Below are 56,008 nucleotides of genomic sequence, written 5' to 3'. Positions count from 1 at the left end.
CGCGGGCACGGGTCAAACCAGCTTGACCGCCTCCCACAGCCGGTCGCGCTCCTCGGGGGCGAGGTCCGCGAGCGCCTGGCCGCGAACCCGCGCCGCCGTCTCGAGGCGGCGGACGCGCGCCACGAAGCGCTCGTTGGCGCCGCGCAGCGCCATCTCGGCGGACACGTCGACGTGCCGGCCGAGGCTCGCGGCCGCGAGCAGGAGGTCGCCCAGCTCGTGCTCCACCTGGCCGCGGTCGCCGGCCGCGAGCGCGGCCTCGAGTTCCGCGATCTCCTCGCGCAGCTTCTCGAGCACGCCGCCCGCATCCCGCCAGTCGAGGCCGACGTGGCCCGCCTTCTCGCCCAGCTGCTGCGCGCGCACCAGCGCGGGCAGCGCTGCCGGCACACCCGCGAAGAGGTCGCCGTCCTCGCCCGTCGTGCGCCGCTCCTCGGCCTTGATGCGGCGCCAGTTGCGCACCACCTCGTCGGCGTCCCGCACCCGCGCGTCGCCGAAGACGTGCGGGTGGCGGCGGACGAGCTTGTCGACGATGGCGCACGCCACGTCGGCGATGGTGAAGCGCCCCGCCTCGGACGCGAGCTGGGACTGGAAGACGATCTGGAGGAGGAGATCGCCCAGCTCGTCGCGCAGGTGGCCGGCGTCGCCCGCGTCGATCGCCTCGAGGACCTCGTAGACCTCCTCGAGCAGATAGGGGCGGAGGCTCGCGGACGTCTGCTCGCGGTCCCACGGGCAGCCGCCCGGGGCGCGGAGCCGCGCCATCAGCTCCACGAGGCGCGTGAACGCTTCGCCGACACCCGCATCGACCATCGCGCGACCGTATCGGCGCGCCTCCGCGCTGTCAACGCGGCCTTGCGACACCCGGGCACGCAGTCTAGCTTCGAGGCGATGGCGCGCGTGCAGGTGTACACGATGGGGAGCTGCCCGTTCTGCGTGCGCGCGAAGCGGCTCCTCCGGGCGCGCGGCATCCCGTACGACGAGATCGACGTGGGGGGCGATGCCGAGGCACGCGCCGATCTCGTGCGCCGTACCGGCCGTCGCACGGTGCCGCAGATATTCATCGACGGCCGCGCGATCGGCGGCTTCGCGGAGCTGGCGACGCTGGATGCGCGCGCGGAGCTCGACCGGCTGGTCGAAGACGACGGCGATGACGCGTAGGGAGGGGCGCGCCGCCAGCGCGCTCGCCCCGCTGCTCGTCTGCCTCGCCGCCTGCGGGAGCGATGCGGGGGCGCCCCGACCGGGGGCGAAACCGGCCGTGGACGTCGCCCGGGGCCAGGTTGTCTACGAGACGCGCTGCGCGCCCTGCCACGGCAGCGGGGGCGGCGGGGACGGGCCGGCGGCGGCCGCCATCGAGCCCAGGCCGCGGAACTTCCGCGACCCCGCGTTCTGGAAGGGGCGCACGCGCGAGCAGCTCCGGCTGGTGATTGCGCAGGGCCGGCCGGGCACGCTCATGGCGCCGTTCGAGGGAGTCCTCTCGCCGGCGGAGATCGACGACATCGTCGCCTACCTCCAAAGCTTCCGGCCCGCGGGGTCTTAGGTGCCCGAACCGCCTCCTGGAGCCCGTGTCGTCGTCATGGCGAGGCACCCGGTCGCGGGCCGGGTGAAGACGCGGCTCGCCGCCACGCTCGGTGCCGACGCGGCCTGTGCGCTCTACCGCGCGTTCGTGCTCGACCTGGCCGAGCGCCTGGGCGCGATGCCCTATGCCGTCACCTGGGCGTACACGCCGCCCGATGCGCCCTTCCCCGAGCTGCTCCCCGGGGCCGGGTGCCGCCCGCAGCGTGGCCGCGACCTGGGCGAGCGCCTGACAGGGGCGATCGGCGAGGAGTTCGCCGCGGGCCCCGGACCCGTCGTCGCCATCGGCGCCGACGCGCCACACATCCCAGCGGCGGCGCTGGCCGAGGCCGCAGCCGCGCTCGCGCACGGCGCGGACGTCGTGCTCGGACCCGCGGCGGACGGCGGCTACTACCTGATCGGCCTCGGGAGGCCGGCCCCGGACCTGTTCGCGGGCATCGCCTGGGGAACGGCCGGGGTGCTCGAGGCGACGCTCGCGCGGGCCGGCGCCGCGGGCCTCGCCCCACACCTGCTGCCCCCGAGCTTCGACGTCGACCAGCCCGCGGACCTGGCCCGCCTGCGCGCTCTCCTGGCGCGGGGGGAAGTGAGCCTACCCCGGACCACGGGCGTGATGGCGGGCCTCGACCTCCGCGCTTGACAGCCTTTCGCGTCCGGGCGGAGACTCCGGCTCACCAGCGATCACCGGCCCTCGGGGCAAGGAGGGAGCGCCATGGACGAATGGCTCGAGGAGGATCTGAGTCTCCTCACCGGCGGCGAGCGGGCGCCACGCGTGCTCGATCAGCGCATGATCCGGGAGCCCATCCGCTATCTCGCCCCCCGGCCGCCCCTCTGCCTCGCGCCCGCCGACAGCGTCACGGCATCGTCACCGAGCGCGACTTCATCATGAAGCTGGGGCAGGGCGACGAGAAGCGCTCGGTGCGCGACTTCATGACGCCCGACCCCGAGGTGCTCTCGCCCGACGATCCGATCGTCTACGCCCTCAACAAGATGAGCGTGGGCGGCTTCCGTCACGTGCCGCTGGTCACCGAGGCGGGCCAGCCGGTCGGCGTGGTATCGGCGAAGGACATCATCGACTACATCGCCGACTTCTTCCCGAACGAGGTGCTCACGGTGCCGCCGGACCCGGCGCGCGGCGAACGCTGGCGCGGGCGCGACGGCGGGTAGGCGAGCGCGCCGAGAGTGCGGCGGGGTGGCGGCGGCGGGGTGCCGCCGCGGCTCCCGCGTCCTCGGCCACGCGCGCCGCGCTGGCCGTCACGTCCCCCCGCGAAGCTGCAGGCGCGCGCGGGCCTGTGGAGGTCGCCGCGGTGGCACCCCGCCACCGCACGCTGCCGCGGCGTCGCGACCTCCTACCTCCCGTCGTCCCTGATCCCGATTAGGAGACGACCCAGGTGTCGCCGCGGTTCAGAAGGGCGCCGAGATCGGCCGGCGACTTTGCCTTGGCGGCGGCGACCTGCTGGTTCAAGGCGTCCTCGTAGCGCGGGCGCTCGACGGCGGTGAAGACGCCGATCGGGGTCGGGAAGCGGGGCGGCCCCAGGCGTGCGATCAGGTAGGCGAGGGCAGGGTTGCGCTCGTCGTGGACGAGCAGATCGGCCTCCGTGATCCCGCCCCCCAGCTCGACCGCCTCGGGCTGGAAGTCACGCAGGCGGATGCCCCGGTCGCGGTTCCTGCCGAAGACGAGCGGCTTCCCGTGCTCGAGGACGAGTGTCGAGTCGGCCTTGGTGGCCTTGTCGGTCACGTCGTTGAACGCCCCGTCGTTGAAGACGTTGCAGTTCTGGAGGATCTCGACGAAGGCGGCGCCCTTGTGCTCGTGCGCGCGGCGCACGATCTCCTGCAGGTGCTTCGACTCGACGTCGACGCTGCGCGCGACGAAGCTCGCCTCGGCGCCGAGGGCGAGCGCGATCGGGTCGAAGGGGTGGTCGACCGAGCCGGCGGGCGTCGACTTGGTCACCTTGCCGACCTCGGAGGTGGGCGAGTACTGGCCCTTGGTGAGGCCATAGATCTTGTTGTTGAAGAGCAGGATGTTGATGTCGAGGTTGCGGCGCAGCACGTGGATCAGGTGGTTGCCGCCGATCGAGAGCGCGTCGCCGTCGCCGGTGACGACCCACACCGAGAGCTCGGGGCGCGTCGCCTTGAGTCCCGTCGCGATCGCGGGCGCCCGTCCGTGGATCGAGTGGAAGCCGTAGGTGTTCACGTAGTACGGGAAGCGGCTCGAGCAGCCGATGCCCGAGATGAAGACGAAGTTCTCGCGCGGCACGCCGAGCTCGGGGAGCACCTTCTGCACCTGCGAGAGGACGGCGTAGTCCCCGCACCCCGGGCACCAGCGCACGTCCTGGTCGGAGACGAAGTCCTTCCTGGTGAGCTTCTGCTCGGAGGCGCTCACGCGAGGCTCTCCTTGCCGAGGAGCTTGAGGCACCGGCTCGCGATCTCGGACACCTTGAAGGGACGGCCCTGGATCTTGTTGAAGCCGATCGCGTCGACCAGGTACTCGGCGCGCAGCAGGCGCACGAGCTGTCCCAGGTTCATCTCGGGAACGAGGATCCGCCGGTAGCGGCCGAGGATGCCGCCCAGGTCGGAGGGGAGGGGGTTCAGGTGCCGGAGGTGTACGTGGGCGACGGCGTGGCCGGCCGCCTGCAGGTCACGCACCGCCTGCGTGATCGAGCCGTAGGTGCTGCCCCAGCCGACGACGAGCAGCTCGCCCTCGGGCGGACCGGAGACCGTGAGCGGAGGGATCTCCCTGACGATGCCGGCGATCTTCCGCGCGCGCACCCGGATCATCTGCTCGTGGTTGGTGGGCGCGTAGCTCACGTTGCCGGTCAGGTACTCCTTCTCGAGGCCGCCGATGCGGTGCTCGAGGCCGGGCGTACCGGGGATGACCCACGGGCGCGAGAGCGTCTCCTCGTCGCGGAGATACGGGAAGAACGCGCCCGGATCGGTGCGGAAGGCGACCGGCACGTCGGGGAGCGCAGCCGGGTCGGGGATCAGCCACGGCTCGGCGCCGTTGGCGAGGTAGCCGTCCGTCAGCAGGACGACCGGCGTCATGTACTTGACCGCGATGCGCACCGCCTCGAAGGCCATCAAGAAGCAGTCGGCGGGCGTGGCCGCGGCCAGCACCGGGACCGGCGACTCGCCGTGGCGGCCGTACATGGCCATCAGGAGATCGGCCTGCTCGGTCTTGGTGGGCATGCCGGTGGAGGGGCCGGCGCGCTGGATGTCGGTCACGACGATCGGCAGCTCGACGGCGAGCGCCAGGCCGACGGTCTCGGCCTTCAGGTTCATGCCCGGGCCGCTGGTGGTGGTGATGGCGATCGCGCCGCCGAAGGCCGCGCCGAGCGCGGCGCCGATGCCGGCGATCTCGTCCTCGGCCTGGAAGGTGTAGACGCCGTACTGCTTCCAGCCCGAGAGCTCGTGCAGCACGTCGCTCGCGGGCGTGATCGGGTAGCTGCCGAGGAAGAGGGGCCGTCCCGCTTTCGTGGCCGCGCACACGAAGCCGAGCGCGGTCGCCGTGTTGCCGGTGATGTTGCGGTACTTGCCGGGGGCGATCGTGGCCGGCCGGATCTCGTACGAGACGGAGAACAGCTCGGCGTTCTCGGCGAAGTTGAAGCCGGCGCGCAGCGCGCGCACGTTCGCCTCGACCACCTCCGGCGTCTTCTTGAAGCGCTCCTTGATCCATGCCTCGGCGGGCTCGATCGGCCGGTGGTAGAGCCAGGACGTCATGCCGAGGCAGAAGAAGTTCCGGCAGCGGAAGACGCTGCGTGCCGAGAGTCCCAGGTCCTTGAGCGCCGCCGTGGTGAGCTTGGTCACCTCGGCCTGGAAGAGCTGGTAGCGCCGGAGCGAGCCGTCCTCGAGCGGGTTCGACTCGTACTCGGCCTTCTTCAGGTTCTGCTCGTTGAAGCCCTCGCGGTCGACGATCAGGATGCCGCCCGACTTGAGGTCGCCGACGTTCATCTTGAGGGCGGCCGGGTTCATGGCGACCAGGACGTCGAGGTCGTCGCCGGGGGTGAAGACCTCGTGCGAGGAGAAGTTGAGCTGGAAGGCGCTCACGCCGGCGAGCGTGCCGGCGGGGGCGCGGATCTCGGCCGGGAAGTCGGGCAGGGTGGCGAGGTCGTTGCCCGCCAGCGCCGACTCGGTGGTGAACTGCATGCCGGTCACCTGCATGCCGTCACCCGAGTCGCCGGCGAAACGGATGACGACCGTGTCGCGCGCCTCGACGGGCTTGCGCGGGGTCGCGGCGCCGTCCAGCATCGGGGTCAAGCTATACCGTGGGGGATGCGGGGTTGCAATTCTCGTCGCCGACGCTCTCCGTCGTCGTGCCGACGCTCGACGAGGTGGAGGCCCTGCCCGCGTCGCTCGCCGCCGCGCGGCAGCCGGGCGTGCACGAGGTCATCGTGGTGGACGGCGGGAGCCGCGACGGCACGCTCGCGGTGGCGCGCGCGCGCGCCGACCGGGTGCTCGAGGCGCCGCGCGGGCGGGCGCGGCAGATGAACGCCGGCGCGGCCGCGGCGCGCGGCGACGTGCTCCTCTTCCTGCACGCCGACACGCGGGTCCCCGCGGGTTACGCACGGGCGGTCGCCCGCGCGCTCGCGGATCCGGCCGTGGTCGGCGGCCGCTTCGACGTGCGGCTCGACGCGGCGGGCCTCGCCTATCGTGCGCTCGGCCGGCTGATCAGCCTCCGCTCGCGTCTGACGCGCGTCGCGACCGGCGATCAGGCGATCTTCGTCCGCCGCGCGGTGTTCGAGCGCGTGGGCGGCTATCCGCTCGTGCCGCTCATGGAGGACGTCGCGCTCAGCCGGGCCATGAAGCGCGTGGGCCCCATCGCGTGTCTGCGCGACACGGTCACCACCTCGGCGCGCCGCTGGCAGCGCCACGGCCTGGCGCGCACCGTGGTCCTCATGTGGGCACTCCGCGCGGCGTACTACGCCGGTGTGCCGCCCGCGCGCCTGGCGCGCGTCTATCCGGACGCGCGCTAGTCTCCCCGGCGCCCCGCGACCGCGAGGCTCGCCCCGGGCCGCGCCGACGGCTACCATCCCGGCATGCAGGCCGCTAGCGCCCATCCCGAGCTGTCGGCAGAGGACGTGGAGCGCCTGCGCGCCGCGTGCCGCCGCCCGGTCGTCGACCCCCGGGACGGCCTCTTCGCCTCCGAGAGCTTCATCCGGCGCGTCAATCGCGAGGCGGTCGTGCTCCTCGGCGGCGGCCGCGCCCTTCTCCTCCAGATCGCGCACCCGCTCGTCGCTGCCGCGGTCGCGGCGCACAGCCGCTTCCGCGCCGAGCCGCTCGCGCGCCTCTGGCGGACGCTCGACTTGATGCTCACCATCGTCTTCGCGGACGCGGCGCACGCGCTGGCGGCGGTCCACGAGATCGAACGCGTCCACGCCCGGGTCCACGGCGTCCTCGACGCCGACGTCGGCCCGTGGCGGCGGGGGACGCCCTACGACGCCAACGACCCGACGCTCCTCCTGTGGGTCCACGCCACGCTCGTCGACAGCGCGCTCCTCGTCTACGGGCGCTTCGTCGCTCCGCTCTCGCCCGAGGACCGCGCGACCTACTACGAGGAGGCGAAGGTCGGCGCCCGGCTCCTCGGTATCCCCGACGCGCTCGTCCCGCCGAGCCACCGCGCGTTCGAGGATTACGTGGACGCGATGGTCCGCGACGACGTGCTGACCGTGGGCGAGACGGCCCGCGACCTCGCCGCGTCGATCCTGGCGCCGCCGCTCCCGCTCCCCCTCGGCGAGCCGTTTCGCGTTGCGCGCTTCTTCACCATCGGGCTCCTGCCGTCCGCCGTGCGCACGCGCTACGGGCTCGCCTGGAGGGCGACTCACGAGCGGCTGCTCGACGCGCTTGCGGCGCTCACGCGCCCGACGTTGCGCTTCCTCCCCGAGTGCCTGCGTCTGATGCCGCACGCGCGGCGTGGCCGGTGGTCGTGATCCCGGCCGCGCTGGAGGAGCAGTACAACCGGCCGGCGTCCTCGATGCGCGCTGCCGGCGGCCGGGTCAGTCCACCCGGCGCAGCGCCTCCGCCTGGGTCTTGCCCTTCTTCGGATTGTGACCGACGCGGAAGCTCAGCCGGGTGCCGGGCGCGATGCCCTCGGCGCCCTCCTCGCACTGCGTGACGTGGAAGAAGATCGAGCGCCCGTCGTCGTAGTGGAGGAAGCCGAAGCCCTTCTCCGTGAAGAAGCGATCGACCACGCCGACCAGGCGCTCCTCCCCGGGGCGGTCGCAGGCGACCTCGTCGAGGACGGCGAGCTCGGGCGGGAGCGGGAGGTCGGGCGCCACCGTCGCGCCGGGAGCCGGCGAGGCGGCCCGGGACGCGCGCTGCGCGGCGAGGGCCGCGTCGTCGGGGACCAGGCGCCCGAGCTGCTCCAGGTAGCGGGCGGCGTCGTCGGGCCGCCCGAGCCGCTCGGCCAGCGCGGCGGCCAGGCGGAGCCCCTCCGGGAAGCCGCCCTCGTGCCGGCAGGCGAGCGCCCGCTGCGCGTGCGCGAGGGCGGCGTGCGGCCGGTCGCAGGCGAGGTGCAGGCGCGCCAGCTCGAGGTGGATCAGGGGCTCGGCGCCGGGCAGGCGCCGCAGCGCCTCGACCAGCGCGCACGCCGCCTCGGGGAGCCGGCTCGTGGCGTGGAGGTGGAAGCGGCCGAGGGCGAGGAAGGCGAACGCGCCGCGCGGGAGGAGGGTGGCGTGGTGGTAGGAAGCCTCGGCGGCCTCGAGCTCGCCGCGCAGCTCGTAGGCTCGGCCGAGGCGCTCCCAGAGGTAGCTCGATCCGGGATCGAGGTCGCGCGCCGCGGTGAGGGCGGTGAGGGCGGCGTCCAGGTCGCCGCGCCGCAGGTGCAGCTCGCCGCGGCAGGCGAGCGTGTGCTCGTCCCGGATGGTGGGCGGGTCGCTGCCGCGGTCGAGCGCGCAGCACTGATCGAGCGCCTCGGCCGCGCCCTCGTAGTCGCCGAGGTCGCGCAGCCCGCGCGAGAGGTGGAAGAGTACCTGCACCTGCACGCCGCGGCCGCGCTGGCGCTGCTCGCTCGGCGCCTCCTCCCAGATCTTGCGCGCGCGGGCGAGCGCCTCCACCGCCTCGCGCGGGCGGTGCACCTTCTCGAGGCAGTAGCCGCGGCGGAAGAGGCAGAGGTGGTAGGTCGGAAAGGAGGAGAGGGCGCGGTCGTACCAGCGCAGCGCCTTCGTCCACTTCTTCTTGCGCTGAAAGTACCAGCCGATGGCGCAGTGGAACACGGCGGCGCGCCGCGGGGCGAGCTCGGCGCAGCGCAGCAGGTAGCGCTCGACCTTCTCCTCGTTCCCGAGCATGCCGAAGGCGCGGCCGATCTCGTAGAGGAGCTCGGTCGAGTTCCAGGTCTCGCTCGCGGGGGTGTCGTCGATCGCCCCGTAGCGCTCGACGATCGTGTGCATCTCGCCGCGGTGGGCGAGCGCGCGGACTTCGGCGAGGACGGCGGCGACGTCCATCAGGCCCCCGCCCCCGTCACCTGCTGGGTGGTGCGGAAGTGGAGCTTCGCTACCTGGGCGAGCGCCCGGGCGCCGTGGCGGGCGACGAAGGCCCGGCCGGCGGCGAGTACGGGCGGTCCGGCGCCCTTCGGGAGCGGGGTGGCGAAGCGCCGGGCGAGCGCGGCGAGCCGGCGCAGGAACTCGGCGCGCGCCACGATCGAGGCGGCGGCCACGACCGGATCCGACTCGGCGCGGGGGCGCTGGGTCAGGCTGATGCGGCGGCCGCGCTCGAGGAGCGCGCGCTCGAGGAGGCGCGCGTCCCCGAACTGGTCGGAGACCGCCTCCTGGCACCCCGGGGTCTGCTCGAGCAGGTTCTCGATGACGCGCGCGTGCGCCCACGCGAGCAGCCGGTTCAGATTGCCCATCTTCGCGTAGAGCGCGTTGTAGCGCTCGGGCCCGATCGCCACCACGGCGGTGGGGTAAGCTTCCCGGACGGCACGGGCCAGGCGCTCGGCCTGCGCGTCGGACAGCGTCTTGCTGTCCCGCACGCCGAGCCCCGCGAGAACCTCCCGGCCGCCGGCGGGAACGCACACGCCCGCTACCACGAGGGGGCCGAAGTAGTCGCCCTTGCCGGACTCATCGGTCCCGATGGTGCCAGCAGGTGTCTGGCTCTCCGTCCGTCCCTCCCTCCGCCAGCTTGCCCCATCCGCTGCTTCCTGCTGCCGTGTAACAGAAACTCATTAGAACTCAATCGAAAGCCCCCTCGCGGGGGTCGCCTCCCCGCGCAGGGGGTTACCAGTGGACGAGGGGCGGGGGGAGCCGTGGACGGGGGCCGCGCACGATCACCCGCCGCCCTTCGACCGTGAGGCGCCCCTCGGCGAAGAGCTGGATCGCGAGGGGATAGATGTCATGCTCCACGGCGAGGATGCGGCGGCGGACCTCGTCCTCGCTGTCCTCGGGGCTGATCGCGACCGCGCCCTGCACGATGATCGGGCCGTGGTCGGTGTGCTCGTCCACGAAGTGGACCGTGGCGCCGGCGATCCTGACCCCGTACGCGAGGGCTTGGCGCTGGGCATCGAGCCCCTTGAACGCGGGCAGCAGCGCCGGGTGGATGTTCATGATGCGGAGCGGGAAGGCGGCGAGGAAGACGGGGGTGACGAGGCGGTCGAAGCCGGCCAGCAGCACCAGCTCGACGCCCGCCTCGCGGAGCGCAGCGACTACGGCGCGGTCGAAGTCCTCGCGGCACGCGAAACCCTTGTGGTCGATGACGCGGGTCGGGATGCCGGCCGCCTCGGCGCGCCCGAGGCCCTCGGCGCCGGCGCGGTTCGAGACGACCAGGCGGAGCGCGCAGTCGAGCCGGCCGGCCGCGATGCGGTCGACGATCGCCTGCAGGTTGGTGCCCGTCCCGGAGATCAGCGCGCCGGCGGCGACCACGCGCTCCCTTTAGCGCGCTCCGGGGCGCGCTACCAGCGATCGGGCTCGAACATCCGGTCCTGCCGCGCGGCGCGGCGCTGGAGGATGGCGCGCTGCTCGGGGTGAGTGAAGATATAGAGGTCCTTGCGCTCGATGCCGCGCACGACGCGGCGGGCGACCTCGTCGGGGCCGATGACGCTGCCCGCCATGACGGCGCCGGCGGGGACGGCGGGGTCGCCCGGGTTACGCAACGGCGCGGGCCGGTTGCGGATCGAGTTCTCGTTGATGTTGGTCTCGACGACCATCGGGCAGAGAACGCTCACCCCGATGCCGTGCTCGACGAGCTCGCGATGCAGGGCCTCGGTGAGCCCGACCACCGCGAACTTGGAGGCGCAGTAGACGCCGAGCCAGCGCATCCCGACCAGCCCCGCCATCGAGGCGGTGTTGACGACGTGCCCGCCCGCGCCGCGCGCGAGGAGGCGAGGCACGAAGGTCTCGACGCCGTGCACGACGCCCCAGAAGTTGACGTTCATGGTGTACTGCCAGTCGGCGTGTGTCGAAGCGGCGGTCTCGCCCAGGGTGGCGACGCCGGCGTTGTTGCACACGATCTGCACGGCGCCGAAGCGTCGCTCGGCTGCGTCGGCGAGTGCGCGCACGCTCTCGAGCGCGGTCACGTCGGTCGGTACCGCGAGCACCTCGGCGCCGCGGCCGCCGAGCTCGGCCGCCACCCCCTCCATCGCCGCCCGATCGAGGTCGGCGAGGACGATGCGCGCGCCGCGCGCGGCGAAGGCACGCGCCATGGCGGCGCCGATCCCGCCTCCGCCGCCGGTGATGACGGCCACCCGTCCCTGGAAGTCGTCCATGGCCGCCACGCATACTCCGCGCCGCACCCGGTGACCAGCTTGCTGTCGGCGCTCGTAGTAGAGCCATCCAGCGGACAGCACACTGGCGCTGGACAGGGGGCGCCGGGCGATGCTACGCGGGCCACGTGAGCGCCTCCGCGACCACGGCGCCGCGCGGCCGGCGTCCGATCGTTCCCTTCCTCCGTCTGCCCGATGCGGGAGAGCCCTACCTGGTCGGCCAGCGCTGCAAGCCGTGCGGCGCCGTCTATCTGGGCGGGCGGCGCGCCTGCTCGCGATGCACCGCCGAGGGGCCGTTCGAGGAGATTCCGCTGTCACGCACGGGGACGCTCTGGGTATGGTCGATCGTGCACCAGTCGATGCCCGGAGTCCCGGTGCCGTACGTGGTCGGCGTCGTCGACCTGCCCGAGGGCGTGTCGGTGCGCTGCAACCTGATCGACGTCGAGCCCGATCCCGCCAGACTCCGCTTCGGCATGCCGGTCGAGATGACGACCGGCGTCTCGCAGCAGGACCGGGAGGGCAACGACGTGATCGCGTTCTACTTCCGCCCCGCCCGGGGCTGAGTCGGCGAGAGGAGCATCACCATGCGAGACGCCTACGTCGCCGGGGTCGGCATGATCCGCTTCGGTCGCTACCCCGAGCGGGATGTCCCCGACCTGGGGGCCGAGGCCGTCCTGCTCGCGCTCAAGGACGCCGGCCTCTCCATCAGGGACGTGGAGCTGCTGGCCGCGGGCTGCCTCTTCCAGGCGAACGCCATGGTCGGCCAGCGCGTCCTCCAGGAGGTGGGGCAGACGGGCATCCCGGTCGTGAACGTCGCCAACGCCTGCGCCACGGGGTCGACCGCGTTCCGCGAGGCGTGGATGGCCGTCGCCTCCGGCGTGCACGAGGTGGCGCTCGCCGTCGGCGTCGAGCAGATGGGGAAGATGGGGCTCCTCGGGGGCGGCGGCCCGGGCATCCGCACCGAGGGCGTGATCGGCAGCGGCCTCATGCCGGCCGTGTTCGGTCAGGCCGGGATGGAGCACATGCGGAAATACGGGACGACGCCGGAGCAATTCGCGAAGGTCGCGGTCAAGAACCACAGGCACTCCACCAGGAACCCGCTCTCGCAGTACCAGAACGAGGTGAGCCTCGAGGACGTGCTCAAGGCGCGCATGGTCGCCTACCCGAACACGCTCTACATGTGCTGCCCGACCGGCGACGGGGCCGCGGCCGCGGTCGTCGTCTCACCCGAGAAGGCGCGTCAGCTCGGCGCCAGGGTGAGGGTGCTGGCCTCGGTCCTCACCTCCGATCCATGGACGGAGCGGGACCTGACGCTGCCCGATGTGAGCACGCTCACCCGCAACGCGGCCCGCAAGGCCTACGAGGTGGCCGGCATCGGGCCCGAGGACCTCGACCTGGTCGAGCTGCACGACTGCTTCGCGACCGCCGAGCTCCTCCACTACGAGAACCTCGGCCTGTGCAGGGACGGCGAGGCGGGGCGGATGATCGACGAGGGCGAGACGGCGCACGGCGGCCGCATCCCGGTGAACGTCTCGGGCGGCCTCCTCTCCAAGGGGCACCCCCTCGGCGCCACGGGCGTGGCCGGCATCTTCGAGGTGACGTCCCACCTCCGCGGCTCCGCCGGCGCCCGACAGGTCTCGGGCGCCAAGGTCGGCCTCTCGCACGTGATCGGCCTCGGCTCCGCCTGCACCATCAACGTCCTCGGCGTCTAGGAGGAGGGCGGACATGACCGGCACCTGTCTCTGCGGAGGTGTCGCGTACGAGGTGAAGGGCGAGCTCGGCCCCATCGCCCTCTGCCACTGCGGCATGTGCCGCAAGCAGAGCGGGACGGCGTTCGCGACGAACGCGTCCGTCGAGCGTCGCGCGTTCCGGCTCGTCCGAGGCACGGACCTCGTCCAACGCTACCAGTCGTCGCCGGGGAAGTGGCGCTGCTTCTCTAGGAGGCGAGGCAGCGAGCGCGAGCGCGGGGGCGCCGTCGCAGCGCCTCTGCGGCCGGCGCGGAGCGCGCGACCGGGGCGGCCTGTGCGGCCGGCGCAGCGAAGCGGAGACGGCGCCCCCGCGCTCGCGCGCACGGACGAGCGAATCAACCGCCGGGACGCAGCCGCAGCAAGCGCTGCTTGGCGTCGATCACGTAGCTGAAGTTGTTCAGGTAGCTCAAGCCGACGATGCCGTCGAGCGGTGGCATCACCGAGTCGTGGACCACCGCCTTCACGTCGCGGACGCGGTTGCTGCCCAGATCGAAGTAGCGGATGGTGACCATCGGCGCACGCACCAGGCCGTTCGCGGTGGCGAGCGTCGTCTGCTCCGCGCCTGTCTTGAGCCCCAGCCGGCGCGCGACGCTCTGGTTGATCACGCAGTAGCTGGCGCCGGTGTCGAGGAGGAAGAGGCCGTTCACGCTGCCATTGAGCGTGGCGCGGACGAGCCAGCCCCTGCCGTCGCCCTGGAGCGGGACCTCGCGCCCGTCGGCGCGGGCGGGAGCCGCGACGAGCACGGCGGCGAGCCCAAGCAGCGCCAGGGGGCGCCTCATCGCATGGCGCGCGGCTCGGGGGCGGCGCGATGCTCCTCGAGACAGATGCGCACCTTGCGCACCAGGTCGAGGCCGCTGAACGGCTTGGTGATGTAGTAGTTCGCGCCCATCGCGAGGCCCTTCTCGATGTCCGCGGGCGTGGACCGGGCGGTCAGAAAGATGACCGGCAGGTGGCGCGTCGCGGGCTGGGCGCGGATATAGCGCAAGACCTCGTAGCCGTCGACATCTGGCATCATGATGTCGAGGATGACCGCATCGAGCGGCTGTGTCCCGATGATGCCGAGCGCCTCCTGCCCGCCCGGGCACTTGATCGGCTCCATTCCCTCGATGCGCAGCCGCGTCTCCACCAGCTCGGCGATGATGGGGTGGTCCTCCACGATCAGGATGCACGGCTTCCGTTCCGACTCCGACATGGTCATCGCCTCCTCGTCCTCACGCCGGCGCCGTCCGCGCGGCAATCATGACGAGCCTGCTCATCGCTCGCTCGTTCTGGGGAGGATGTCCTGGGGCTTGACGCCCGCCGCCACCATGCGGTCGAAGTACCGGCTGCGCAGCCCGCTCGAGCGGAACTGGCCGTGGACGCGGCCCTCGGGGGTGATCCCCGTCTGCGTGAACTCGAAGAGGTCCTGCAGCTGGATCTGGTCGCCCTCCAAGCCGACGATCTCGCTCACCCGCACGACCTTGCGCGAGCCGTCGGTCAGCCGCGCGGCCTGGACGAACACGTTGACGGCGCAGCCGACCTGCTGCCGGATCGCCTTCACGGGGAGATCGTAGCCGGCCATCAGCACCATCACCTCCAGGCGCTGCAGGCACTCGCGCGGCGAGTTGGCATGGATGGTGGTGAGCGAGCCGTCGTGGCCGGTGTTCATCGCCTGCAGCATGTCGAGCGCCTCGGCACCGCGTGCCTCGCCGACGATGATGCGGTCGGGCCGCATGCGGAGCGCGTTGCGCACCAGGTCGCGCTGCGTGATCTCGCCCTTGCCGTCCAGGTCGGGAGGACGGCTCTCGAGCGGCACCACGTGCGGCTGCTGGAGCTGGAGCTCGGCCGAGTCCTCGACCGTCACCACGCGCTCGTGGTGCGGGATGAAGCTGGTCAGGCAGTTGAGGAGGGTAGTCTTCCCGGCACCCGTGCCGCCCGAGATGATGACGTTGAGGCGCCCCTGGATGACGGCCGCCAGGTAGCGCACCATCTCTGGCGTGAGGGCGCCGAAGGCGAGCAGGTTGTCGATGCGGTAGGGCTCCCGCCCGAAGCGACGGATCGAGAGGCAGGGTCCGCGCACCGCGAGCGGCGCGACGATGGCGTTCACGCGCGAGCCGTCGGGCAGCCGCGCGTCCACCATCGGCGACTCGCGATCGACGCGCCGGCCGACCGCCGACACGATGCGGTCGATCACCTGCATCAGGTGCGCCTCGTCGCGGAACTTGACGTCGGTGAGCGCGAGCCGCCCCTGCTTCTCGATATAGACGGCGTCCGGACCGTTCACCAGGATGTCGGAGACGTCGGCATCCTTGAGGAACGAATCCAGCGGGCCGAGCCCGAAGACCTCGTAACCGACCTCCTCGATCAGCCGCTCGCGCTCGAGCCCCGAGAGCTCGGGCGAATCGGCCTGCAGGACACGCTCGAGCGTGGCGCGAATGTGCTCCTCGGCCTGTGCGCTGTCGAGCGAGGCGAGCGCCACCAGGTCGAGGCGCTCGAGGAGCTGGCGGTGCACGCGCAGCTTGAGGTCCTTCATCTGCTGGCTCGGAGAGGCGGGCGCGCTCCTGCGCGGCGCGGGGATGGTCCCGGTCGGCATGCTCATCGCTCAGGCCCTCCGTTCCGCGGCCGCGAACAAGCGGCGGAAGCCCTTCAGCACGGGGCTCTCCGGCGGGGGCGCTGCACCCCCGACCAGCGCGGCGATCGCGCGCTGCAGCGCGGCGCCACCCTTCACCTCGTCGAGCGGGAGCCCGCCGTTGACGGCCGTGTACACGGCCGCGTCGTCGCGGGGGAGGAGGGTCCGGATGGGGAGCCCGAGGGTCTTTGCCGCCTCCGCGGGGGCGACCTCCCACGAGCGGTTGGCGTGCTTGTTGACCACGATCTCGACCGTGCTCTCGAGCTCGACGCCCTCCTCCCGCAGCCAGGCGAGCGCGCGCATCGTGGCGCGCAGCGCCGGCAGGGTGAGCTCGGTCACAAGGAAGATGCGATCGGCGTTGGTGAGCGCCGCGCGCGTCGCGTCGAGCGGGGCCGGGGTCGTGTCGAGGAGCACCACCTGGTGGGTGGCGTCGAGGAGCTTCAGGATGGCGAGCGTCTGCTCGCTGGTGAGCGGGAGCGGCGCCTCGCCCGGCAGCGGCACGGGGGCGGCGATCAGCTCCAGGCCCGAGCGGTGGCGGATCATCGTCGCCTGCAGAAAGACGGGGTCGAGCCGCTTGGCGGCGGCGATGTCGCGCAGCGTGTAGCTCGGGTTCAGGTTCAAGAAGAGCGCCAGGTCGCCGGAGAGGAGGTCGAGGTCCAGGAGCACCGTCTGGCGCCCCGCCGCCTGCAGCGCGATCCCCAGGTTGGCGACCAGGGTGGTCACGCCGACGCCGCCCCTGGCGCCGTATGCCACCCAGAACTGGGCGTGCTGCGCGCCGCCGTTCGCCTTCGACACGCGGCGGAGCGCAGAGACCTTGATGCAGACTTTCATCAGCGCATTGGCGTCGAGCGGCAGAGGGAGAAACTCGTCCGCGCCCGCACGCAGCGCCCTGACGATCGTCTCGGACCGCTCGTCCGTCGACACCGCCAGGACCTGGGTCGCCGGGGCGCTCTTGTGCACCTCCTCGATCACCGCCAGGCCGGGCGACGGGTCCTCGCCCAGGAGCACGATGGCGAGGTGCGGCTCGCGGATGTCGTTCAGCTCGAGCGAGCCGAGCTGGTAATCGAGCTCGCGTGCCGTCACCGCGAAGCCGGGGATGCGCGCGAGCAGCGCCACCACCGCGCTGGAGACGGCCGGATCGGTGCTGAGGCAGAGGGCGTGCAGGGGTTCGTCCATCACTCTCCCGTTCACGAGATGCCGTAGCGCGACAGCTTGCGGTACAGCGTACGCCGCGAGAGGCCGAGCCGGCGCGCCGCCTCCACGCGCTTGCCCCCCGAGGCCTGCAGCGCACGTACGATCTGCTCCCGCTCCGCTGCGCGCAGGCTCAGGTCGGGCATCTCGGGCCCGTCGTCGAGGAGCAGCGGACGGACCTCGAAGAGGTGCGGCGGCAGGCTCTCGGGCACGATCACGCTCGATTTGCAGACCACCATCGCGCGTTCGATCACGTTGGCGAGCTCGCGCACGTTGCCGGGCCAGGAATAGCGGGCGAGGATGTCGAACACCTCGGGGGCGGCGCCGCTCATGGTGCGGCCCAGCCGCTGGTTGAAGATGCCGACGAAGTGGTGGACGAGCGGCTCGATGTCGTCGGTGCGGCTGCGCAGCGGCGGGAGGTGGATGGCGCCCACGTTCAGGCGGTAGAAGAGGTCGTCGCGGAAGGTCGCCTCGCGCACCATGTCGGCGAGGTCGCGGTTGGTGGCGGCGATCACCCGGATGTCGATGTGCACGGGGTCGGGCGAGCCGATGCGCTTGATCTCCCGGTTCTCGAGGACGCGCAGCAGCTTCACCTGCACGGCGACCGGCAGCTCGCCGATCTCGTCGAGGAAAATGGTGCCGCCGTGGGCCGCCTCGAAGAGGCCCTTGCGGTCCCGGTCCGCGCCCGTGAACGCGCCGCGCACGTGCCCGAAGAGCTCGCTCTCGAGCAGCGTGGGCGCGAGGGTCGTGCAGTTGCAGACCACGAAGGGGCGGTCGCGGAGCGGCGAGAGGCTGTGGAGCGCGCCTGCGACGAGCTCCTTGCCGGTCCCGCTCTCGCCCATCACGAGCGCGGTGGTGGGATAGCGCGCCAGGCGCTCGATGAAGGCGAACACCGACAGCATCTGCGCCGAGCGCGCGACCATGCCCTCGAAGGTGACGCAGCCCTGCAGGCGCTGCTCGAGGATGCGCGTGCGGTGCTGGAGCTGGTGCTTCTCGAGCACCGTCTGCAGCACGCGCTCGAGACGGCGGAAGTCGATCGGCTTCTCGACGTAGTCGGCGGCGCCGAGCTGGATCGCCTCGACCGCGTCCTTGACCGACGAGTAGGCGCTCATGAGGACGAGCTGGATGTCCGGATCCTGCTCCTTCACGTGCCGCAGCAGATCGAGCCCGCTCATGCCGGGCATGCGCACGTCGGAGAGGATCACGTCGATCGGCTCCTCGCCGAGCAGCTCGAGGGCACGCGGCGCGCCGTCGGCGATCTTCACGCGGAAGCCCTTCTCGCCGAGGAAGAGCTCGAGGATCTTCCGGATGTCCGGATCGTCCTCGACCACCAGGATCTTGGCTTGCTCCACCGGGCCGACGGCGGCGATGGCTTGGGAGTGGCTCATGTGGCTGGCGCCCTGGTGTGCCGTCCGTCGCCGTCCGGCCCCCGGGGTGTGTCAGCCGTGACGCAAAGGGCGTGCCGGCCGGCCGCCGCGGCGCCCCGACACGGGCACTTCTGACACGCGGGGTGGAAAAGGCGAGCACGGCCGCGGCACATCCCCCGGGCGGCGGGCGCGCGCGGCCCGCGGTGCGGCGCGAGGTGGGAGCGCCGGCGGCGTCATGCGATTGACTGCGGCGTTCAAATCTCGCCTCTCTGGGTCGCAGGCCCGGCCGCTCAGCCGCCGCTCAGCGCCCCCGCGAGGCGCAGGATGTCCTCGGTCAACCCGCGCTTGCGCGCCAGGTCGTGGATCGCCTTCCACGCCAACTTGCTCGGCTCGGCATGCGCGTTCTCCCAGCGGTTCACGGTCGAGACGGTGACCGCGATCTCGTGCGCGAACTCTTCCTGCGTCATGCTGAGCTTCTGGCGGAGCGTGCGGATCAGGTTGCCGGGGTTCTCGTCCATGTCCGTGCCGGGCAGCAAGTGACGTGCCACCCCCGTACGCAGAGCGCGGTGCGGATTCCCCGGGCTAGGCTGTGAGGGCTGCGGCGCAAAATTGGTCCCTCCGATGCAGAATCGTCGCCGGCTTCCGGCCGGCACGCGGCCGTGGTAGGGAGCGGACATGCCTCGCGCGCGCTCGCTCTCGTGGGCGTTCGGCGCACTCGGGCTCGTCGTCGCCGCGAGAGTGCCAGCCGCGGAGACCACCCCGCTCTCGCCGGAGGAGACCGTCCGGCGGTACCTGCAGGCCCTCAAGGACGGAAGGTTCGACGCCGCCTACGACCTGGTCTCCAAGGCGATGAAGCAGGGGAAGGACCGCGAGGTCTGGGTGAAGGAGCAGAAGACCGGCATGGCGTTCGCGGACGTCAAGATCTTCGAGTTCCATGTCCATCCCGGCAAGGTCGAGGGCGCCACGGCCTGGGTGCCGAACGTCCTCTCCTCCCAGGACCGCTTCGTGAACCAGCTCGGGCTCACCGAGTACGAGCTCTACACCCTCCTCAAGGAGGATGGCGCCTGGAAGGTCGACCGCCAGGTGATCGTGGAGCCCAAGGACGTCTCCAAGTGGTTCCCTAAGGCGGATGCCGGGGGAGGCTCGTCCCATTGACATCTCGAGAGAGGGTCTGTTAGGCGCCCGTCGACGGGACGCGGTTCCCGCGCCCCGGGGGAGGGGCCGCATGCGTCGCTGGATCATCCCGGGAGGGGCCACCCTCCTCGCGCTCGTGCTCGGATGCCATCACGAGGTCGAGATGGTGCCGCTCGCCCAGCGCACCATCTACGTGACCGACCGCTTCTACGACGTGCAAGCGCTCAGCAAGGACCGCGCCTTCGTCGTCGGCTACAACGGCAAGATCCTCGAGACGACCGACGGTGGCCGGAGCTGGACCGCGCGTCCGAGCGGCACCGAGCTGGCGCTCTATGCCGTGCGCTTCACCGACGACCAGCACGGCTTCATCTCGGGGCAGGACGGCCTCATCCTGCATACCGCCGACGGCGGCAAGAGCTGGCAGCAGCAGGAGTCGAACGCGTTCTTCGAGGACAAGGACGGCTCCAGGCAGCCGCTCTACCTCTTCGCGCTCTACGCCCTCGACGCCGACCACGCCTGGGCGGCGGGCGACCGCTCGATCCTCACCTCGACGAGCGACGGGGGCAAGACGTGGCGCGCGCGCAAGGTGGAAATGGAAGCCGACATCTCCGGCGGCGAGAGCCTCGCGGCGGCCGATCCCATCCTCTACGACGTGAAGTTCACGGACGCGAAGAACGGCTGGATCGTGGGCGAGTTCGGCAAGATCATGCACACGGCGGACGGCGGCGAGACGTGGCACGAGCAGGAGAAGACGCTGATGGAGGGCACGGGGATCTTCGATCCGCTCGACCTCCCGACGCTCTACGGCGTGCACATGATGGACGCGCAGCGGGGTGTGGCGGCGGGCATCGAGGGACACATCGCGCGCACCAACGACGGCGGGCAGCGGTGGACGTTCGATCAGATCGAGGTCGACTATCCACTCGTCGATCCGCTCTTCCGCCCGATCGAGCTCCCGAGCGGGGCGGGCTGGGCAGTGGGCGCCGCGGGCGAGGTGGTGCGGCGGCAGGCGGGCGAGACGGCGTGGCACCGGGCCAAGCTCGGACAGGACGTGCTCACCTGGCTGCGCGGGCTCAGCTTCTCCGACGAGAAGAACGGCTGGCTCGTCGGCGGATACGGGCTGATCTATCGCACCACCGACGGCGGCAAGACCTGGCTGCCGTCACAGGGCTGAGACGGGAGAACTCCCATGAGCAGCGGAACCACGAGCGAAGAGGACAAGCGAGCACTCTACTGGCTGGGCGAGCGGCTGATCGACTACCGCCACCCGGTCATGATCGTGGTGCTCATCGTCACGGGGTACTTCGCGTGGCTGAGCTTCCAGCTGAAGCTCGAGACGAGCTTCGGCGACCTCCTCCCGCAGAGCCACCCCTTCGTCCAGGTCCACAACAAGTACGCCGGCACGTTCGGCGGCGCCAACAACATCCAGCTGATGGTCGAGGTGAAGGACGGCGACATCTTCACGGTCTCGACCCTCGATCGCATCTACAAGATCACGGAGGAGATGGACCGCGTCTACGGCGTGAACCACAACCAGATCGACTCGATCGGCCACCGCACGACTCGCTACCTCCGCGCCCAGGCGGGCGGGTTCCTGAAGGCCGAGCCAGTGATGATCCAGATGCCGAAGACGGCAGACGACGCGGCCAACATCAAGCGCATCGTCCACAACACCGAGAGCATCTACGGCATCCTCGTCTCGCTCGACGACCGGGCCGCCCTGGTGCGCGCCAACTTCATCGAAGCACGCCTCGATCACCGCCGCACCTTCACCGAGATCAACGAGCGGGTCATCGCGCCCTTCGAGAAGGGCTGGATCGGTGCGCTCATCAGGGGCCGGGACGCGTTCAAGGGCGAGACCTCGGCGGCCGCGGCGGTGGACACCGTCTACCGCGACACGGCGGCGGCCAGGGCCGGGCTCAAGGTGGGGGACATCATCGTGTCGGTCAACGGGAAGCCGGTGGCGGACCGGGTGGAGCTGGCGGCGGAGATCCAGAAGTACAAGCCCGGGACGACCGTCAGGCTCGGCGTGAAGAGCGGCGAGGAAACCAGAGACGCCCAGCTCACCATCCCCGAGCCCGACCTCGAGTTGTACGTCGCCGGCGAGCCGCGCCTCTACGGCTGGGTCTACAGCTACGCGAGCGACGTGTTCTGGATCCTCACCGTCACCTACTGCTTCGAGTGGATCTTCCGTTGGATGTACTTCCACGACTGGCGCGGAGCGCTGCGCCCGACGCTCACCGGGCTCATCGCCGCCTTCTGGGGCCTCGGCTTCGTACACATCATCGGCTTCGCTCTCGACCCGCTCATCCTGGTGATGCCCTTCCTGGTGACGGCCCGCGCCGTGAGCCACGCCATCCAGATGCACGACCGCTACTACGAGGAGTTCGAGCGCCACGACTGGAACCAGCGGAAGGCGATCGTGGCGGCCTTCGCCGAGCTCTTCATCCCGACCTTCGCCGGGGTGGTGACCGACGCGCTCGGCGTGCTCGTCATCATCCTCGTGCCGATCGTCATGCTGCGCAACCTGGCGATCGTCATCTCGTGGTGGATCCTCGCCATCACCGTCGCCGAGCTGCTGCTGAACCCGATCGTGTACTACTACCTGCGGGCCCCCGACCCCGAGGTCGTGCTGGCGCGCGACAAGGGGTGGTACAAGGCGCTCATCAACCGCGTCACGGACTGGAACCTCTCGTCGCTCGGCAAGGGGACGACCATGGTGTTCTGGCTCGGGCTGACGGCGGTGGGCGCGTTCCTCATGCGCGGCCTGATCGTCGGCGACCCGACCTCGGCCTCGCCCCTGGTGTGGAGCGACTCGCCCTACAACGTCTCCCACGCCCACATCCAGGACAAGTTCGGCGGAGTGGAGCCTCTGATCGTCGTCGCCGAGGGCAAGGACCGCGACGCCATGAAGGACCCCAAGGTGCTGCGCACCATGGAGAACTTCCAGCGCTACCTCGAGCGCGACCGGGACGTGGGCTACAGTTTCTCGCTCACCGACATCCTGCGTGCGGTCAACATGGTCTTCCACGAGCTCGAGCCGAAGTGGGGCGTCATCCCCAACAACTCGCGCGACGTGGCGCAGACCTTCTTCATCTTCTTCTCCGGCTCGCCGCCGACCGAGACGGCGAAGTACGTGGACCCGAGCTACACCACCTCGCACGTGACCTTCTTCGCCCGCAACCACAAGGGCGACAACATCGCGCGCATCATCCAGGAGTGCAAAGACTTCATCGCCAGGCCCGAGAACAACATGGACGGGAAGGCGACCTTCAAGCTTGCCGGCGGGCTCATCGGGGTGCTCGCGGCGGCCAACGAGGAGCTCGTGCGCAACGACCTGCTCATGAACTTCCTCGGCTTCTTCACGATCTACGTCATCGTCCTGTTCAGCTACCGCTCGTGGGTCGCCGGCCTCTACCTCCTGGCGCCGCTCTTCATCTCGAACATCCTCATCAACGCAGCCATGGCGGTGTTCGAGATCGGCATCAACGTGAACACGCTCCCGCTGGTCACGGTCGGCGTCGGCTTCGGGATCGACTACGGTCTCTACATCCTCTCCCGCATCATCGAGGAGATCCGGGTCAACAACAACCTCGACCTCTCCATCCGCGAGGCGCTCGTGACCTCGGGCAAGGCGGTGAGCTTCACGGCGGTCTGCATGATCGGCGGCACGGCGCTGTGGACGTTCTCGAACATCCGCTTCAACGCCGTCATGGGCGGGCTGCTGGCGGTGTGGATGGGCGTCAGCTTCATCTGCTCCGAGACACTGCTGCCGGTGATGATCTCGTACTTCCGCCCCGGCTTCATCCTGCGCGAGGGGGGGAAGGCGTCGCGGCGCCCGGTGGTCCAGGCGCAGGCCGCGGCGGTCAGCTAGGGAGGCCGCGATGACGCTGTGGGAATCGGTCATCATCGTCACGGTGTTCAGCATCGCCGTCATCGTCATGGACGAGATCATCCACGCGCGGCGGCGCAAGCGGCGCGAGCGCGAAGGGGCGGCGCGGGTGGGGCACTAGGCGAGGGCCGCGGCGGGGCGTCGGCGGCGTGCCGCCGGCGCTCCCGCGTCCTCGGCCACGCGCGCGCCCGTCGGCCGCAGCGTCCCCCCGCACAGCTGCCGGCGCGTGCGGGCCTGCGGAGGTCGCGGCGGCGGCACCCGGCCGACACCGGCCGCTGCACGGCGGCGCCCATCATCGAGCGCGGTTGCGCGGCTCCGCGCAGCGGCTATTGAGTGGCGGTGAGGCCTTGAGCCGGGCGGCATTAGCGTGATCAGCGTCGAGCACCTGACCAAGTACTACGGGACGACCTGCGCGGTGGACGACGTGTCGTTCACCATCGGGCGGGGCGAGGTGGCGGCGCTGCTCGGGCCGAACGGCAGCGGCAAGAGCACGCTGATGCGCGTGCTGACCGGCTACTTCCCACCCACCGCCGGGAGGGTGTGCATCGACGGGGCGGACGTCGCCGAGCAGCCGGCGGCCGCCCGGCGGCGCATCGGCTATCTCCCCGAGCAGGTCTCCCTCTATCCGGAGCTGACGGTGCGCCGCTACCTGGCCTTCGTGGCCGAGGTGAAGGGGCTCGGCGGGCGCGCGCGCCGCGCCGCGGTGGCCGATGCCATCGCGCGGTGCGGCCTCGCCGAGGTCGCCGATCGCCTGGCCGGCAAGCTGTCGAAGGGGTATCGCCAGCGGGTCGGGCTCGCGCAGGCGCTGGTCGGGGACGCGGACGTGCTCGTGCTCGACGAGCCGACCGTCGGCCTCGACCCGATGCAGACGGTCGAGATGCGGGCGCTGCTGCGTACGCTCGCCGGGCGTACGATGCTCCTCTCGACGCACATTCTCTCCGAGGCGGCCGCCCTGTGCTCGCGCATCGTGATCCTCTCCCGCGGGCGGCTGGTGGCGGTCGACACGCCGGAGGGCCTGGCCCAGCGCCTGGCGGGCCTGGCACAGCTCGCTGTGCGCGTGGACGGTCCCGCCGATACGGTGGCCGCCGCGCTCGGCACGCTGCCGGGCGTCGTGCGGGTGGAGCGCCGTCGGCCGGACGGCCTCGCGGGCACTCCCTTCGCACTCTTCGCGCACGATCCCGAGCCGGTGCAGCGGGCGCTCGGCGCCGCGATGGTGGCGCGCGGCTGGACGCTCCTCGAGGTGCGGGCGAGCCCGCCCACCCTCGAGGATCTGTTCGTCCACCTGGTCGGGTCGGCGGATCGGCCCGGGAGCTAGAGCGTGCGGAGCTTCGTCGCGCTCTTTCGCAAGGAGCTGCGCTCCTACTTCGGCTCGCCGCTCGTCTATCTCGTGGCGGCCGCCTTCCTCGCCTACACCGGATACTACTTCCACTCGGATCTCATCTACTTCATCACCTTCGGCTTCGGCCTGAACATCATGGAGAACTTCTGGCAGATCCTGCTCATCGACATCCGCCTGGTGCTGATCTTCGCCATTCCGCTCCTCACCATGCGCCTCCTCGCCGAGGAGCGCCGGCTCGGGACGCTCGAGCTGCTGCTCACCTACCCGCTCGGCGACCGCGCCATCGTGGCCGCGAAGCTGGGCGCCTGCCTGGTGGTGATCGGCGCGCTCCTCGGCGGGACGCTCGTCTATCCGGCGTGGGTGTACCACGTCCAGCCCTTCGCCCTGAAGCCTCTCGTCGCCGGGTACCTGGGGCTCATCCTCTTCTCGCTCGCGTGCGCGTCGTACGGCCTGTTCGTCTCCTCGCTCACCGACAGCCAGGTGCTGGCGGGGTTTCTCACCGCGCTGCCGCTCCTGCTCCTCTGGCTGCTCTCCTGGAACGAGGCCGCCAGCGCGGCCGGGACGCTGCCCGTGGTGCGCGCCATCTCGCTCTTCAACCACTTCCAGCCCTTCTCGGTCGGGCTGGTCGAGCTACGCGACGTCTTCTACTTCGCCTTCGTGGCCGGCCTCTTCGTGTGGGCCACGCTGCGCGTGCTCGAGGCGCGCCAGTGGCGGGGCCGGCGATGAGGGTCGGTGCGCAGCGGCTGCGCATCGTGCTGGCCGTGCCGGCCCTGTTCGGCATCTTCCTCCTCGGCCAGGCGATCCTCGACCGGCGGGCGTGGCGGCTCGATCTCACAGCCGAGCGCCGCTACACCCTCTCCGACCAGGGGCGCAAGATCCTGGATGGCCTCGCCGCCGACGTCCACGTCGTGGCCTTCCTGCGCGCGCAGGACCCGCGCAACCTCTTCATCCGCGACCTCCTCCGGCAGGTGACGGCGCGCAGCCCGCGGGTGCACGTCGAGTACCTCGACGTCAACCGCAGCCCGGCGCTGGCCCGGCAGTACGGGGTCGACTCGTACGGCGCGCTGGTGGTCGAGAGCGAGGGCCGCCGGCGGGTGTTCTCCAACCCCCGCGAGGAAGTGCTCATGGCAGCCCTCCTCCAGGTGACCCGCCAGGAGCGGAAGACGGTCGGCTGGGTCCTCGGGCACGGCGAGGGCGACCCGAACAGCACGGACCGGCGCGAGGGCTACTCGACCGCGCGCGTGGTCCTCGAGCAGGAGTACTACGAGGTCCGCCCGGTGTCGCTCATCGGCGACGACGTGCCGGTCGAGACCGCCGTGCTCGTCATCGCCGGCCCGCGCAAGAGCTTCCTCTCCGAGGAGCTGACCGTCCTCGACCGCTACCTCCAGCGCCCTGGCCAGGCGCTCATCATGCTCGACCCGCTGCGGGCGCCCGAGCTGGCCGCCTTCCTCCACCGCTATGACGTCTCGCTCCCGCCCGACGTGGTGGTCGATCCCGAGGCGCGTCTCTACGGCGGCGAGCTGCTCACCATGCAGGTCCCCTTCGCGCGCGGTGATCACCCCATCCTGGGGCCGCTCGACGCGCCGCCCGTCTTCTCGCTCACGCGCTCGGTCAACGTGCTCCCCGACGACGCCGGCACGGTCAACGCGGTCGGCTTCCTGCGCACCAGCCCGGCGAGCTGGGCGACGACGGACACGGGCGTCCTGCGCCACGGGTCGCCCGCCTTCGAGGCCGGGCGTGACCGCTCCGGGCCGGTGACGGTCGGGCTCGAGGTCGCCTTCCGCGCCCTCACGCCGCCGGGCGCGGAGCCGCAGCAGGGGCGCCTCATCGTCTACGGCAACGCGGAGTTCGCCAACAACTTCTTCATCGAGTACCTCGGCAACAAGGATCTGTTCGCGAACACGGTCAACTGGCTGGCGCGCGATCCGCAGGGGCTCTCGCACCGGCCCCGGCGCCAGGAGCTCGGCGTGGAGCAGTTCTACGTCTCGAACGAGCAGGGGAACGCGATCTTCTGGGGCACCGCCGTCGTCGAGCCGGCCCTCTTCGCCGCGCTCGGGCTGGCGCTCGCCGCCTGGCGGCGGCGGGGCTGACCATGCGCTGGCGGCAGGTGGCGCTGCTCTACCTCGTGCTCGCCGCCCTGGCGGGCGAGTACTGGTTCGTCGAGGGGCGTATGGAGCCGCCGGCCCGCACGGAGGCCCCCGCGCCGCCATCCTTCCTCCGGCTGGACCCCGCAACGCTGCGCGAGGTCCGGCTGGTGCGCGGCAGCCGGACCGTCGTCTCGCGGCGCGAGGGGGCGGGGTGGACGATCGTCGAGCCCGCGGGGGCGCCCATCGCCCCGGACCTGATCGCCGCGTTCGCGAACGCCCTCGCCGATGCGACCGAGATCGCCCGCGTCGGAGGGGCGGACGCAGACGCGGACACCTACGGGCTCGGCCAGCAGGCGGCCAGGGTTGAAGTGGTCTGCACGAGCGGCGACCGGCTCGAGGTCACCATCGGCGGGCCGAATCCGACCGGCACCGCCGTTTACGCGCGGCGTCGAGGGACCCCGGACGTGGTCCTGATCGGACGGAACGTGCGCTACTACGAGGATCTCATCTTCCAGGCCCTGTCGGCGGACCGTGTCCCGGCCGCGGAGGCGGGGGCGCCGATCGGCGGCTAGGAGTCTCTGTCGGGGTAACCACGGCAGCCTAGGTTGACGTTCGGACATTGGGCGAGGTAGGAGCCAGGCTGACCCCGAGCCCCCCAACCCGTAGCGACGGCAGAGGAGAGCCGACCATGTCGAAGAAGCCCGGCTGGTGGCTGGCGCTGGCGGGCGCCGCCACGTTCGCGCTCGCGATCCTTCCCTTCACCGCGCGCGCCGACGTCGTACCCGGCGACCGGATCACCGAGCAGAACATCGACAAGGTCAAGGATCTCATCTCGCCCGGGATGGAGTGGTGCATCAAGCACGGCTGGCCGATGACCATCGGCGAGACCAAGCGGGTCGAGTGGCCGAAGGCGTACAAGGAGGCGACCGAGAAGTACGCGAGCCAGGTGAAGCTCACGCCCGATGGTCTCAACGTCCTCAACTACGTCGCCGGGCTGCCCTTCCCGAACGTCGACACCAAGGACCCGCAGGTCGCGCTCAAGATCATGTGGAACTGGAGCTACAACCACCTGACCACCGACGACGTCGACCTGCGCAACTTCGATGCCGACACGGGGGCGATCGCCGACCACGGGCCGCTCACGGTGGAGCGCCACTTCCTGCTCGACCACTTCCGCCGCCTCTTCTGGACCGGCCGGCTCTACGTCGATCCCAAGCCCGACAAGCCGAACCCCAACGGCTACCGCGCCCAGCAGGGCCTCTACCCGATCCTCGAGCCGTTCGACTTGAAGGGCGTGGGCGCGCTCGGCAACCGCTACATCTCCTCCGAGAAGCAGGACGACTCGTGGCTCTACCTGCCGTCACTCCGGCGGGTGCGCCGCCTCTCCACCGCGCAGCGCTCGGACGCGCTCTTCGGGCAGGACACCGACGTCGACAGCTACTACGGCTACAGCGGCCACATTGCCTGGATGGACTTCAAGTACCTGGGCGATCGCGACCTCCTGAGCTGCTACCACGCGAAGAACTACCCGGTGAAGTGGAACGACAAGGTCGACTGGGCATTCGACGAGACGTGGGAGAAGCGCCGGGTGTACGTCATCGAGGGCATCTCCAAGCTCCCGCAGTACGCCTACGGCAAGCGCGTCATCTTCGTCGACAAAGAGGCCTGGATCATCCCGTACTCCGACATCTACGACCGCTCCGGCGAGCTCTGGAAGGTCTGGGTCAACGACGTGAGCTTCCGCCCGAAGGCCTTCGAGGGCGCCAACGTGATCGACTACGGGGAGGACCGCGGCTTCATCCCGGCGATCGTCATGGTGGACATGCAGCTCGAGCATGCGACCAAAGCCTCGCTCCCGAGCCACCGCTTCCCGGGGGAGCAGGGCTGGTACTTCAACCAGAGCGAGAAGGCGGGCGTCACCGACGACTGGTTCACGGTGGCCGCGCTGGTGAACGCCGGACACTAGAGCGGAGCGTCGGGGATGTCGCCACCCGGGGCCGCCAGGCGATCGGCCGGCGGTCCGGGCGTTTCCAGCCGAGGGAGGGCGAATCGATGACCACGACACGGAGGCTCGCCGCCGCGCTCGCCGTCGTGCCCGTGCTGCTCGCGGCGCCCGGGCGCGCCGACGTCGCGATCGGGGACAGGATCACCGAGGCGAACATCGACAAGGTGAAGGAGCTGATCTCGCCCGGGATGGAGTGGTGCATCAAGCACGGCTTCCCGATGACCATCGGGGCGACCAAGGCGGTGGAGTGGCCACGTGCCTACAAGGAGGCGACCGAGAAGTACGCCGCGCAGGTGAAGCTGTCGCCCGACGGCCGCACGATGCAGAACTACGTCGCCGGCCAGCCCTTCCCCAATCCCGACGCGAAGGACCCGCAGTTCGTCATCAAGGTCATGTTCAACTACGACTACGGGTACGTGAACGGCCTCGACGACACCGACCTGCGGAACTTCGACGCCGACACCGGGTCCATCGCCGACCATGGGCCGATGACGATCGAGCGCCACTTCCTCCTCGACCACTTCCGCCGCCTGTTCTGGAACGGGCGCCTGTACGTCGACCCCAAGCCGGAGAAGCCGAACCCCAACGGCTACCGCGCGCAGCAGGGCCTCTACCCGGTGCTCGAGCCCTTCGACCTGAAGGGCGTGGGCGCGCTCGGCAACCGCTACCTCTCCCCGGACAAGCAGGACGACTCGTGGCTCTACCTGCCGTCACTGCGGCGGGTCCGTCGCCTGTCCACCGCGCAGCGCTCCGACGCGCTCTTCGGCCAGGACACCGACGTCGACAGCTACTACGGCTATGCGGGCCAGGTCGGCTGGATGGACTGGAAGTACCTCGGCGAGCGCGACCTGCTGGGCATCGTCCACGCGCAGCACTACCCGGTGAAGTGGCACGAGAAGGTCGACTGGGCCTTCGACGAGGTGTGGGAGAAGCGGCACGTCTACGTGCTCGAGGGCATCTCGAAGCTGCCGCAGTACGCCTACGGCAAGCGCGTGCTCTTCATCGACAAGGAGACCTGGGGCATCCCCTACACCGACATCTACGACCGCTCCGGCGAGCTGTGGAAGATCTGGATCAACGACGTGGGCTTCCGCAAGAAGGCCTTCGAGGGCGCGGGGGTGCTCGAGTACGAGGACGAGCTGCCCTTCGCGCCCGCGATCGTGATGGTGGACATGCAGCTCGAGCACGCGACCAAGGCGGCGCTCCCGAGCCACCGCTTCCCGGGCGAGCAGGGCTGGTACTACCACCAGGGCGACAAGGCCGGCGTCGTCGACGAGTGGTTCACGGTCGCGGCGCTCGTGAACGCGGGGCACTGATCGCGAAGGAGCCGAAGATGACGAGAAGACCCGGCGTGGCGGTCGCGGTGGCGCTCGGCGTCGCGCTGCTCGGGCTGGCGGCGCGCGCGGAGGTCGCACCCGGCGACAGGATCACCGATCAGAACATCGACAAGGTGAAGGACCTGATCTCGCCCGGCATGGAGTGGTGCATCAAGCGCGGCTTCCCGATGACGATCGTGGAGCCGAGGCGCATCGAGTGGCCGAAGGCCTACAAGGAGGCCACCGAGAAGTACTCCGGCCAGGTGAAGCTCGCGCCCGACGGCCTCAGCGTGCAGAACTTCGTCGCCGGCCAGCCTTTCCCGGACCTGGATCCGAAGGATCCGCAGATCGCGCTCAAGATCATGTGGGACTACGAGTACAAGTTCAACCCGACCGACGATCTCGATCTGCGGAACTTCGACGCCGACACGGGCGCCGTCGCCGACCACGGCCCGATGAGCATCGAGCGGCACTTCCTCCTCGACCACCTGCGCTCGCAGTTCTGGACCGGCCGCCTCTACGTCGACCCCAAACCCGAGAAGCCGAACCCGAACGGCTACCGGAGCCAGCTCGGGCTCTACCCGGTCCTCGAGCCGTTCGACCTGAAGGGCGTGGGCGCGGTCGGCCAGCGCTACATCGACCCCACGAAGCAGGACGACTCGTGGCTCTATCTGCCCTCGCTCCGCCGCGTGCGCCGCCTCTCCACCGCCCAGCGCTCGGACGCGCTCTTCGGCCAGGACACCGACGTCGACAGCTACTACGGCTACGCCGGCCACGTCGCCTGGATGACCTGGAAGTTCATCGGCGAGCGCGAGCTGCTCGGCACCATGCACGCGCGGCACTACCCCGTGAAGTGGGACGACAAGACCGACTGGGCCTTCGACGACGTGTGGGAGAAACGCAAGGTGTGGGTGGTGGAGGGCGTCTCCAAGCTGCCGCAGTACGCCTACGGCAAGCGCGTCATCTTCATCGACAAGGAGGCGTGGGTGGTCCCGTACTCCGACATCTACGACCGCTCGGGCGAGCTGTGGAAGATCTGGATCAACGACTGGAGCTTCAAGAAGAAGGCCTTCGACGGCGCGGGCGTGATCGAGTACCCGGACGACATCGGGTTCCAGCCCTCCATCGTCATGGTGGACATGCAGCTCGAGCACGCGACCAAGGCGGCGCTCCCGAGCCACCGCTTCCCGGGCGAGCAGGGCTGGTACTTCAACCAGGGCGAGAAGGCAGGGATCTCCGACGAGTTCTTCACGGTGGCCGCGCTCGTGAACGCAGGGCATTGACGTGCTGCGGGCGCGGGGGCGCCGGCTCCGCTTCGATTCGGCGCCGCTCGGCGCCGGAGCTCTGGCCGCCCGTCGCGCTCGGCGCCTCATAGGCGCTGCGCCGGCGCCCCCGCGCCCGCATGAAGCGCCGCGGCGACAGCGCGGCCGGCGTTCAGTGGGGCTTCCGGCAGCGCGGGTCGCCGTGGCGGGCGTGGTGGCGCTCGTCTTCGGCGGGGCAGCACGGGCGGACGTTGCAGCGGGGGACCGCATCACCGAGGCGAACGTCGAGCAGGTGCGGGAGCTGATCTCGCCCGGGCTCGAGTGGTGTGTTCGGCACGGGTTCCCGCTCACCGTCGGCGAGAGCCGGCGCATCGAGTGGCCGCGCGCCTACCGGGAGGCGACGGAGCGGTACTCGGGCCAGGTGCGGCTCGCCGCCGACGGGGTGACGCTGCGCGACTACGTCGCGGGGCTGCCTTTCCCCTTCATCGACGCGAAGGACCCGCAGGTCGCGGTCAAGATCATGTGGAACTACGACCACAACTTCTTCGCGACCGACGACCTCGATGCGCGCAACTTCGACGCCGACACCGGGGCGATCGCGGACCACGGCCCGATGACGGTCGAGCGTCACTTCTTGATCGATCACTTCCGGCGCCTCTACTGGGTCGGGCGGCTCTACGTCGACCCGAAGCCCGAGAAGGCGCCCAACCCGAGCGGCTACGAGCTCCAGCAGGGGCTCTACCCGATCCTCGAGCCCTTCGACGTGAAGGGCGTCGGCTTCGTCAGCTACCGCTACCTGGACGCTGCCAAGCAGGACGACGCCTGGCTCTACCTGCCGGCGCTGCGCCGCGTGCGCCGGCTCTCCACCGCGCAGCGCTCGGACGCGCTCTTCGGGCAGGACACGGACGTCGACAGCTACGGCGGCTACGCGGGGCACATCGCGTGGATGGACTGGCGCTACCTCGGCGAGCGGGATCTGCTCGCGGTGGCGCACGGCCGGCACTTCCCGGTCCAGTGGAACGACAGGGTCGACTGGGCCTTCGACGAGGTGTGGGAGCGGCGGCGCGTGCACGTCGTCGAGGGCGTCTCCAAGCTCTCGCAGTACGCCTTCGGCAAGCGCGTCCTCTTCATCGACAGGGAGGCGTGGGGCATCCCGTACTCGGACATGTACGATCGCGCCGGGGAGCTGTGGAAGATCTGGATCAACGACGTGATGATCCGGAGGAAGATCCTCGACACGCCCGGCGCCGTCGAGTACCCGGACGAGCGCATCTTCGCCCCGGCCATCGTCATGGTCGACGTGCAGCTCGAGCACGCGACCAAGGCCTCCCTCCCGAGCCACCGTTTTCCGGGCGAGCAGGGCTGGTACTTCAACCAGGGCGAGAAGGCGGGGGTGACGGACGACTGGTTCACGGTCGCGGCGCTGGTGAACGCCGGGCATTAGACCCGGGGGGCCCGTCCAGTGCTCGCGCGGCTTCGCCGCGCTCCGCGCTTCCGATGCCCCCCGGACCCCCGTCGCCGCGCGCGGGGCGCGCGGCTCCCCCTCGTGGCCGACTCGCGCCCTTCGGGCGCTCGGGTCGTGCCGACCGCGGCGAAGCCGCGGTCGGCAGACGTGCCGCCCCAGGTTCCAAAGCCTTCATCAACGCTCCATCCGCTCAGCGGCGTCAGGCGGTCCATGCTACGCCGAGACGCCCGGGATCCTTGCGGCACGAGACGGGACCGGCCGCAACGATCCCCGCTCGGGCGTGGCGCGGTCTGGAGGGGACAGCACTCCCTCGGCGGAGGTTGTCACGGGTGGCGCGATCGTAGTACTCGAGCCGGATCATGCCCGGTGCGCTGTCGCGGTTCCGGATGCTGGATCTGTCGCGCCAGCTGCCGGGGCCGTTCTGCTCCATGCTGCTCGCGGACCTCGGGATGGACGTGCTCGCCGTCTACTCGCCCACCGACCCGATGGGCATGGGCATCCCGCTCCTCGGCCGCAACAAGCGGAGCCTGACCCTCAACCTGAAGGTGCCCGAGGGGCGCGCCATCTTCCACCGCCTGGCGCGCGACGCGGACGTGGTGCTCGAGGGCTCGCGGCCCGGGGCGGCGGCGCGCCTGGGGGTCGACTACGAGACGCTCGGGCAGCTGAATCCGCGCCTCGTCTACTGCTCGATCTCCGGCTACGGCCAGGACGGGCCCTATCGCGACCGCGTCGGGCACGACGTCAACTACCTGGGCTTCGCGGGCGTGATCGGGCTGACCGGGCCGGCGGGCGGACCGCCCGTCATCCCGGGCGTGCAGATCGCCGACATCGGCGGGGGCGCGCTCATGGCGGCGGTGGGCATCCTGGCGGCCCTCGCGGCGCGCGAGGAGACGGGCAGCGGGCAGTCCGTCGACATCGCCATGCTGGACGGTGCGCTCGCCTGGCAGGTGGTGAACGTGATGCGCTATCTCGCCGAGAAGCAGGAGCCGGCGCGCGGCGACACCATGCTCACGGGCCACCACCCCTGCTATGCCATTTACGAGACCCGCGACGGCCGCCACGTGACGGTGGGCGCCCTCGAGCCGCACTTCTGGCGCACGCTCTGCGAGCGCCTCGGCATGCCGGAGCTCGTCGAGAAGCAGTTCGCCGAGGGGGCGGAGCGCGAGGACATGTTTCGCCGCCTGCGGGCCCGGTTCCGCGAGAAGACGATGGCCGAGTGGGTCGCGGAGCTGGCCGACCTCGACATCTGCTTCGGCCCGGTGGCGACGCTCGGCGAGGCGCTCGCCGATCGGCAGGTGCGCCACCGCGGCATGGTGGTCGAGCAGGGCGACGGGCGGCGCACGCTCGGCAACCCGGTCAAGCTCTCCGACACGCCGCCCACCATCCGCACGCCGCCCCCGGAGCTCGGCGAGCACACCGACGCCGTCCTCGCCGCGCTTGGGTACTCGCGCGCCGACGTCGCGGGGCTGCGCGCGCGCGGCGTCGTCTGACAGGGGGGATCCAGCCGTCATGCCCGGCATCGTGGCCGCCGCCGCCTGCATCCCGCGCTACCGGCTCCCGCGCGAGCTGATCGCCAGGGAATGGGGCGGGCAGGCGGCCGGCGGCGAGAAGGCGGTCGCCAACCACGACGAGGACAGCCTCACGCTGGCGGTGAACGCCGCGCTCGCGCTGGAGGGGGCGGGCGAGCGGCCCGACGCTGTCTTTTTCGCGACCACCACCTCGCCGTACACGGAGAAGCAGGGCGCCGCGACCATCGCCGCCGTCCTCGACCTGCCGGGCGCGACGCGTACCGCCGACTTCACCGACACGCTGCGCGCCGCCACCTCGGCGCTGCTGGCCGGGCTCGACGCGCTCGCGGGCGGCGCGCGCGGCGTCCTGGTCGCCGCGGGCGAGTGCCGGCTGGGCGAGCCCGACTCGATCGCCGAGCAGAGCTACGGCGATGCGGGCGCGGCGGTGCTCCTCGGCAGGGGGGCGGAGCGCGTCCAGGTGGTCGCCACGCACTCGATCGCGGACGAGTTCCTGGGCACCTGGCGGACGCGGGAGCAGGAATTCCCGAGGAGCTTCCCGGGCGCGTTCGAGGCCCGGTACGGCTACGGCCGCGTCCTCGGCGAGGCGGTGAAGGGCGTGCTCGCGAAGGCGAGGGTCCCGCCCCAGGACCTCGCCACGGTCATCCTGCCCACCCCCAACCTCCGCGCGCCGCAGGCCGTCGCCAAGGCGCTCGGCCTCGATGCGAAGCGGCAGCTCCAGGACGGCTTCTGGACGACGGTCGGCGACACGGGCGCGGCGCAGCCGCTCCTCGCCCTCGCCGCCGCACTCGAGCGCGCGAAGCCCGGCGACCTGATCCTGGTCGCGGGCTACGGCGACGGGGCCGACGCGCTCCTCCTGCGGGTGACCGCGCCGGCGGCGGCCGCGGGCCCCAGCGTGTGGCGGCAGATCGAGGTGAAGCGCACGCTCCCGTCCTACGGCCGCTACGCGCGCTTCCGCGGGCTCGTGCGCAGGGAGACCGTCACCAGCGACCCGTCGTCGGCGGTGGTCATGTTCCGCGACCGCAAGGAGCTGCTCCCGCTCTACGGCGGCAGGTGCCCCAAGTGCGGCACGGTCCAGTTCCCGAAGCACCGCGTGTGCATCGAGTGCGCGCACCCGGGCGGGCTCGAGGAGGTGAAGCTCGCGCGGCGCGGGAGGCTCTTCACCTTCACCAACGATTACCTCTTCGAGAGCCCGGACCCGCCCACCTCGCACGCGGTGATCGACCTGGACGGCGGGGGCCGGCTCTACTGCCAGCTCACGGACTGCGAGCCCGAGCGGGTCGAGATCGACATGCCCCTCGAGCTCGTGTTCCGCCGCATCCACGAGGGTGGCGGCTTCAACAACTACTTCTGGAAAGCGAGGCCGACATGAACATCCACGAGCGTGTGGCCGTGGCCGGCTGCGTGACCGGGCTCGCCAACGGCTGAGAAGGGACGGCGATGGACTTCGGCTTCAGCGAAGAGCAGGAGATGCTGCGCAAATCGGCCCGCGACTTCCTCGCCAAGGAATGCCCCATGACCTACGTCCGCCAGATGATGGAGGACGAGCAGGGCTTCCGCGACGAGCAGTGGCGGAAGATGGCCGAGCTCGGGTGGATGGGCCTCATCCTCCCCGAGGCGCACGGCGGCGCGGGCCTCGACTTCGTCGACATGATCGTCGTCCTCGAGGAGATGGGCCGCGTCGTGCTGCCGGGCCCGTTCTTCTCGACCCTGGTCGGCGCGGTGGCGATCGACGCGGGCGGGAGCGCGGCGCAGAAGGAGGACCTCCTGCCGAGGCTCGCGGCGGGCAGGCTGCGCGTCACCCTCGCCCAGCTCGAGCCGAGCGCGCGCTGGGACGCGGAGGGCATCGGGCTCGAGGCGCGGCCGGCGGCCGGGGGCTACAAGCTCTCCGGGACCAAGCTCTTCGTCCCCGACGCACACACGGCCGATCTGCTGATCGTCGCCGGCCGCGCTCCCGGCTCGACGGGTGCCGAGGGCGTGAGCCTCTTCCTCGTCGACGCGAAGGCGCCCGGCGTCACCGCCACGCTGCTCAAGACCATGGACCAGACGCGCAAGCTCTGCGAGCTGGCGCTCGCGGACGTGAGCGTGCCCGCGGAGCGCGTGCTCGGCCAGGCGGGCGCGGGCTGGAAGCTCCTCGAGCGCGTGGTCGACCGCGGCAAGGTGGGGCTCTCGGCCGAGATGTGCGGCGGAGCCCAGAAGGTCCTCGAGATGTCGGTCGACTACGCCAAGGTGCGCGAGCAGTTCGGGCGCCCGATCGGCAGCTTCCAGGCGATCCAGCACAAGTGCGCCAACATGCTGGTCGAGGTGGAGAGCTCGAAGTCCGCGACCTACTACGCGGCCTGGGCGGTCGCGAACGACGTGCCCGAGGGCCCCCTTGCAGCTGCAATGGCAAAGGCCTACTGCTCGGATGCCTACCGGCACACCGCCGGCGAGGGTATCCAGATCCACGGCGGCATCGGCTTCACCTGGGAGCACGACATGCACATCTACTTCAAGCGCGCGAAGAGCTCCGAGGTGACCTTCGGCGACGCGACCTGGAACCGCGAGATCGTCGCGCAACTGATCGGGTTATGACCTGGGAGATCGACCGGTCCGCCATCGGCCAGTGGGGGCCCGAGACCACCCTGCGGGTGGAGTACGGGAAGATCCGCGAGTTCGCGCGCGCCATCAAGGACGACAACCCAGCCTTCACCGGCGACGACGCGCTCGTGCCGCCCACCTTCCTGATGACGGTCGCGCACTGGACCGAGGGTGCGACCAGCGGCGGCGTGCGCGCCGTCAAGCTCGACATGCGCCGGCTCCTGCACGGCGAGCAGGAGTTCGAGTACCTGAAGCCCATCCGGGCCGGCGACGTGCTCCGGATCCGCTCTCGCACCAAGGACGTCTTCGAGAAGCAGGGCTCCCGCGGCGGGAACATGCTGTTCGTGCTCATGGAGAGCGAGTGCCGCAACCAGCGGGACGAGGTCGTAGCGTACTCGCGCAACACGCTCATCATGACCGAAGGAACGGTCAAGGCGTAGGGAGGCGCACATGGAGCGGAGGAAGCTCTTCTTCGAGGACGTGCAGGAGGGTGGCGCGGTCCCGCCCTTCGTGGTCGAGCGCTTGGCGCGCATGGACCTGGTCCGCTACGCGGGCGCCTCGGGCGACTTCAACCCCATCCACACCGACGAGGAGTTCGCGCGCGCGGCGGGCAACCCGAGCGTCTTCGGACACGGCATGCTCACCGCGGCCTTCGTCGGCAAGTGCGTGACCGACTACGTCGGCGCCGAGAACCTCCGCCGCATGAAGGTGCGTTTCGCGACGCGCGTCTGGCCGGGCGACACCATCACCTGCAAGGGCAAGGTCACCAAGAAGTACGAGCACAACGGCGAGAAGCGCATCGACGGCGAGGTGCTGGCGCTCAACCAGAAGGGCGAAGTCGCGGTGAGCGGCACCTTCAGCGCGGCCCTCCCGTCGCGCAATTGACCGACGCGGTCGCGCTCGTGACGGGCGGTGGGCGCGGCATCGGCCGCGCCATCGCGCTCCGCCTCGCGCGCGCCGGGATGGCGGTCGGCATCGCCGACCTGGACGGTGCGAGCGCGCGCGCGGTCGCGAACGAGATCGTCGCCGCGGGCGGGCGGGCGCTCGGCGCCCCCGCCGACGTGAGAAACCTGGTCGCCGTCGAGGCCGCCGTGGGCTCCGTCGGTGATGCCCTCGGCCCGATCGACGTGCTCGTCAACAACGCCGGCTGGGAGCGCCTGGCGCCCTTCCTCGAGAGCGACCCGGCGCTCTGGGACCGGCTGATCGCCGTCAACTTCAAGGGCGCGCTCAACGCAACGCGCGCCGTGGTGCAGGGCATGGTCGCGCGCGGGCGCGGCCGGATCGTCAGCATCTCCTCGGACGCCGGGCGCGTGGGCAGCACGGGCGAAGCGGTGTACTCCGGCTGCAAGGCAGCGCTCATCGGCTTCTCGAAGGCGCTCGCGCGGGAGCTGGCCCGCCACGGCATCACGGTGAACGTGGTCTGCCCCGGCCCCGCGGACACCCAGCTGCTGCGCGACGTGATGGCGGGCGAGCGCGGCCAGAAGATCCTGGCCAGCATGCAGCGGACCATCCCGCTCGGCCGGCTGGCCCAGCCCGAGGACGTGGCCGGCGCGGTCGCCTATCTCGTCTCGGACGAGGCCGCCTACGTGACCGGACAGGTGCTGAGCGTGTCGGGCGGACTCACGATGGCGGGGTGAGGCGCCCGTTCAGAACAGGCTGGTCACGACCGTCCCGAGGAGCGAGATCGCCGACTGATCCTCGACGGACTGCGTCGCGCGGTTGACGGTGCGGAGCGTGTCCTGGGCCTCGGTGTACAGGGAGTCGTCGGTGAGCGCCTTGCCGACCGTGCCCTGGCCCGTGCGCAGGTTGTCGGTGATCTCCTCGGCGTTGCGGGCCGTGGCGCCGAGGCTCGCGACCGTCTCGCGCACCTCCGCGTAGAGGCCGTCGTCCTGGCTCACGAGCTTGCCGAGCGTGCCCTTGCCCTCGGCCAGGTCGTGCGCCACGACGCCCAGGTCCGCGACCGACCGGCGCACGTCGCCCATGGTGTCGGTGACCCGGTCGTAGAGCGCCCGGTCGTTGAGCAGGAGCCCGAGCGTCCCCGTCCCCCGGTCGAGCTTCCCGGTGATGGAGGCGAGGTTCTGCGCCGTGGCGCCGATCGCGCCCTGGTTCTCCTCGACCAGGTCGGCCAGGTTGGCGAGCAGGCGCTCGGCGTTGCGGTTCAGGTTGTCGGTCAGGTTGGTCACGCTCTCGGCGACCGTCGAGAGCTTGTCGACCACGTCGGTGAAGCTGGCCGGCGTCTCGCCCTCGAGGGTGTCGCCCGGCTCGGCGCGCCTGGCGGTCGGCGTGCCGAGCGAGAGGGCGATGAAGCGGTCGCCGCTGAGCGCCCGGAAGTCGAGGCGCGCGAGCGAGTCCTTCTTCACCTCGAAACGCGCGTCGATCGCCATCTTGACGACCACGGCGCCGTGCTCGATGCGCATGCTCTCGACGCGGCCCGCCTTGATGCCCGCGACCCGCACGTCGGCCCCCGTGTCGAGGCCCTGCACGTCGCGGAAGGTGGCGTAGAGCGGGTAACGGCGGGTGAAGAGCCCGAGGCCGAGCGTCAGCTCGATCGCGATGAAGAAGAGCACGAGCCCCACGATGAAGAAGATGCCGATCCGCTGTTCGTTGGTGAGCATGGCGTCTCCTAGCCGGCGAGGGCGGACGCCCGCAGGAACTCGCGCGTGAGCGGGTGGCGGCTCGCGGCGAGCTCGGCGGGCGTGACGCACTCGGCAATGCGGCCCTCGGCGAGCACCGCGATGCGGTCGGCGATGGCGCGCGCCAGGGGCAGGTTGTGCGTGACGATGAGCTGGGTGTGGCCGCGCAGCGTGCGGATGCGCGCGATCAGCTGCCCGATCTGCTCGGTCAGGATGGGGTCCAGGTCGGCGGTCGGCTCGTCGTAGAGGATGAGCTCGGGGTCGATGGCGAGCGCGCGCGCGATCGCGACCCGCTTGCGCATGCCGCCCGACAGCTCGCCCGGGAGCTTCTCTTCCGTGCCGGCAAGCTCCACCTGCTCGAGGACGCGGCGGGTGATGGCGGCGATCTCGGCCGGTGCGTGGCGGCCGCGCTCGCGCAGGCGCAGCCCCACGTTCTCGCCCACGGTGAGCGAGGCCAGGAGCGCGGAGGATTGGAAGACCATGGCGATGCGGAAGGGCTTCTCCTCGGGCGGGAGGGCGAGGTACTCGCCCAGCTCGATCCCGCCCACCGTGATGCGGCCGGCGTCCGGCCCCTCGAGGCCGACGATCTGGCGCAGCAGCACCGACTTCCCCGTGCCGCTCTGGCCGACGATGGCCACCAGCTCGCCCGGCGCCACGCTCAGGTCGACGCCCGCCAGGACGAGGTGGTCGTCGTACGACTTCCGTACTCCGGCCAGCTCGACCGGTACGCCCTTCGCGCGCTCGGCCGCCACCGCCATGCTAGTTGGCTAGCGGCGGTCGGGTGACCATGCCGGCTGCGGCGAGCGATCGGAGGGGGTGCTCGCTGCTCCCGTGCGCCCGCGGCGCGGAGCGCCGGGTGCGTTCGACACGCCTCGTCGGTCGTGCGCTGCGCTTCCGGCTCTCGCTGCCCGGCTCGTTCGCCTCGCTCGCCATGGCTGTGCCGACAGCCTCCCAGGCCGGATCTCTCACCGTAGACAAATCGCACCCCCCGGCCCGGCTCCTTTGCGAAGAGAAAGCCCAGCGGGAGGGGCGGCGTGGTGCGCACAGACTGTAGGGCAGACCAGCTCGGTTTCCAAGGGATCGGCGGCTGGCCGGTGGTGGCGGCGCTCCTCCACGGGCCACGGGGCAGCCGGCGCGGGTCTACGAGGACTTCACCCACCGCACCCGCAACAGCTGGAGCTGCCGCGCACGGCCCGAACGGAGGCCGTGCCACTCTTGCCGCCAGTCCTGCCGAAGGAGTTCACGTTGGCGTACTGGAAGCCGACGAACCACGCATTCGACGGACCGGAGACGCTGGACGTGGACGACCAGTAGTCGCCCTCGAGGGTGCAGCTGCACGTGGTCGCGGAGCAGCCCGCCGAGCAGTTGTTGTTGAAGGCGGGGGACACGGGCGGTAGGACGTTCTGGTAGTTCAGGATGCTCTGCAGCTCGCGCACGTTCGGTACCCGCCAGTCGGCGTGGCCGGCGAAGCTCATGCCGTTGAGTATCGCCACGTGCCCGGTGAACGCGTTGGCCCACGTGTACAAGTTGTCCTTGTCGTGGACCGTCCCGTCGTCCGAGAGCTTCTCCCACACGAGCCCGGTGTTCACGTCCGTGACCGTCCCGTTCCCGTTGTCGACGTACGTGAGCGGGGCTCCCTCCCGGAGGTCGCCGTCCTGACCCGTGCCGGCACACGGGATGACGCTCCCACTGCTGTCCCAACACGTCGTCTGCCCGGTCGCAGGCAGCGGGCAGGACGTCGAGCCGCCCCGCACGGCCCGAACGGGTTCGGTGCCGGTCTTACCGCCCGTGGCCAGGAGGCCGTCCTGGAAGTCCACGAACCACGCATGCGACGGGCTGAGGGCCTCGGACGTGGACGACCAGTAGTCGCCGTTGTAGGTGCAGCTGCACGTGGTCACGGGGCAGCCCGACGAGCAGTTGTTGTTGAAGGCCGGGGACACCGCCGGCAGGGCGTTCTGGTAGTTCGCGATGCTCTGCAGCTCCCGCAAATTCGGCAGCCGCCAGTCGGCGTGGCCCGCGAAGGTCGTGCCGTTGAGCGTCGCCACGTGCCCCGCGAACGCGTTGGCCCACGTGTACAAGTTGTCCTTGTCGTGCACCGTCCCGTCGTTCGAGAGCTTCTCCCACACGAGCCCGGTGGTCACGTCCGTGACCGTCCCGTCTCCGTTGTCGACGTACGCGAGCGGGGCTCCCTCCCGGAGGTCGCCGTCCTGACCCGTGCCGGCACACGGGACGACGCTCCCGTTGGTGTCCCAACACGTCGTCTGCCCGGTCGCAGGCAGTTGACAACCCCATCCGCTGCGCGGTCCGAGCAGCGAGACGAGACTGAGCAGGAAGGGTACGAGCGTCCTCATATTCAGCTCCTGGGTTCAGAAGACGACGAAGCGCAGCGCGACGCGCTGCTCACCTGATTCAACTGGCAACGCCGGTCAGACGTTGACCGAGACGTGACCTGCGCAGGGGCGTCGTACGGCTCGGTTGAGCGATGCCGCCCCCCCAAACGAACGTCGGGGTGGTCGATTGGGCGACCGCCGTGCCCGCAAGCAGATGGAGGGAGAAGGTCCGAGGTGGCAATCGCGGCAAGGCCAGCACCGGTGAGAGCGGAACGCAAATGTTTCACGGCTAATGGGTAAGTCTTACAAGGACGAGAATGGCGGAACTATGCGGCGATTGGCGTCATCTGCTTTCCAGCGCGTGGGTTCGCGCAGTCCGGCAGAGGCGCGAGGCAACATGCCAGATTGAGCCTGCAATCGCTGCGCCGGCAGGAGAACCCCCTCCCTCTTGGGGAGCGCCTCACCCCTTTCGGAATGCGGGGTGCCCAGCCGCAAATCGGACTGTTCGCAACCACGGGTGATCCAGACGTTCCCAGAGACCCGCGAAGTACCGTCGGGACCCTAGCCCAAATCCCCCAGGTCCGTCGAAACAAATCTCCTACCGCGGGCGACAGATCGCGTAGTCTTCAGTCGGACGGACTCCTAGTCGAGCGCGAAGGTAACGCGCACGATCAGGAAGTCGAAGACCAGGATCAGGATGAAGCTCCACACCACGGCCGCGGTGGTCGAGGCGGCGATGCCCTCGGTGCCGCCGCGCGTGCGCAGCCCGAAGGTGCAGGGCAGGATCGAGGCCACCATGCCGAAGACCACGCCCTTCACCAGGCCCACGACGAGGTCGGTGAAGTGCACCCACTCGAGCATGCGCGCGAAGTAGCTGCTGACCGGGATCGTGATCGCCGGGTCGGCGGCGACCACGGCGGCCCCGCCCCACACGCCGATGAAGTCGGCGTAGAGGATGAGCACGGGAAGCGCGACCGTGGCCGCCACGAAGCGCGGCATGACGAGGAAGCGCACCGGGTCGATGTCCATGGTGCGGAGCGCGTTGATCTCGTCGTAGACGGTCATCGAGCCCAGCTCCGCGGCCATCGCCGACCCGGCTCGCCCGGCGAGGAGGAAGGCCATGAGGACCGGCCCGAGCTCCTTCGTCATGGCGAGCCCGACGATCGGGCCGAGGATGTCCTGGCTCACGTCGCGCAGCTGGTCGGCCGCCTGCACCACCATCACCATGCCGACGAAGAGGGAGAGGAGCGCGCCGATCAGGAGCGTGTCGGTCCCGACGCGCACCATCTGCACGACGACGCGCTGGCGGTCGGCGGGCACGAAGGCCGCCGCGCGCACGGTCGCGAAGAAGAGGCGGGTCGCCTCGCCGAGGACCTGGAGGCCGTCGAGGAGGCTCGCGCCGAGGCGCGCGAGCGCGCCCGGCGGGCGCGGCGCGCGACCGATCGCCTCAACCGCCATGGGCCCCGTCCTGCGCCGCGGGCGCGAGCTCCAGGTGCCAGGGGGCGAGGAGCCGGCCGTCCTCGCGGGCCGCGAGCCCCCAGAGGAGGTTCCAGTCGCGCGCGCCGTCGGGGCGCGTGTCCCAGCGCACGACACCGTAGAGCGGCGCCCACAGGGCGAGGAGCCCCGGGTTTTTCGGGAGAAGGCTGTCCAGGAGCGCCGGCGTCTGGCCGAAGGCGCGCCGGTCGTCTCGCTCGCTGCGGAGCCAGGGGAACATCGTGGTGAGGGTCTCGCGGTGGCCCGAGGTCTCGTTCACCAGCGTCTGGCGCCGCCAGAGGAACTCGAGCACGCGCCGGCGCTCGTAGTGGTAGTCATCCACGTCCTCGGACTTTCGCCGGTAGGCGGGCCAGGCGTAGAGCCGCGACGAGATACCCCGCACGTCGCTCCTAGCGTAGAAGGGGAAGACCCGCCAGACCTGCCAGTCGCGGTCGCCGAGCCGCCGCTGGCGAAACACCAGCGGCCAGGGCGCGCCGATGCTCTCAGTCCCCTTCCGCTCGTCGACGGCGAGCGTGTAGGCGAAGAGGCCGTAGCTGCGCACGCGGCGCCCGGCGCCGTCGATGGCGGCGAAGAAGGGCAGGTCGATGCGCCGGCGCTCCCAGCCGTAGCCGGGCACCAGGCGCTCGCTGCGGATGTGGAAGGGCCAGAGCACGAAGCTCGTCCGCTCCTCGCCGACGACCTCCCGCGTGCCGTAGAAGGGCAGCACGCGGAACCCGCGGCCGCCCGGCCCGCCGTAGGTGGCGACGAACGGGAAGGCGTAGTACCGCCGCTCGACCCGCGGCTCGGAGAGTCCGAGATAGGCGGGGAACATCACCATCCGCACGCGCTCGTAGCCGAGGAAGTGGTCGAGGTCCAGATAAAAGGGGGCCACCGAGAGCTGGCGCCCGCGCTCGGGGCTCGAGCGGTAGAAGACGAACGGGAAGAGCGTGAAGCGGCTCGCCCACGCGCGCGCCCGAGCCGTCTCGCTCTCCGCGGGCGGCGCCGCGGCGCGGGCGCCCGTACGGTAGGTGAAGAGGAGCAGGCGCAAGCTCTGGTAGTCGTCCTGCCAGCGCGTCGAGACGAGCGGGTAGAGGATGTCGGAGCGGTCGTCGTGCGCGGCGCCGCGCCGCTGGTGCAGGCGGAGCAGGGGGCGGATCAGGAGGTCGCGGGTCTCGGCCGTGCGCCGGAACTCGATCAGGGGGCCGAAGGCCGTCACGCGCACGTCGCCCGTGGCCTCGTCGCGCGCGTAGCGGAGAAGCGGCCACAGCTTCACGTCGAGCGCCGCCGCGCGGGCCGGGAGGGCGAGCGCCAGCGCGACCGTCGCGCACCGGGCGCGGCGCCGTCTACTGGGCGAACTCAAGCGACTTGAGATCGCGCGCCCGGATCTGGTACGCGCCGGCCGGCGTCCGCCCGTAGAAGGTGGTCGAGCTGCGCAGGGTGAGCGCCACGGGCTCGCCCTCGCGCAGCGTTACCTCGGCCCGCACGCGCTCGTGGTCGTTCTCCGCCGCCTGGAAGGTGATGCGGGTGATGTTGTCGAAGGGGACGCGCAGGCGGCCACGCCCGAGATCGCCCTCGAGGCTCGCGCCGCCCCCGCTGGTGACGCGCGTCACGGCCATCCGGGTGCCGTCGACGTCGGTGAAGGTGGCGCTGAAGTCGCGCGCGGGCTGCCCCTCCTCGCGCCCGCCGCCGAATCCACCCATCCCCATGAGCCCCGGGCTCGCGAGCGCGATGGCGAGCAGGCACGCGACGACGAGGTGGGTCGAGTGTCGCATGTACCCTCCCAGCAGTTCGGCCGAGGGCGCACGCGGCGCCCGTGCCCTCTTAGCGGCTCGGCCTGGGCGCTTCAACCTAGGAGGCTGTCCGAGCAAACCATGGTGGCTGGGGCGGACGATCCGGGAGCGCGCGGCCGGCTCTCAAGGCCGGAGCGCGATCTACTGCTGGGGAAACGTCGCCTCGCCGCACTCCGCGGTTCCCACAATCGGTGGCCCGATCATGATGGTCGCGTCCAGCGCGCCGCTGGTGCTGAGGCCGCCGGCGGTGGACCCGAGGCGGCCGGCGAGCTCCACGTGGAACGCGCCCGGATCAGTGCCGAGCCTGCGCAGTCTCACCCGCGTGAGCCCGTCCAATGCACGCTCCGCTGCCCGAGCATGGTACGTCCAAGTCCGTCCCGACCCGCTGCACCGCCAGCCTGCGCCGCCGGGCACCGTCGCGTCGAACGCGGCATCCCGCCCGGAGGAGGCGAGCAACAACCGAACGCCCCCGCTCGCGGGATCGATGGCCGGTGTTCTCGCTCCGCTCAGCTGGCCGCTGAAGACGAAGCGCCGTCCCATCCGCAGCCGTGGCTGCTGCAGTGCACTTCCGGGGATGTCCCTGCACGGGTCGCTGGCTGTGAGGCGGTAGTTGTGCCCCTCACCGTTCAGGAAGCCGAAGCCGGCGATGTCGCCGGTCCCCGCGATCGCCTGTCCCTGCTCGAGGACCCAGCCGGAGTCGGGCGGGATGAGGTCGTTCAGATCGCGCAGGCCGTGTCGTTCGTCCCACAGGAAGGCGTGCGTATCGCCGCCGCCAGGGACCGAGGACGTCCCGACCACCTGTCCCGCGCCGTTGATCTGGGAGGGCCAGCTGGCGCCGCGTCCGCCGCCCAGTATGCCGAGGTCGCGGATGGCGCCATCGCGCCAGAGTACTGCGTGGTAGTCGCTGTAGAGTACGGCATCGGCCTGGCCCACGACGTCCCCCGACGCGTTCATGTCATAGGCGAAACTTTCAGAACCCGTCGGGAGGACGCCGAGATCGGTGAGTGTTCCAGCGTCGTAGAGAAAGGCGTGGTACCCGGGAAAGGTTCCAGAGTTGGAGTGCCCGGCCACGCGGCCGCGCGCATCGATGCCGGCGGCGTAGTTCACCGTGCCGCCGTCGAACTTCGGTATGTCGATCGTCGTCCCGTCGTGACCGCGCAGGTAGGCGAAGAATCGCCCATCGTATCGTGTCCCCGCGATGTCGCCGGCGTTGTTGATGCGCGGCCGTTTGCCGATGCCGATCGCCCCCAGGTCATGCATGCCGGCGGCGTCGTAGAGGAAGGCGTGCGTGGCCGAGTCTCCGGCATTCGAGTAGCCCACGATCTCGCCCGCGTCGTTGATGTCGGTCGCGTCGGCGACGTCACCACCGGGGAGCGTGCCCAGATCCACCGACCGGCCACCGCGTACGAGCGTCGCGTGCCATCCCCAGGGATCGGGCACGAAGATCTGCCCGACGAGGTCGCCGGCGCTGTTCATCGCCTCGGCGACGGAGAACAGCCCGTCCTGGCGCTCGACGGTATAGAGGGCCGCCGGAGCGGGCTGGGGCCAGAGGAGCACGGCTACGACGAGCACGTCAGCACGGCCAAGACCCGTCTTGAGCATAGAGGGGTGGGCAGAGCAGGAGTCGTGCCACGCCCCTCCCCACGATCTACGTGCTCGATCTACCGGCAGCTGGCGTCAGATTCATGGCAGGCAGGACCAGCCGTGCGAACGATGGAACGTTCGCCGGTCGGACCTGTGACCGGGTGTTCACAGCGTTGGGGGGGTGGATTCGGGAACGTCGGTGCGGCGCTGGATTGCACCGGCCGGATCTTCGCCGCCCGCGCGACGCATCAGGAGGTCGTCGCCCACCTCGACTGTTGCGCCGCGCGCTCCTCGCTCTTCGCCTTTGCGTGCGAACCTCGCACGATGACGTTCACGCTTGAGCGGACCTCCCCCGGCTCGTTCGCCTCGCTCACCGTGGTGGTCCGGACAGCCTGCCGAGCGCAGGCCTTGACGCTCGCCCGCAATCGCCCATTAATGGCGGCGATGCCCCGCGTGCTCGGGATCGTGATGGCGGGAGGGCGGGGTGACCGCCTGCAGCCGCTCACCCGCGCGCGGAGCAAGGCCGCGGTGCCCTTCGGCGCGCGCCACCGCATCATCGACTACGTGCTCAGCAACTTCGTCAACTCGGGCATCTACGCGCTCTACGTGCTCGTGCAGTACAAGTCGCAGTCGCTGATCGAGCACGTGAGCGCCACCTGGCGCATCGGCGGCCGCCTGCCCGAGACGTTCGTCACCGTGGTGCCGCCGCAGATGCGCGGCGGCGAGACCTGGTACCGGGGTACGGCCGATGCCGTGTTCCAGAACCTGAACCTGATCCGCGACTTCGGCCCCGAGCTGGTCGCGGTCTTCGGCGCCGACCACATCTACCGCATGGACCTCCGGCACATGATCCAGTTCCACCTGGCGAGCCGCGCCGACCTCTCGGTGGCCGCGCGCCCGGTGCCGCTCGCCGAGGCGTCGGCCTTCGGCATCGTGACCGCCGCGGCGGACGGCCGTATCACCGCCTTCGCCGAGAAGCCGCGCGCCGCGGAGCCCACGCCGGGCGACCCGACCGCGGCGCTCGGCTCGATGGGGAACTACGTGTTCGCGACCGAGGTCCTGGTCGACGTGCTGCGCGAGGATGCGGCGCACCAGAGCGACCACGACTTCGGACGCACCATCGTCCCCGAGCTGGTGCGGCGCCACCGCGTCTTCGCCTACAACTTCCGCGACCATCCCGTCCCCGGCGTCCGGCCGCACGAGGAGCCCGCCTACTGGCGCGACGTGGGGACGATCCGCTCGTACTACGAGGCGCAGATGGACCAGCTCGGCGCCGCGCCCGCCTTCGACCTCGACAACGCGCGCTGGCCGATCTTCGCGCGCTCCGCGGAGGGCCCGCCGGTCCGCATCCTCTCCGGCGAGATCGAGGACAGCGTGTTCGGCGAGGGCACCACGGTGGAGGACGCGCGAGTCGTCCGCTCGATCCTCGGGCGCAACGTGCGGGTCGCGCCCGGCGCGATCGTCGCCGGGTCGATCGTCATGGACCACACCGAGATCGGCCCCGGGGCGCGCGTCATGCGCGCCATCGTGGACCGCTACAACACGGTGCCCGAGGGCGCGCACCTCGAGCCGGGCAGCGAGGACGGCGCCGGTCTCGAGCTGCACCGCGATCCCACGGGCATCGTCGTCGTGCCGCGCGGCGAGCCCGCCGGCCCGCTGCCGCCGGCCGTCTAGTGTTCCTCGCCCTGCACGGTCACTTCTACCAGCCGCCCCGCGAGCATCCCTGGCGCGGCGTGGTCGAGCCGGAGCCCTCGGCGGCGCCCTATCAGGACTGGAATGCGCGCATCACGGCCGAGTGCTACGCGCCCAACACGGCGGCGCGCCTGCCAGGCGCCGAGGTCAACACCTACGAGTGGACGAGCTTCGACTTCGGCCCGACGCTGCTCGCCTGGCTCGTTCCGCACGCGCCCGAGGTGCTGGCCGCGCTCCGGCGCGCCGACCGGGCGAGCCGGGTGCGCACGGGCCACGGCAACGCCTGGGCGCAGGCGTACGGGCACGCCATCCTGCCCCTCTCGACGGCGCGCGACGTACGCACCCAGGTGCTCTGGGGCCGGGCCGACTTCGCCCACCGCTTCGGCCGCTCGCCCGAGGGCATGTGGCTCCCCGAGATGGCGGTCGATCGGCCGAGCCTCGCCGCGCTCGCCGAGGCGGGCATCGGCATGACCCTGCTCGCGCCGCACCAGGCGCGCCGCGTGCGGCCGCTCGGCGCCGGCGACGAGGCGTGGCAGGCAGTCACGGCCGAGACGCTCGACACGCGGCGGGTCTACCGCTGCCTCCTGCCGTCTGGCGCCGTCGACGTGGTCTTCCGGCACGAGGCCCTGTCGCGCGAGATCGCCTTCGGGGCGCTCCTCGCCGAGGGCGCGCCGCTCGCGGCGCGTCTCCGCTCCGCCCTCGAGGACGCCGGTCCGGCGGGCATCGTTGCGCCGGCGCTCGACGGCGAGACCTACGGCCACCACCATCGCGCGGGCGCGCTGGCGCTCGCCGCCGCCGTAGTCGCGCTGCGCGACGACCCGGCGGTCGCGCTCGCGGGGCCGGCGGCGTTCCGCGCCCGCCATCCGGCCGCCCACGAGGTCGAGATCGCCGAGCGCACCTCGTGGAGCTGCGCGCACGGCGTGGAGCGCTGGCGAGCGGACTGCGGCTGCCGCGTGGGCGGAGAGGCGGGCTGGTCGCAGGCCTGGCGGGCGCCGCTGCGCGAGGCGATCGACTGGCTGCGCGACCAGCTCGCGGTCGTGTACGAGACGCACGCGGGCGAGTGCCTGCGCGACCCGTGGGGCGCGCGCGACCGCTGGGTCGAGTGCCTGCTCGCGCCGGAGCGCAGCGCCGGCTGGCTCGAGGCGGAGGCGTCGGCGGCGCTCACGGCCGCAGCCGGCGCGCGCGTGCGCGACCTGCTCGCGCTCGCGCGCCACGCGCTCCTCATGCAGACGAGCTGCGGATGGTTCTTCGACGAGCTGACCGGCCTCGAGCCCCTCCTCGTGCTGCGCCACGCGGCGCGTGCGATCGAGCTGGCGCGCGGGGTCGGCGCGCACCTCGAGGACGGCTTCGTGACGCGCCTCGCGTCGGCGCGCGGCAACACCGGCGAGACGGGCGCCGCGCTCTACCGCCGTCTGGCGCGCGGCGGGGAGGACGCATGACGGAGCGTGCCGCCCGCACGCCCTTCCACTTCTTCGGCTGCTGGGAACTGCCCGAGATGCTCGGCCGGCGCGCCTACGACGAGCGCGAGCTGCTCGAGCACCTGGAGGACGTGCCGCTCGACAGCATCTACTTCCACACCCACAGCTGCTTCCTCCACGAGGGGAGCGTCCCGGGCGGCTACCCGAACGACTTCGCCACCTGGGCGGCCATCCAGGTGCGCGATCGCGTGCTCGGCGAGAAGCTCGGCATCGTCGACCCCCAGGATTTCTCGGACCTGGAGACCCTGCGCGCCGAGGTGGTGAGCCTGATCGACGACCACCTGGCCGAGACCCGCTCGGTGCCGCGCGTGATGTTCGGCCAGCCGTTCTATTTCATGCAGTCGCGCGTGCTGGAGATTCAGACCGGCGTGAAGGTCCGCACCCTGGCCGAGTTCCGCGACGCCCTGGCACAGGTGGACACGGCGGTCGTCTACCTCCACGTGGTCGAGGCGCGCGGGCGAAAGGGCCGGCGGCGGAACGACTTCGCCGCCTGGATCGACGAGCAGCTCGGGCTGCCGGAGCTGGCCGCCGCGGTGGCGCGCCTGAACCCGTTCCCTTTCGGCCTCGAGGAGGTCCGCCGGCGCCTGATCGCGCTCGCGGACGCGGCGCTCGCGAGGACGCCATGACGCCGCACACCCTCGAGGACTACCGCGCGGTCGCCCCGGCCGGGACGGTCGACTTCCTCCGCCGCCTCTCCGAACGCGTGCGGAACCGCCGCCTGCTGAACGTCAGCGCGAGCCGCGAGGTGGGCGGGGTGGCCGAGACCCTGCGCGGGCTGGTCCCCCTCCTCGAGGAGGTGGGTGTCGAGTCGGCATGGGAGAGCGTCGACCCCGAGGGTGTCGCGGCCGGGATGGGAGCGCGCCTCCACCACGCGCTCCAGGGCGGCGAGGAGCGGGTGCCGGACGAGCTCTTCGAGCAGTTCCGCGCCTTCACGCGCGCCCGGGCCGCGGCCCTCGACGCCGCCGCCGACGTGGTCGTGACCCACGACGCGCTCGCCGCCGGGCTCGTCGAGGCGCGCCCGCAGGAGGGCGCCTGGGTGTGGCGCTGCCACCTCGACGTCTCGCGCCCGCAGCGCCGGGCGTGGACCTTCCTCCGCCAGTACGTGGTCAAGTACGACGCGGCCGTGTTCTCGCTCCCCGCCTTCGCGCAGCGCCTCCCCATCCCGCAGTTCATGATCTACCCGGCCATCGACCCGCTCTCGGACAAGAGCCGCGAGCTGGCCCCCGTCGAGGTCGCCGCCATCTGCGACCGCCTGCGCGTGCCGCGCGACAAACCGATCCTCCTCCAGGTGGGGCGCTTCGACCGCTTCAAGGACCCGCTCGGGGTGATCGAGGCCTATCGGCTCGTGAAGCGCCAGCACGACTGCCGGCTCGTGCTGGTGGGCGGCGCAGAGAGCGACGACCCCGAGGGCGTCGAGCTGTCGGCCGAGGTGCGCGAGGCGGCGAGCCGCGATCCGGACCTCCAGGTGCTCGAGCTGCCGAGCGAGCCCGTCGAGGTGAATGCGCTCCAGCGCGCCGCCACCATCGTGCTGCAGAAGTCGACGCGCGAGGGCTTCGGCCTCGGCGTAGCCGAGGCGATGTGGAAGTCGAAGCCGGTGATCGGCGGCTTCGCGGGCGGCATCACGGCCCAGGTGGTCTATGGCGTGACCGGCTACACCGTGAACTCGGTCGAGGGCGCGGCCTTCCGCGCCCGCCAGCTCCTGGCCGACCCGGAGCTGTGCGCGCGCCTCGGCGCGGCGGCGCGCGAGCACGTACGGCAGAACTTCCTGCTCACGCGTCACCTGGGCGACATGCTGGCGCTCGTGGCGACGCTCGCGCGCTGAGGGCCCCGGCAGGCTCCTTCAGCGCGCCGCGCGCTTGGACCAGGACCAGCCCTCGATCCCGAGACCCTTCTCCGCCGTGTACCCGGTCGAGGTGCTCTCGACCCTGCCCTCCGCGCCGACGAGGACGAAGGTGGGCGTGCCGCTGACGCCGTAGGCCTGGAAGGTGCGGCGCAGCTCGTCGAGCGCGACGGTGGCGGGGAAGGGGCTCGTGAACTTCTCGAAGAAGGGATCGAGCTGCTCGGCGGGCTCGTCGCTGATCGCGATCACCTGCACGCCGCGCTCCTGCTCGAAGGCGAGGACCTCGGGGAGGGACGCCTTGCAGGGCGCGCACCAGGTGGCCCAGAAGAAGAGGAGGTGCCCCCTTCCGTCGGCCAGCCGCTCGGGCACCGTGCCGCGGTACGCCACCACCCTGAGCGGGGGCGCCGCGCTCCCCAGCTCGGGCGGTCCGGGCAGCTCGGGGAGGCGGACCGGGTAGGGCTTCGGGACGAGGGTCACGCCCAGCTCCCGCTCGCCGCGCCGCACCTGCAGCGGCGCCGGGCGGCCCGCCGGCGAGAGCATCGTCCACTCGCGCACCTGGTGCGGCTCGATGAACGGCTTGCCCGGCGGGCCGAGGATGATGTCTCCCACCTGGAGGCCCGCCGCCTGAGCCGGCGAGTCGGGATAGACCGTGATCACCGACGTGGCGCCCTCGGCCAGCTGGTACCTGGCGCGCGTGTTCGCGCCCGCCGGGCGGAAGTTGATGCCCATCCAGGCGGGCAGCACCTCGCGCGCGAGCTTCGCCTCCTCCTCCCAGGGCGGGAAGGGCTCGGGGGCGGCGGCAGGCGGCGGGGGGGCCGCGCCGGGCGCCGGCGGGAGCCGGAGGTCCTCGCAGGCGCGCAGCGCGTCGTAGGCGACGCGCTCCGCGGGCGTGGCGCGCGTCGCCAGGTAGACCCGCCCCGCGATCTCGGTCAGCACGGAGCGCAGCCGGAGCACGACCGCGAGCCGCACCTCCATGCGGTAGGCCGGAGGCGACGCCTTCGCGCTCTTGTCGCGCAGCGTGCGCAGGCGTCCGTCGGTCGCCGCGTCGACGTGCGTGAAGGGGGCGAGGTCGGCGAGCAGCGCGTGTGCCAGTCCCCGGCGCCCGTCGGGCGTGAGCTGGGCGAGGCTCGCGGCGCCGACGCGCTCGCCCCAGTCCTTGTGCGCAGCGAGGAAGCGGCCCAGGTTGGCCTCGTCGAGGTCGCCGAGCGTCGTCTTCCAGAGCTCCCCGTGCCTGTGCAGCTCCTCGGCCAGGTCGGGGAGGCTCTTCGTCTGCTCGTCGAGCTCGGCGAGCGAGCGCGGGCTGAAGACGCCGAAGGCGTGCGCGATGCGGTCGAGGAGCCGGATCTCGGGCTCCCACGCTGTCTTGTCGCGCCACGCCTCGCGCAGGAGGGCGTCGACCAGCGCTGCGCGCTCCTGGTCGGCGTCGTGCGCCGCGCGCTCGAGCAGGCGCTCCAGGTAGACCTGGGAGGTCCGGATGGGCACGTCGGGCGTGCGGTCGGTGGCCAGGATGTCGAGGTGCGCCTGCGGGAAGGCCGGGCTCGTCTCGAGCGCCTGGAAGAAGTGGAACGAGTGGCCGACGTTGTCCTTGCCGCGGTTCTCGGGGTAGCAGCCGTAGGCTGGGCGGTCGGCCGTGGAGGAGAAGTAGCCGCACACCGCGCCGCTCGGCTCGCCGTCGCGCGTGCGTACCGACATCAGGTTCGCGAACGCGCCGGAGAAGCACTGCGACATGAGGGCCACGACGCGCACGCCCGGATCGAGCCGGCCAACGAGCCGGGCCAGCTCCTTCACCGAGATCGACTCCTTCTCGCCCCAGAGGACGATGCGGTTGTCGGCGGTGTCGTGCTCGTTCTTCGAGCCGTGGTCGGTCACGTAGAGGAGAAGCGTGTCGCGGGGGCGGAGCTGGGTGCGCGCCCTCTTGAACCAGGTCGTGAGCTCCGCCCGGGTCGCCGCCCGGAGCGGCACGCCGGGAATCTCCGAGTTCGCGTAGACGATCTGGGCACCCAGCGCCGCGCCGAGGTGGGTGCCGCGCAGGAGCTGGAAGTCGGTGTCCGGCTCGATCTCGCGGACCGCCATGTCGGCCTCGGGGTTGTCCCCGTCGGCGCTGAAGACCGTGATCCGGTCGGACGGGACGCCGGCGCCGTCGAGGAGCGCGAGCAGGCGGCGGAGGTGGAGGAAGTGGGACTGGTAGTTCTGCGCCTTGGAGCCACCCCCGTTCACCATGACCACGTGGAGGCGTGCGACGGGCGACGCGTCGGGGGCGACGGCGCGGGCCCGACAGGCGGCGAGCAAGACGGCGACGAGGAGCAGCCCGGGCCGGCGGAGCTGCGCGAGTCTCAGCGGATGTCGATCCACCACGGCGGTGTGGCGCCGAGGCGTGCGGTCACCTCCTGGCAGAGCCTGGCGGCGTCGTTGCGAACCTGTTCCGCGTGCTGAGCCAGCTGCTCGCGCTCGGTGGCGAGGTTGCGCTCTTCCTCCGAGCGCAGGTCGATTCCCTGTGGGGCAGCGGTCGGGGTGCCCACGCCGCCGGTGGCGGCGCTCCCCTGGGCGTGCTGGCTGCGCGCCCGGGCCAGGGTCGCCAGGCCGGCGTCGACCTCGCGCAGGCGCCGTTCGGTGGCGCGCAGCTGGCGCTCGAGGGCGCTGCGACGCAGCGACGCACCGGCCGAGAAGGTGTCCGCGTCCGTCGGAGCCGTGGTCCCCTCCGCCGCGTCGTGCGGGTCCGCGGGCGCCCTCTCGGCGGGCGCTGCGACCGGCTCGCCACGCGCGACGGGGGCGGCGTCGGCTCCGTCCGCGGCCATGTTCGAGTAGTGCACGTCGCCGGCGGCGTCCGTCCAGCGATAGATGTCGCCTGACCATCCCGGTGTGGCGAGCGCGAGGAGCGCCAGCGTCCACGGCCCGATCATCCGCATACCCGACCTCCGCCGCCTATTCGGCCGGCTTCCACACTGTGCCCGAGGGCGTGTCCTCGAGCAAGACGCCGCGGGCGCGCAGGTCCTCGCGGATCGCGTCCGCTCTGCGGAAGTCCTTACGCCGGCGCGCCTCGTTGCGCTCGGCGATCGCCGCCGCGATCTCCGCCTCGCCGAGCCCAGTGCGGGCGGTGCGGCCCGCCCGCAGCGCGGCGAGGAAGCGCGCGGGCTCCTCGGCGAGGATGCCGAGCACGGCGGCGACGCGCGCCAGGTCGGCGCGCAGCGCGGCGGCCGTCGTCCGGTCGCCGCCGTCGAGGGCGCGGTTCACCTCGCGCACCCGGTCGTGGACCAGACCGAGCGCCTTGGCTGCGTTGAGGTCGTCGTCCATCGCCGCCGTGAACTCGGCGAGGAAGGGCGAGAGCGTGCCGGTGAGCGCGCCGGCCGGCGCGACCGGCGCCGCGGCCCGGCCCGCCGCCTCGTCGGCGCGCGCGAGCGATTCGTAGAGCCGCTCGAGTACGCGCGCCGCCTCCTCGAGCCGCCCGGGCCCGAAGTCGAGCGGGGCCCGGTAGTGCGTGCCGAAAAAGAGGAGGCGGAGGGCTTCTCCCGGAAACCGATTTGTCGCCTCCGCGATGCCGAGCACGTTGCCGAGCGACTTCGACATCTTGTCGGCGCCGAAGGTGAGCATGCCGTTGTGCACCCAGAGGTCGGCGAGCGGCATCCCGGCCCCGGCCTCCGACTGCGCGATCTCGTTCTCGTGGTGCGGGAAGACCAGGTCCGAGCCGCCGCCGTGGATGTCGAAAGGCTGCCCCAGGTAGTGCGCCGACATGGCCGAGCACTCGAGGTGCCAGCCCGGCCGGCCGGGGCCCCACGGGCTCGGCCAGGTGGGCTCGCCCGGCTTGGCACCCTTCCAGAGCGCGAAGTCGTGCGGGTCCTCCTTGGCGGCGTCGATCTCCTCGCCCGCCTCCATGTCGTCGAGGCGGCGGTGGGAGAGCTTCCCGTACGCGGGGAAGCGGCGCACGCGGAAGTAGACGCTGCCGTCGGGCACGGGATAGGCGAGGCCCTTCGCGACCAGCCTCTCGACGAGTGCGATCATGAGCGGGATGTGAGCCGTGGCGCGCGGCTCGTGCGTGGGCGGGAGGCAGCCGAGGCGGCGGACGTCCCGGTTGAAGGCGGCGATCTCGCGCTCGGCCAGCTCGGGGACTGTGAGCCCTTCCTGCGCGGCCCGGCGGATCATCTTGTCGTCGACGTCGGTGATGTTACGGACGAAGGTGACGCCGAGCCCGCGCGCGAGGAGATAACGGACCAGCACGTCGGCGGTGACGAGAAACCGCGCGTGGCCCACGTGCGCGCGCGAGTAGACCGTGACCCCGCACCAGTAGAGGCGCACGTGGCCCGCCTGGCGCGGGCGTAGCGCCTCCTTCCGCCCCGAGAGCGTGTTGGTGAGGACGATCGCCACCCGGGCCTACTCCTCTTCCTCGCGCAGGCGGGCGAGGACGGAGTAGTCCTCGAGCGTG

Annotated in this window: 52 protein-coding genes and 1 pseudogene; 31 read left to right on the top strand and 22 right to left on the bottom strand. The window is 71.4% G+C overall.

What is annotated here, in order from left to right:
- Positions 1 to 12: 12 nt before the first annotated feature.
- Complete coding sequence (mazG, locus tag E6J59_09200; GenBank protein ID TMB20292.1) at positions 13 to 804, bottom strand: nucleoside triphosphate pyrophosphohydrolase; 792 nt, start codon at positions 802 to 804, stop codon at positions 13 to 15.
- Positions 805 to 882: 78 nt separating this feature from the next.
- Here mazG and grxC point away from each other — a divergent pair, with 78 nt between their 5' ends.
- The 4 genes from grxC (at position 883) to E6J59_09180 (ending at position 2,730) form a co-directional block, all read left to right on the top strand.
- On the top strand, positions 883 to 1,152 hold the full coding sequence (gene grxC / locus E6J59_09195) for a glutaredoxin 3 (GenBank protein ID TMB20307.1): 270 nt from the start codon (positions 883 to 885) through the stop codon (positions 1,150 to 1,152).
- A complete protein-coding gene (locus tag E6J59_09190; GenBank protein ID TMB20291.1) occupies positions 1,100 to 1,531 on the top strand; it encodes a cytochrome c in 432 nt (143 codons plus the stop codon). The genes grxC and E6J59_09190 overlap by 53 nt, the downstream gene beginning before the upstream one ends.
- Before the next feature lie 36 nt (positions 1,532 to 1,567).
- A complete protein-coding gene (locus E6J59_09185) occupies positions 1,568 to 2,203 on the top strand; it encodes a glycosyltransferase (protein TMB20290.1) in 636 nt (211 codons plus the stop codon).
- An 80-nt stretch (positions 2,204 to 2,283) separates the two neighbouring features.
- Complete coding sequence (locus E6J59_09180; GenBank protein TMB20289.1) at positions 2,284 to 2,730, top strand: CBS domain-containing protein; 447 nt, start codon at positions 2,284 to 2,286, stop codon at positions 2,728 to 2,730.
- 208 nt (positions 2,731 to 2,938) lie between these two features.
- Here the strand turns inward: E6J59_09180 and E6J59_09175 are convergent, their stop codons facing one another.
- Complete coding sequence (locus E6J59_09175; GenBank protein TMB20288.1) at positions 2,939 to 3,946, bottom strand: 2-oxoacid:ferredoxin oxidoreductase subunit beta; 1,008 nt, start codon at positions 3,944 to 3,946, stop codon at positions 2,939 to 2,941.
- Positions 3,943 to 5,808 carry a 2-oxoacid:acceptor oxidoreductase subunit alpha gene (locus tag E6J59_09170; GenBank protein TMB20287.1) on the bottom strand — a complete coding sequence of 622 codons (1,866 nt, stop codon included), beginning with the start codon at positions 5,806 to 5,808 and terminating at the stop codon, positions 3,943 to 3,945. The genes E6J59_09175 and E6J59_09170 overlap by 4 nt, the downstream gene beginning before the upstream one ends.
- 32 nt (positions 5,809 to 5,840) lie before the next feature.
- On the opposite strand from E6J59_09170, the gene E6J59_09165 reads away from it, so the two are divergent.
- Together E6J59_09165 and E6J59_09160 are read left to right on the top strand one after the other, a co-directional pair.
- Positions 5,841 to 6,533: a glycosyltransferase gene (locus E6J59_09165; protein ID TMB20286.1), complete on the top strand. Its 693-nt coding sequence runs from the start codon at positions 5,841 to 5,843 to the stop codon at positions 6,531 to 6,533.
- Between the two features lie 63 nt (positions 6,534 to 6,596).
- Positions 6,597 to 7,487 carry a DUF2236 domain-containing protein gene (locus E6J59_09160; GenBank protein TMB20285.1) on the top strand — a complete coding sequence of 297 codons (891 nt, stop codon included), beginning with the start codon at positions 6,597 to 6,599 and terminating at the stop codon, positions 7,485 to 7,487.
- A 66-nt stretch (positions 7,488 to 7,553) separates the two neighbouring features.
- On the opposite strand, the gene E6J59_09155 is transcribed toward E6J59_09160, so the two are convergent.
- The 4 genes from E6J59_09155 to E6J59_09140 all read right to left on the bottom strand — a co-directional run bounded on the left by E6J59_09155 (position 7,554) and on the right by E6J59_09140 (position 11,254).
- Positions 7,554 to 8,999: a tetratricopeptide repeat protein gene (locus tag E6J59_09155; protein ID TMB20284.1), complete on the bottom strand. Its 1,446-nt coding sequence runs from the start codon at positions 8,997 to 8,999 to the stop codon at positions 7,554 to 7,556.
- The gene (gene rnhC, locus E6J59_09150) at positions 8,999 to 9,628 is read right to left on the bottom strand and encodes a ribonuclease HIII (GenBank protein ID TMB20283.1); all 630 of its coding nucleotides are present in this window, start codon (positions 9,626 to 9,628) and stop codon (positions 8,999 to 9,001) included. The genes E6J59_09155 and rnhC overlap by 1 nt, the downstream gene beginning before the upstream one ends.
- Positions 9,629 to 9,770: 142 nt before the next feature.
- A complete protein-coding gene (locus tag E6J59_09145) occupies positions 9,771 to 10,412 on the bottom strand; it encodes a phosphoribosylglycinamide formyltransferase (protein TMB20282.1) in 642 nt (213 codons plus the stop codon).
- A 29-nt stretch (positions 10,413 to 10,441) separates the two neighbouring features.
- Positions 10,442 to 11,254, bottom strand: coding sequence for an SDR family NAD(P)-dependent oxidoreductase (locus E6J59_09140; protein TMB20281.1), 813 nt, complete (start codon positions 11,252 to 11,254; stop codon positions 10,442 to 10,444).
- Positions 11,255 to 11,265: 11 nt separating this feature from the next.
- On the opposite strand from E6J59_09140, the gene E6J59_09135 reads away from it, so the two are divergent.
- From E6J59_09135 to E6J59_09125, 3 genes are read left to right on the top strand one after another with little or no spacing between them, the layout of a single operon-like run.
- Positions 11,266 to 11,814, top strand: coding sequence for a hypothetical protein (locus E6J59_09135; protein TMB20280.1), 549 nt, complete (start codon positions 11,266 to 11,268; stop codon positions 11,812 to 11,814).
- A 21-nt stretch (positions 11,815 to 11,835) separates the two neighbouring features.
- Positions 11,836 to 12,963 (top strand): thiolase family protein, encoded by a 1,128-nt coding sequence (locus E6J59_09130; GenBank protein ID TMB20279.1) that lies wholly within the window; start codon positions 11,836 to 11,838, stop codon positions 12,961 to 12,963.
- Positions 12,964 to 12,976: 13 nt separating this feature from the next.
- Positions 12,977 to 13,390, top strand: a complete 414-nt coding sequence (locus E6J59_09125) for a GFA family protein (protein TMB20278.1) — start codon at positions 12,977 to 12,979, stop codon at positions 13,388 to 13,390.
- Here E6J59_09125 and E6J59_09120 read toward each other — a convergent pair.
- From E6J59_09120 to E6J59_09095, 6 genes are all read right to left on the bottom strand, one after another.
- The gene (locus tag E6J59_09120) at positions 13,335 to 13,778 is read right to left on the bottom strand and encodes a TIGR02281 family clan AA aspartic protease (protein ID TMB20277.1); all 444 of its coding nucleotides are present in this window, start codon (positions 13,776 to 13,778) and stop codon (positions 13,335 to 13,337) included. The genes E6J59_09125 and E6J59_09120 overlap by 56 nt on opposite strands.
- Positions 13,775 to 14,197 carry a response regulator gene (locus E6J59_09115; GenBank protein ID TMB20276.1) on the bottom strand — a complete coding sequence of 141 codons (423 nt, stop codon included), beginning with the start codon at positions 14,195 to 14,197 and terminating at the stop codon, positions 13,775 to 13,777. Before E6J59_09115 ends, E6J59_09120 begins: the two co-directional genes overlap by 4 nt.
- Before the next feature lie 54 nt (positions 14,198 to 14,251).
- Positions 14,252 to 15,571, bottom strand: coding sequence for a CpaF family protein (locus E6J59_09110; GenBank protein TMB20306.1), 1,320 nt, complete (start codon positions 15,569 to 15,571; stop codon positions 14,252 to 14,254).
- A gap of 9 nt (positions 15,572 to 15,580) precedes the next feature.
- Positions 15,581 to 16,783, bottom strand: coding sequence for a MinD/ParA family protein (locus E6J59_09105; GenBank protein TMB20275.1), 1,203 nt, complete (start codon positions 16,781 to 16,783; stop codon positions 15,581 to 15,583).
- 11 nt (positions 16,784 to 16,794) lie between these two features.
- Positions 16,795 to 18,186, bottom strand: a complete 1,392-nt coding sequence (locus E6J59_09100) for a sigma-54-dependent Fis family transcriptional regulator (protein ID TMB20274.1) — start codon at positions 18,184 to 18,186, stop codon at positions 16,795 to 16,797.
- Between the two features lie 269 nt (positions 18,187 to 18,455).
- Entirely contained in the window at positions 18,456 to 18,683 is a 228-nt protein-coding gene (locus tag E6J59_09095) for a helix-turn-helix transcriptional regulator (GenBank protein ID TMB20305.1), read from the bottom strand.
- 157 nt (positions 18,684 to 18,840) lie between these two features.
- On the opposite strand from E6J59_09095, the gene E6J59_09090 reads away from it, so the two are divergent.
- From E6J59_09090 to E6J59_09010, 17 genes are all read left to right on the top strand, one after another.
- Positions 18,841 to 19,320, top strand: coding sequence for a hypothetical protein (locus tag E6J59_09090; GenBank protein TMB20273.1), 480 nt, complete (start codon positions 18,841 to 18,843; stop codon positions 19,318 to 19,320).
- On the top strand, positions 19,295 to 20,473 hold the full coding sequence (locus tag E6J59_09085) for a hypothetical protein (GenBank protein TMB20272.1): 1,179 nt from the start codon (positions 19,295 to 19,297) through the stop codon (positions 20,471 to 20,473). Before E6J59_09090 ends, E6J59_09085 begins: the two co-directional genes overlap by 26 nt.
- Positions 20,474 to 20,488: 15 nt before the next feature.
- Entirely contained in the window at positions 20,489 to 23,173 is a 2,685-nt protein-coding gene (locus tag E6J59_09080) for a PDZ domain-containing protein (GenBank protein ID TMB20271.1), read from the top strand.
- Between the two features lie 379 nt (positions 23,174 to 23,552).
- The gene (locus tag E6J59_09075; protein TMB20270.1) at positions 23,553 to 24,506 is read left to right on the top strand and encodes an ABC transporter ATP-binding protein; all 954 of its coding nucleotides are present in this window, start codon (positions 23,553 to 23,555) and stop codon (positions 24,504 to 24,506) included.
- Between the two features lie 3 nt (positions 24,507 to 24,509).
- Complete coding sequence (locus E6J59_09070; GenBank protein ID TMB20269.1) at positions 24,510 to 25,256, top strand: hypothetical protein; 747 nt, start codon at positions 24,510 to 24,512, stop codon at positions 25,254 to 25,256.
- On the top strand, positions 25,253 to 26,620 hold the full coding sequence (locus E6J59_09065) for a hypothetical protein (protein ID TMB20268.1): 1,368 nt from the start codon (positions 25,253 to 25,255) through the stop codon (positions 26,618 to 26,620). Before E6J59_09070 ends, E6J59_09065 begins: the two co-directional genes overlap by 4 nt.
- Before the next feature lie 2 nt (positions 26,621 to 26,622).
- Positions 26,623 to 27,189, top strand: a complete 567-nt coding sequence (locus E6J59_09060) for a DUF4340 domain-containing protein (protein TMB20267.1) — start codon at positions 26,623 to 26,625, stop codon at positions 27,187 to 27,189.
- A gap of 116 nt (positions 27,190 to 27,305) precedes the next feature.
- Positions 27,306 to 28,583 carry a DUF1329 domain-containing protein gene (locus tag E6J59_09055; GenBank protein ID TMB20266.1) on the top strand — a complete coding sequence of 426 codons (1,278 nt, stop codon included), beginning with the start codon at positions 27,306 to 27,308 and terminating at the stop codon, positions 28,581 to 28,583.
- An 86-nt stretch (positions 28,584 to 28,669) separates the two neighbouring features.
- The gene (locus E6J59_09050) at positions 28,670 to 29,938 is read left to right on the top strand and encodes a DUF1329 domain-containing protein (GenBank protein ID TMB20265.1); all 1,269 of its coding nucleotides are present in this window, start codon (positions 28,670 to 28,672) and stop codon (positions 29,936 to 29,938) included.
- A gap of 17 nt (positions 29,939 to 29,955) precedes the next feature.
- On the top strand, positions 29,956 to 31,221 hold the full coding sequence (locus E6J59_09045) for a DUF1329 domain-containing protein (protein ID TMB20264.1): 1,266 nt from the start codon (positions 29,956 to 29,958) through the stop codon (positions 31,219 to 31,221).
- On the top strand, positions 31,217 to 32,644 hold the full coding sequence (locus tag E6J59_09040) for a DUF1329 domain-containing protein (protein TMB20263.1): 1,428 nt from the start codon (positions 31,217 to 31,219) through the stop codon (positions 32,642 to 32,644). Before E6J59_09045 ends, E6J59_09040 begins: the two co-directional genes overlap by 5 nt.
- A gap of 380 nt (positions 32,645 to 33,024) precedes the next feature.
- A complete protein-coding gene (locus E6J59_09035) occupies positions 33,025 to 34,155 on the top strand; it encodes a CoA transferase (GenBank protein TMB20262.1) in 1,131 nt (376 codons plus the stop codon).
- Positions 34,156 to 34,174: 19 nt separating this feature from the next.
- Positions 34,175 to 35,563, top strand: a complete 1,389-nt coding sequence (locus tag E6J59_09030; protein TMB20261.1) for a 3-hydroxy-3-methylglutaryl CoA synthase — start codon at positions 34,175 to 34,177, stop codon at positions 35,561 to 35,563.
- A 68-nt stretch (positions 35,564 to 35,631) separates the two neighbouring features.
- Positions 35,632 to 36,765 (top strand): acyl-CoA dehydrogenase, encoded by a 1,134-nt coding sequence (locus E6J59_09025; protein TMB20260.1) that lies wholly within the window; start codon positions 35,632 to 35,634, stop codon positions 36,763 to 36,765.
- Positions 36,762 to 37,211: a MaoC family dehydratase gene (locus E6J59_09020; protein ID TMB20259.1), complete on the top strand. Its 450-nt coding sequence runs from the start codon at positions 36,762 to 36,764 to the stop codon at positions 37,209 to 37,211. Before E6J59_09025 ends, E6J59_09020 begins: the two co-directional genes overlap by 4 nt.
- Positions 37,212 to 37,221: 10 nt before the next feature.
- On the top strand, positions 37,222 to 37,656 hold the full coding sequence (locus tag E6J59_09015; protein ID TMB20258.1) for a dehydratase: 435 nt from the start codon (positions 37,222 to 37,224) through the stop codon (positions 37,654 to 37,656).
- A complete protein-coding gene (locus tag E6J59_09010) occupies positions 37,653 to 38,408 on the top strand; it encodes a glucose 1-dehydrogenase (protein TMB20257.1) in 756 nt (251 codons plus the stop codon). The genes E6J59_09015 and E6J59_09010 overlap by 4 nt, the downstream gene beginning before the upstream one ends.
- Positions 38,409 to 38,417: 9 nt before the next feature.
- On the opposite strand, the gene E6J59_09005 is transcribed toward E6J59_09010, so the two are convergent.
- The 4 genes from E6J59_09005 to E6J59_08990 all read right to left on the bottom strand — a co-directional run bounded on the left by E6J59_09005 (position 38,418) and on the right by E6J59_08990 (position 43,192).
- Positions 38,418 to 39,386 carry an MCE family protein gene (locus tag E6J59_09005; protein TMB20256.1) on the bottom strand — a complete coding sequence of 323 codons (969 nt, stop codon included), beginning with the start codon at positions 39,384 to 39,386 and terminating at the stop codon, positions 38,418 to 38,420.
- An 8-nt stretch (positions 39,387 to 39,394) separates the two neighbouring features.
- A complete protein-coding gene (locus tag E6J59_09000; GenBank protein ID TMB20255.1) occupies positions 39,395 to 40,162 on the bottom strand; it encodes an ATP-binding cassette domain-containing protein in 768 nt (255 codons plus the stop codon).
- 393 nt (positions 40,163 to 40,555) lie between these two features.
- A complete protein-coding gene (locus E6J59_08995; protein TMB20254.1) occupies positions 40,556 to 41,755 on the bottom strand; it encodes a DUF1566 domain-containing protein in 1,200 nt (399 codons plus the stop codon).
- A gap of 621 nt (positions 41,756 to 42,376) precedes the next feature.
- A complete protein-coding gene (locus E6J59_08990; GenBank protein ID TMB20253.1) occupies positions 42,377 to 43,192 on the bottom strand; it encodes an ABC transporter permease in 816 nt (271 codons plus the stop codon).
- Between E6J59_08990 and E6J59_08985 the strand changes: the two are divergent.
- A pseudogene (locus E6J59_08985) lies at positions 43,193 to 43,282 on the top strand (RNA-binding protein S1). It begins immediately after the preceding gene.
- A gap of 1,268 nt (positions 43,283 to 44,550) precedes the next feature.
- Here the strand turns inward: E6J59_08985 and E6J59_08980 are convergent.
- Together E6J59_08980 and E6J59_08975 are read right to left on the bottom strand one after the other, a co-directional pair.
- Positions 44,551 to 44,979: a hypothetical protein gene (locus E6J59_08980; protein TMB20252.1), complete on the bottom strand. Its 429-nt coding sequence runs from the start codon at positions 44,977 to 44,979 to the stop codon at positions 44,551 to 44,553.
- A gap of 159 nt (positions 44,980 to 45,138) precedes the next feature.
- Entirely contained in the window at positions 45,139 to 46,554 is a 1,416-nt protein-coding gene (locus E6J59_08975) for a hypothetical protein (protein ID TMB20251.1), read from the bottom strand.
- A 462-nt stretch (positions 46,555 to 47,016) separates the two neighbouring features.
- On the opposite strand from E6J59_08975, the gene E6J59_08970 reads away from it, so the two are divergent.
- From E6J59_08970 to E6J59_08955, 4 genes are read left to right on the top strand one after another with little or no spacing between them, the layout of a single operon-like run.
- Positions 47,017 to 48,255 carry a glucose-1-phosphate adenylyltransferase gene (locus E6J59_08970; protein TMB20304.1) on the top strand — a complete coding sequence of 413 codons (1,239 nt, stop codon included), beginning with the start codon at positions 47,017 to 47,019 and terminating at the stop codon, positions 48,253 to 48,255.
- Entirely contained in the window at positions 48,255 to 49,712 is a 1,458-nt protein-coding gene (locus E6J59_08965; protein TMB20250.1) for a DUF3536 domain-containing protein, read from the top strand. The genes E6J59_08970 and E6J59_08965 overlap by 1 nt, the downstream gene beginning before the upstream one ends.
- Positions 49,709 to 50,377 carry a hypothetical protein gene (locus tag E6J59_08960; GenBank protein TMB20249.1) on the top strand — a complete coding sequence of 223 codons (669 nt, stop codon included), beginning with the start codon at positions 49,709 to 49,711 and terminating at the stop codon, positions 50,375 to 50,377. Before E6J59_08965 ends, E6J59_08960 begins: the two co-directional genes overlap by 4 nt.
- A complete protein-coding gene (locus E6J59_08955; GenBank protein ID TMB20248.1) occupies positions 50,374 to 51,573 on the top strand; it encodes a glycosyltransferase in 1,200 nt (399 codons plus the stop codon). The genes E6J59_08960 and E6J59_08955 overlap by 4 nt, the downstream gene beginning before the upstream one ends.
- Before the next feature lie 18 nt (positions 51,574 to 51,591).
- Here the strand turns inward: E6J59_08955 and E6J59_08950 are convergent, their stop codons facing one another.
- From E6J59_08950 to E6J59_08940, 3 genes are read right to left on the bottom strand one after another with little or no spacing between them, the layout of a single operon-like run.
- A complete protein-coding gene (locus E6J59_08950) occupies positions 51,592 to 53,943 on the bottom strand; it encodes a redoxin domain-containing protein (GenBank protein TMB20247.1) in 2,352 nt (783 codons plus the stop codon).
- Positions 53,925 to 54,497: a DUF4124 domain-containing protein gene (locus E6J59_08945; protein ID TMB20246.1), complete on the bottom strand. Its 573-nt coding sequence runs from the start codon at positions 54,495 to 54,497 to the stop codon at positions 53,925 to 53,927. Before E6J59_08945 ends, E6J59_08950 begins: the two co-directional genes overlap by 19 nt.
- Positions 54,498 to 54,513: 16 nt before the next feature.
- Positions 54,514 to 55,950 (bottom strand): cysteine--tRNA ligase, encoded by a 1,437-nt coding sequence (locus E6J59_08940; GenBank protein ID TMB20245.1) that lies wholly within the window; start codon positions 55,948 to 55,950, stop codon positions 54,514 to 54,516.
- Between the last annotated feature and the right edge of the window lie 58 nt (positions 55,951 to 56,008).

Source organism: Deltaproteobacteria bacterium (genome assembly GCA_005879795.1).
GTDB lineage: Bacteria > Desulfobacterota > Binatia > DP-6 > DP-6 > DP-6.
This window is presented reverse-complemented; position numbering and strand designations above follow the sequence as displayed.

What these genes read in the sequence shown, in the direction of transcription:
- E6J59_08955 (TMB20248.1), top strand. Translation starts at nt 50,374, where the DNA reads ATGACGCCGCACACCCTCGAGGACTACCGCGCGGTCGCCCCGGCCGGG.
- E6J59_09035 (TMB20262.1), top strand. Translation starts at nt 33,025, where the DNA reads ATGCCCGGTGCGCTGTCGCGGTTCCGGATGCTGGATCTGTCGCGCCAG.
- E6J59_09140 (TMB20281.1), bottom strand. Translation starts at nt 11,254, where the DNA reads ATGGACGACTTCCAGGGACGGGTGGCCGTCATCACCGGCGGCGGAGGC.
- E6J59_08995 (TMB20254.1), bottom strand. Translation starts at nt 41,755, where the DNA reads ATGAGGACGCTCGTACCCTTCCTGCTCAGTCTCGTCTCGCTGCTCGGA.
- E6J59_09170 (TMB20287.1), bottom strand. Translation starts at nt 5,808, where the DNA reads ATGCTGGACGGCGCCGCGACCCCGCGCAAGCCCGTCGAGGCGCGCGAC.
- mazG (TMB20292.1), bottom strand. Translation starts at nt 804, where the DNA reads ATGGTCGATGCGGGTGTCGGCGAAGCGTTCACGCGCCTCGTGGAGCTG.
- E6J59_09080 (TMB20271.1), top strand. Translation starts at nt 20,489, where the DNA reads ATGAGCAGCGGAACCACGAGCGAAGAGGACAAGCGAGCACTCTACTGG.
- E6J59_09155 (TMB20284.1), bottom strand. Translation starts at nt 8,999, where the DNA reads ATGGACGTCGCCGCCGTCCTCGCCGAAGTCCGCGCGCTCGCCCACCGC.
- E6J59_09160 (TMB20285.1), top strand. Translation starts at nt 6,597, where the DNA reads ATGCAGGCCGCTAGCGCCCATCCCGAGCTGTCGGCAGAGGACGTGGAG.
- E6J59_08945 (TMB20246.1), bottom strand. Translation starts at nt 54,497, where the DNA reads ATGCGGATGATCGGGCCGTGGACGCTGGCGCTCCTCGCGCTCGCCACA.
- E6J59_09005 (TMB20256.1), bottom strand. Translation starts at nt 39,386, where the DNA reads ATGCTCACCAACGAACAGCGGATCGGCATCTTCTTCATCGTGGGGCTC.
- E6J59_09095 (TMB20305.1), bottom strand. Translation starts at nt 18,683, where the DNA reads ATGGACGAGAACCCCGGCAACCTGATCCGCACGCTCCGCCAGAAGCTC.
- E6J59_09090 (TMB20273.1), top strand. Translation starts at nt 18,841, where the DNA reads ATGCCTCGCGCGCGCTCGCTCTCGTGGGCGTTCGGCGCACTCGGGCTC.
- E6J59_08990 (TMB20253.1), bottom strand. Translation starts at nt 43,192, where the DNA reads ATGGCGGTTGAGGCGATCGGTCGCGCGCCGCGCCCGCCGGGCGCGCTC.
- E6J59_09180 (TMB20289.1), top strand. Translation starts at nt 2,284, where the DNA reads ATGGCTCGAGGAGGATCTGAGTCTCCTCACCGGCGGCGAGCGGGCGCC.
- E6J59_09050 (TMB20265.1), top strand. Translation starts at nt 28,670, where the DNA reads ATGACCACGACACGGAGGCTCGCCGCCGCGCTCGCCGTCGTGCCCGTG.
- E6J59_09025 (TMB20260.1), top strand. Translation starts at nt 35,632, where the DNA reads ATGGACTTCGGCTTCAGCGAAGAGCAGGAGATGCTGCGCAAATCGGCC.
- E6J59_08970 (TMB20304.1), top strand. Translation starts at nt 47,017, where the DNA reads ATGGCGGCGATGCCCCGCGTGCTCGGGATCGTGATGGCGGGAGGGCGG.
- E6J59_08980 (TMB20252.1), bottom strand. Translation starts at nt 44,979, where the DNA reads ATGCGACACTCGACCCACCTCGTCGTCGCGTGCCTGCTCGCCATCGCG.
- E6J59_09120 (TMB20277.1), bottom strand. Translation starts at nt 13,778, where the DNA reads ATGAGGCGCCCCCTGGCGCTGCTTGGGCTCGCCGCCGTGCTCGTCGCG.
- grxC (TMB20307.1), top strand. Translation starts at nt 883, where the DNA reads ATGGCGCGCGTGCAGGTGTACACGATGGGGAGCTGCCCGTTCTGCGTG.
- E6J59_09110 (TMB20306.1), bottom strand. Translation starts at nt 15,571, where the DNA reads ATGCCGACCGGGACCATCCCCGCGCCGCGCAGGAGCGCGCCCGCCTCT.
- E6J59_09015 (TMB20258.1), top strand. Translation starts at nt 37,222, where the DNA reads ATGGAGCGGAGGAAGCTCTTCTTCGAGGACGTGCAGGAGGGTGGCGCG.
- E6J59_09085 (TMB20272.1), top strand. Translation starts at nt 19,295, where the DNA reads ATGCCGGGGGAGGCTCGTCCCATTGACATCTCGAGAGAGGGTCTGTTA.
- E6J59_09185 (TMB20290.1), top strand. Translation starts at nt 1,568, where the DNA reads ATGGCGAGGCACCCGGTCGCGGGCCGGGTGAAGACGCGGCTCGCCGCC.
- E6J59_09105 (TMB20275.1), bottom strand. Translation starts at nt 16,783, where the DNA reads ATGGACGAACCCCTGCACGCCCTCTGCCTCAGCACCGATCCGGCCGTC.
- E6J59_09000 (TMB20255.1), bottom strand. Translation starts at nt 40,162, where the DNA reads ATGGCGGTGGCGGCCGAGCGCGCGAAGGGCGTACCGGTCGAGCTGGCC.
- E6J59_09130 (TMB20279.1), top strand. Translation starts at nt 11,836, where the DNA reads ATGCGAGACGCCTACGTCGCCGGGGTCGGCATGATCCGCTTCGGTCGC.
- E6J59_09045 (TMB20264.1), top strand. Translation starts at nt 29,956, where the DNA reads ATGACGAGAAGACCCGGCGTGGCGGTCGCGGTGGCGCTCGGCGTCGCG.
- E6J59_09055 (TMB20266.1), top strand. Translation starts at nt 27,306, where the DNA reads ATGTCGAAGAAGCCCGGCTGGTGGCTGGCGCTGGCGGGCGCCGCCACG.
- E6J59_08960 (TMB20249.1), top strand. Translation starts at nt 49,709, where the DNA reads ATGACGGAGCGTGCCGCCCGCACGCCCTTCCACTTCTTCGGCTGCTGG.
- E6J59_09125 (TMB20278.1), top strand. Translation starts at nt 12,977, where the DNA reads ATGACCGGCACCTGTCTCTGCGGAGGTGTCGCGTACGAGGTGAAGGGC.
- E6J59_09060 (TMB20267.1), top strand. Translation starts at nt 26,623, where the DNA reads ATGCGCTGGCGGCAGGTGGCGCTGCTCTACCTCGTGCTCGCCGCCCTG.
- E6J59_09065 (TMB20268.1), top strand. Translation starts at nt 25,253, where the DNA reads ATGAGGGTCGGTGCGCAGCGGCTGCGCATCGTGCTGGCCGTGCCGGCC.
- E6J59_09190 (TMB20291.1), top strand. Translation starts at nt 1,100, where the DNA reads ATGCGCGCGCGGAGCTCGACCGGCTGGTCGAAGACGACGGCGATGACG.
- E6J59_09020 (TMB20259.1), top strand. Translation starts at nt 36,762, where the DNA reads ATGACCTGGGAGATCGACCGGTCCGCCATCGGCCAGTGGGGGCCCGAG.
- E6J59_09030 (TMB20261.1), top strand. Translation starts at nt 34,175, where the DNA reads ATGCCCGGCATCGTGGCCGCCGCCGCCTGCATCCCGCGCTACCGGCTC.
- E6J59_09100 (TMB20274.1), bottom strand. Translation starts at nt 18,186, where the DNA reads ATGAGCCACTCCCAAGCCATCGCCGCCGTCGGCCCGGTGGAGCAAGCC.
- E6J59_09115 (TMB20276.1), bottom strand. Translation starts at nt 14,197, where the DNA reads ATGACCATGTCGGAGTCGGAACGGAAGCCGTGCATCCTGATCGTGGAG.